The 53,046-nt window shown below is 62.8% G+C and carries 41 protein-coding genes (1 of these 41 only partly in view); 15 read left to right on the top strand and 26 right to left on the bottom strand.

Annotated features, from left to right (window positions below; all coding sequences use genetic code 11):
- The first annotated feature begins 152 nt into the window (after nucleotides 1-152).
- On the top strand, nucleotides 153-1,745 hold the full coding sequence (locus tag BN1132_RS05060; protein ID WP_042075573.1) for an ABC-F family ATPase: 1,593 nt from the start codon (nucleotides 153-155) through the stop codon (nucleotides 1,743-1,745).
- 301 nt (nucleotides 1,746-2,046) lie between these two features.
- On the opposite strand, the gene ppiD is transcribed toward BN1132_RS05060, so the two are convergent.
- The 6 genes from ppiD to tig form a co-directional block, all read right to left on the bottom strand.
- Complete coding sequence (ppiD, locus tag BN1132_RS05055; RefSeq protein WP_042075570.1) at nucleotides 2,047-3,960, bottom strand: peptidylprolyl isomerase; 1,914 nt, start codon at nucleotides 3,958-3,960, stop codon at nucleotides 2,047-2,049.
- Nucleotides 3,961-4,110: 150 nt separating this feature from the next.
- Complete coding sequence (gene hupB / locus BN1132_RS19340; RefSeq protein WP_005315375.1) at nucleotides 4,111-4,383, bottom strand: nucleoid-associated protein HU-beta; 273 nt, start codon at nucleotides 4,381-4,383, stop codon at nucleotides 4,111-4,113.
- A gap of 240 nt (nucleotides 4,384-4,623) precedes the next feature.
- The gene (gene lon / locus BN1132_RS05045) at nucleotides 4,624-6,978 is read right to left on the bottom strand and encodes an endopeptidase La (RefSeq protein ID WP_042075567.1); all 2,355 of its coding nucleotides are present in this window, start codon (nucleotides 6,976-6,978) and stop codon (nucleotides 4,624-4,626) included.
- A 140-nt stretch (nucleotides 6,979-7,118) separates the two neighbouring features.
- Nucleotides 7,119-8,393, bottom strand: a complete 1,275-nt coding sequence (gene clpX, locus BN1132_RS05040) for an ATP-dependent protease ATP-binding subunit ClpX (RefSeq protein WP_042075566.1) — start codon at nucleotides 8,391-8,393, stop codon at nucleotides 7,119-7,121.
- 70 nt (nucleotides 8,394-8,463) lie between these two features.
- A complete protein-coding gene (gene clpP, locus BN1132_RS05035; RefSeq protein ID WP_005324106.1) occupies nucleotides 8,464-9,087 on the bottom strand; it encodes an ATP-dependent Clp endopeptidase proteolytic subunit ClpP in 624 nt (207 codons plus the stop codon).
- Nucleotides 9,088-9,173: 86 nt separating this feature from the next.
- On the bottom strand, nucleotides 9,174-10,484 hold the full coding sequence (tig, locus tag BN1132_RS05030; RefSeq protein WP_042075565.1) for a trigger factor: 1,311 nt from the start codon (nucleotides 10,482-10,484) through the stop codon (nucleotides 9,174-9,176).
- A 430-nt stretch (nucleotides 10,485-10,914) separates the two neighbouring features.
- Between tig and BN1132_RS05025 the strand changes: the two genes are divergently transcribed.
- Entirely contained in the window at nucleotides 10,915-11,349 is a 435-nt protein-coding gene (locus BN1132_RS05025) for a YccF domain-containing protein (RefSeq protein WP_042075563.1), read from the top strand.
- 71 nt (nucleotides 11,350-11,420) lie between these two features.
- Nucleotides 11,421-12,011, top strand: a complete 591-nt coding sequence (gene yfbR, locus BN1132_RS05020) for a 5'-deoxynucleotidase (RefSeq protein ID WP_042075561.1) — start codon at nucleotides 11,421-11,423, stop codon at nucleotides 12,009-12,011.
- A gap of 75 nt (nucleotides 12,012-12,086) precedes the next feature.
- Here yfbR and lolE read toward each other — a convergent pair whose 3' ends face one another.
- The 3 genes from lolE to BN1132_RS05005 all read right to left on the bottom strand — a co-directional run bounded on the left by lolE (nucleotide 12,087) and on the right by BN1132_RS05005 (nucleotide 15,341).
- On the bottom strand, nucleotides 12,087-13,328 hold the full coding sequence (gene lolE / locus BN1132_RS05015) for a lipoprotein-releasing ABC transporter permease subunit LolE (protein WP_042075558.1): 1,242 nt from the start codon (nucleotides 13,326-13,328) through the stop codon (nucleotides 12,087-12,089).
- Nucleotides 13,328-14,026 (bottom strand): lipoprotein-releasing ABC transporter ATP-binding protein LolD, encoded by a 699-nt coding sequence (gene lolD / locus BN1132_RS05010; protein ID WP_042075556.1) that lies wholly within the window; start codon nucleotides 14,024-14,026, stop codon nucleotides 13,328-13,330. The genes lolE and lolD overlap by 1 nt, the downstream gene beginning before the upstream one ends.
- Before the next feature lie 79 nt (nucleotides 14,027-14,105).
- Complete coding sequence (locus BN1132_RS05005; RefSeq protein ID WP_042075554.1) at nucleotides 14,106-15,341, bottom strand: lipoprotein-releasing ABC transporter permease subunit; 1,236 nt, start codon at nucleotides 15,339-15,341, stop codon at nucleotides 14,106-14,108.
- A 279-nt stretch (nucleotides 15,342-15,620) separates the two neighbouring features.
- On the opposite strand from BN1132_RS05005, the gene BN1132_RS05000 reads away from it, so the two are divergent.
- Both BN1132_RS05000 and mfd read left to right on the top strand, forming a co-directional pair.
- Nucleotides 15,621-16,196, top strand: coding sequence for a PilZ domain-containing protein (locus BN1132_RS05000; RefSeq protein WP_042075552.1), 576 nt, complete (start codon nucleotides 15,621-15,623; stop codon nucleotides 16,194-16,196).
- Nucleotides 16,197-16,238: 42 nt separating this feature from the next.
- Nucleotides 16,239-19,703 (top strand): transcription-repair coupling factor, encoded by a 3,465-nt coding sequence (mfd, locus tag BN1132_RS04995; protein WP_042075551.1) that lies wholly within the window; start codon nucleotides 16,239-16,241, stop codon nucleotides 19,701-19,703.
- Between the two features lie 92 nt (nucleotides 19,704-19,795).
- On the opposite strand, the gene fbp is transcribed toward mfd, so the two are convergent.
- Nucleotides 19,796-20,830, bottom strand: a complete 1,035-nt coding sequence (gene fbp, locus BN1132_RS04990; protein ID WP_042075549.1) for a class 1 fructose-bisphosphatase — start codon at nucleotides 20,828-20,830, stop codon at nucleotides 19,796-19,798.
- A 372-nt stretch (nucleotides 20,831-21,202) separates the two neighbouring features.
- Between fbp and BN1132_RS04985 the strand changes: the two genes are divergently transcribed.
- A complete protein-coding gene (locus BN1132_RS04985; protein WP_042075547.1) occupies nucleotides 21,203-22,819 on the top strand; it encodes a peptide ABC transporter substrate-binding protein in 1,617 nt (538 codons plus the stop codon).
- A 48-nt stretch (nucleotides 22,820-22,867) separates the two neighbouring features.
- On the opposite strand, the gene BN1132_RS04980 is transcribed toward BN1132_RS04985, so the two are convergent.
- The 3 genes from BN1132_RS04980 to sixA form a co-directional block, all read right to left on the bottom strand.
- Nucleotides 22,868-23,788 carry a DMT family transporter gene (locus BN1132_RS04980; RefSeq protein ID WP_042075545.1) on the bottom strand — a complete coding sequence of 307 codons (921 nt, stop codon included), beginning with the start codon at nucleotides 23,786-23,788 and terminating at the stop codon, nucleotides 22,868-22,870.
- 199 nt (nucleotides 23,789-23,987) lie between these two features.
- The gene (locus BN1132_RS04975; RefSeq protein WP_005324080.1) at nucleotides 23,988-24,194 is read right to left on the bottom strand and encodes a DUF1107 domain-containing protein; all 207 of its coding nucleotides are present in this window, start codon (nucleotides 24,192-24,194) and stop codon (nucleotides 23,988-23,990) included.
- A 133-nt stretch (nucleotides 24,195-24,327) separates the two neighbouring features.
- Complete coding sequence (sixA, locus tag BN1132_RS04970) at nucleotides 24,328-24,795, bottom strand: phosphohistidine phosphatase SixA (protein ID WP_042075542.1); 468 nt, start codon at nucleotides 24,793-24,795, stop codon at nucleotides 24,328-24,330.
- A 162-nt stretch (nucleotides 24,796-24,957) separates the two neighbouring features.
- Between sixA and BN1132_RS04965 the strand changes: the two genes are divergently transcribed.
- Nucleotides 24,958-27,732, top strand: coding sequence for an insulinase family protein (locus tag BN1132_RS04965; RefSeq protein WP_042075540.1), 2,775 nt, complete (start codon nucleotides 24,958-24,960; stop codon nucleotides 27,730-27,732).
- Between the two features lie 305 nt (nucleotides 27,733-28,037).
- Here the strand turns inward: BN1132_RS04965 and BN1132_RS04960 are convergent, their stop codons facing one another.
- Nucleotides 28,038-28,685 carry a thiopurine S-methyltransferase gene (locus BN1132_RS04960; RefSeq protein WP_042075539.1) on the bottom strand — a complete coding sequence of 216 codons (648 nt, stop codon included), beginning with the start codon at nucleotides 28,683-28,685 and terminating at the stop codon, nucleotides 28,038-28,040.
- Between the two features lie 164 nt (nucleotides 28,686-28,849).
- Complete coding sequence (locus BN1132_RS04955) at nucleotides 28,850-30,229, bottom strand: leucine-rich repeat-containing protein kinase family protein (protein ID WP_042075538.1); 1,380 nt, start codon at nucleotides 30,227-30,229, stop codon at nucleotides 28,850-28,852.
- 341 nt (nucleotides 30,230-30,570) lie between these two features.
- Between BN1132_RS04955 and BN1132_RS04950 the strand changes: the two genes are divergently transcribed.
- Nucleotides 30,571-31,335 carry an SDR family oxidoreductase gene (locus BN1132_RS04950; protein WP_042075537.1) on the top strand — a complete coding sequence of 255 codons (765 nt, stop codon included), beginning with the start codon at nucleotides 30,571-30,573 and terminating at the stop codon, nucleotides 31,333-31,335.
- A gap of 51 nt (nucleotides 31,336-31,386) precedes the next feature.
- Nucleotides 31,387-32,214, top strand: a complete 828-nt coding sequence (locus tag BN1132_RS04945) for a bifunctional transcriptional activator/DNA repair enzyme AdaA (RefSeq protein WP_042075536.1) — start codon at nucleotides 31,387-31,389, stop codon at nucleotides 32,212-32,214.
- Nucleotides 32,215-32,524: 310 nt separating this feature from the next.
- On the opposite strand, the gene BN1132_RS19900 is transcribed toward BN1132_RS04945, so the two are convergent.
- The 5 genes from BN1132_RS19900 to BN1132_RS04925 form a co-directional block, all read right to left on the bottom strand.
- Nucleotides 32,525-33,175: an AbiU2 domain-containing protein gene (locus BN1132_RS19900; protein WP_157005326.1), complete on the bottom strand. Its 651-nt coding sequence runs from the start codon at nucleotides 33,173-33,175 to the stop codon at nucleotides 32,525-32,527.
- A 147-nt stretch (nucleotides 33,176-33,322) separates the two neighbouring features.
- The gene (locus BN1132_RS19330) at nucleotides 33,323-33,967 is read right to left on the bottom strand and encodes a hypothetical protein (protein ID WP_084202581.1); all 645 of its coding nucleotides are present in this window, start codon (nucleotides 33,965-33,967) and stop codon (nucleotides 33,323-33,325) included.
- A 722-nt stretch (nucleotides 33,968-34,689) separates the two neighbouring features.
- Nucleotides 34,690-36,279, bottom strand: a complete 1,590-nt coding sequence (guaA, locus tag BN1132_RS04935; RefSeq protein WP_042075534.1) for a glutamine-hydrolyzing GMP synthase — start codon at nucleotides 36,277-36,279, stop codon at nucleotides 34,690-34,692.
- A gap of 84 nt (nucleotides 36,280-36,363) precedes the next feature.
- Nucleotides 36,364-37,827 (bottom strand): IMP dehydrogenase, encoded by a 1,464-nt coding sequence (gene guaB / locus BN1132_RS04930; protein ID WP_042075533.1) that lies wholly within the window; start codon nucleotides 37,825-37,827, stop codon nucleotides 36,364-36,366.
- Between the two features lie 273 nt (nucleotides 37,828-38,100).
- Nucleotides 38,101-38,736 (bottom strand): YitT family protein, encoded by a 636-nt coding sequence (locus BN1132_RS04925; RefSeq protein WP_042075531.1) that lies wholly within the window; start codon nucleotides 38,734-38,736, stop codon nucleotides 38,101-38,103.
- 281 nt (nucleotides 38,737-39,017) lie between these two features.
- Here BN1132_RS04925 and BN1132_RS19895 point away from each other — a divergent pair, with 281 nt between their 5' ends.
- Nucleotides 39,018-39,227: a hypothetical protein gene (locus tag BN1132_RS19895; RefSeq protein ID WP_157005323.1), complete on the top strand. Its 210-nt coding sequence runs from the start codon at nucleotides 39,018-39,020 to the stop codon at nucleotides 39,225-39,227.
- A 131-nt stretch (nucleotides 39,228-39,358) separates the two neighbouring features.
- Here the strand turns inward: BN1132_RS19895 and BN1132_RS04920 are convergent, their stop codons facing one another.
- Nucleotides 39,359-42,565, bottom strand: a complete 3,207-nt coding sequence (locus tag BN1132_RS04920) for an alpha-amylase family glycosyl hydrolase (RefSeq protein WP_244462911.1) — start codon at nucleotides 42,563-42,565, stop codon at nucleotides 39,359-39,361.
- 418 nt (nucleotides 42,566-42,983) lie between these two features.
- Between BN1132_RS04920 and BN1132_RS04915 the strand changes: the two genes are divergently transcribed.
- The 5 genes from BN1132_RS04915 (at nucleotide 42,984) to xseA (ending at nucleotide 47,461) form a co-directional block, all read left to right on the top strand.
- Complete coding sequence (locus tag BN1132_RS04915) at nucleotides 42,984-43,757, top strand: energy transducer TonB (protein WP_042075528.1); 774 nt, start codon at nucleotides 42,984-42,986, stop codon at nucleotides 43,755-43,757.
- 3 nt (nucleotides 43,758-43,760) lie between these two features.
- Complete coding sequence (locus BN1132_RS04910) at nucleotides 43,761-44,516, top strand: MotA/TolQ/ExbB proton channel family protein (protein ID WP_042075527.1); 756 nt, start codon at nucleotides 43,761-43,763, stop codon at nucleotides 44,514-44,516.
- Nucleotides 44,516-44,938, top strand: a complete 423-nt coding sequence (locus tag BN1132_RS04905) for an ExbD/TolR family protein (RefSeq protein ID WP_042075525.1) — start codon at nucleotides 44,516-44,518, stop codon at nucleotides 44,936-44,938. The genes BN1132_RS04910 and BN1132_RS04905 overlap by 1 nt, the downstream gene beginning before the upstream one ends.
- A 145-nt stretch (nucleotides 44,939-45,083) precedes the next feature.
- A complete protein-coding gene (locus BN1132_RS04900; RefSeq protein WP_042075523.1) occupies nucleotides 45,084-45,992 on the top strand; it encodes a DMT family transporter in 909 nt (302 codons plus the stop codon).
- Between the two features lie 107 nt (nucleotides 45,993-46,099).
- Nucleotides 46,100-47,461, top strand: coding sequence for an exodeoxyribonuclease VII large subunit (xseA, locus tag BN1132_RS04895; RefSeq protein WP_042075521.1), 1,362 nt, complete (start codon nucleotides 46,100-46,102; stop codon nucleotides 47,459-47,461).
- 76 nt (nucleotides 47,462-47,537) lie between these two features.
- On the opposite strand, the gene hutW is transcribed toward xseA, so the two are convergent.
- The 5 genes from hutW to tyrR form a co-directional block, all read right to left on the bottom strand.
- The gene (hutW, locus tag BN1132_RS04890) at nucleotides 47,538-48,908 is read right to left on the bottom strand and encodes a heme anaerobic degradation radical SAM methyltransferase ChuW/HutW (protein WP_042075519.1); all 1,371 of its coding nucleotides are present in this window, start codon (nucleotides 48,906-48,908) and stop codon (nucleotides 47,538-47,540) included.
- 259 nt (nucleotides 48,909-49,167) lie between these two features.
- Nucleotides 49,168-49,656 (bottom strand): outer membrane lipoprotein YfiB, encoded by a 489-nt coding sequence (locus tag BN1132_RS04885; protein WP_042075518.1) that lies wholly within the window; start codon nucleotides 49,654-49,656, stop codon nucleotides 49,168-49,170.
- Nucleotides 49,657-49,688: 32 nt separating this feature from the next.
- Complete coding sequence (locus BN1132_RS04880; RefSeq protein WP_042075516.1) at nucleotides 49,689-50,930, bottom strand: diguanylate cyclase DgcN/YfiN; 1,242 nt, start codon at nucleotides 50,928-50,930, stop codon at nucleotides 49,689-49,691.
- On the bottom strand, nucleotides 50,927-51,472 hold the full coding sequence (locus BN1132_RS04875; RefSeq protein ID WP_042075515.1) for a regulatory sequestration protein YfiR: 546 nt from the start codon (nucleotides 51,470-51,472) through the stop codon (nucleotides 50,927-50,929). Before BN1132_RS04875 ends, BN1132_RS04880 begins: the two co-directional genes overlap by 4 nt.
- Nucleotides 51,473-51,665: 193 nt before the next feature.
- Nucleotides 51,666-53,046 carry the 3' portion of a transcriptional regulator TyrR gene (gene tyrR / locus BN1132_RS04870; RefSeq protein WP_042075514.1) on the bottom strand. The gene runs 167 nt beyond the window's last position, so 1,381 of the gene's 1,548 nt are visible here — the last part of the coding sequence; the start codon falls outside the window, past its right edge — the gene reads right to left on this strand; its stop codon occupies nucleotides 51,666-51,668.

Genomic DNA, 53,046 nt, shown 5'->3' with positions numbered 1-53,046 from the left:
TCGCCACCCCCCTGTTCGCCCCGGCGGCCCCAGGGGTCCGTTGCACGATGGCAAAACCCCCTGCAACCGGTCTGGATCACAGTTCTTGCTAAAACTTTCGGGGGATCTGTGCCATAATGCGCGCCATTTGACAGATCAACCGGGACATTCCAGTGCTTTCGAGTAACAACATCACCATGCAGTTCGGCGCCAAGCCGCTGTTTGAGAACATCAGCGTCAAGTTTGGCGGCGGCAACCGCTACGGCCTCATCGGTGCCAACGGCTGTGGCAAGTCCACTTTCATGAAGATCCTCGGCGGCGATCTGGAGCCCACTGGCGGTAATGTGAGCCTGGACGTCAACGAACGTATCGGTAAGCTGCGTCAGGATCAGTTTGCCTACGAAGAGATGCGCGTACTGGATGTGGTCATGATGGGTCACACCGAGCTGTGGGCCGCCATCGCCGAGCGCGATGCCATCTACGCCAACCTCGAAGCCACCGACGACGACTACATGAAGGCCGCCGAGCTGGAAGGCCTGGTCGCCGAGTATGACGGCTATACCGCCGAATCCCGCGCAGGCGAGCTGCTGCTGGGTGCCGGCATCCCCATCGAGCAGCACAACGGCCCGATGAGCGAAGTGGCGCCGGGCTGGAAACTGCGGGTGCTGCTGGCGCAGGCGCTCTTCTCCAACCCCGACATCCTGTTGCTGGACGAACCGACCAACAACCTGGACATCAACACCATCCGCTGGCTGGAACAGGTGCTCAACGATCGCGAGAGCACCATGATCATCATCTCTCACGACCGTCACTTCCTGAACTCCGTCTGCACCCACATGGCGGATCTGGACTACGGCGAGCTGCGGGTCTACCCGGGCAACTACGACGAGTACATGACGGCCGCCACCCAGGCCCGTGAGCGCCTGCTGGCCGACAACGCCAAGAAGAAGGCCCAGATCGCCGATCTGCAATCCTTCGTCTCGCGTTTCAGCGCCAACGCCTCCAAGTCCAGCCAGGCCACCTCCCGCCTCAAGCAGATCGACAAGATCAAGATTGAGGAAGTGAAGGTCTCCAGCCGGCAGAACCCCTTCATCCGCTTCGAGCAGGAGAAGAAGCTCTACCGCAACATCCTGGAGATCGAAGGAGTATCGAAAGGTTATGGCGAAGCCCCTCTGTTCAAGGGCCTCAACATGATGCTGGAAGTGGGCGAGAAGGTCGCCATTCTGGGGACCAACGGGATCGGTAAATCCACCCTGATCAAAACCCTGGTGGGCGCGCTGGCACCGGATACCGGCACCATCAAGTGGTCCGAAAACGCCCAGATCGGTTACTACGCCCAGGATCACGCCGAGGACTTCGACACCGACCTCAACGTGTTCGACTGGATGGCCCAGTGGAAACAGGAGAACGAAGATGAGCAGGCGGTACGCTCCGTACTGGGCCGTCTGCTGTTCTCCCAGGACGACATCAAGAAGCCGGTCAAGGTGCTCTCCGGTGGTGAGCAGGGCCGCATGCTGTTCGGCAAGCTGATGATGCAGCGCCCCAATATCCTGATCATGGATGAGCCGACCAACCACCTGGACATGGAATCCATCGAATCCTTGAACCTGGCGCTGGAGATGTACAAGGGCACCCTGATCTTCGTCTCCCACGACCGTGAGTTTGTCTCCTCCCTGGCGACCCGCATTCTGGAGCTGACTGAAGACGGTATCCGCGACTTCGGCGGCACCTACGAGGAGTACCTGCGCAGCCAGGGCGTGGTGTAACCCCTCGCAATGCAAAGAGAGAAGCCGGCGCCAGGTGCGCCGGTTTTTTTATGGGCGCCTCACGCTTCCGGGATTGTCCAGACGAGGTGGCCCGCTGGCTTGCCCAGCTATAATGGACGATAGCGGCGGCCCGCGTCCCCTCCCCCGGGTCTGCAACCCCGCTTCTCTTGCTCCCCCTTCTCCCGCAAGGAGGCAGTAGAAAAGCACAGAACACAAGTTGGCCGCGCAACCGGCCTCCCCCTCTCGCGCATAAAAAAACGGCCCCGTATCGGGGCCGTTTTCAAGCGGGAGCGGCGTCGGCTTACTCGACGGCCGCTTCCGCATCGGTGAAGTACTCGATCTTGGCCGCCTTGCGCAGTTCGTCGATGAGGGACTTGTAGTCCGCCTGGGCCTTGCCCTGGCCAAGCTGGCCTTGCAGCAGGCTCACCATCTGGGACGGCTCCTTGATCAGGTTGACCCTGTCAAGAGCCACCACCACGCGATCGCCGTTGGCCTCGGTCACCAGCTCCACGCTCGGCTTGCCATCCTTCGGATGGGGCATGCGGAAGGCCTGGGCCACCAGGTTCTGATCCATGTCCTGGGTGAAGCGGACGACGCCGTTGTGGGTCTCCACCTTCAGCCCGAGGGCGGTCAGATCGGCCTGGATATCCTCGCCGGCGTGCAGCTTGTCCAGCAAGCCCTGCGCCTTGCCGCGGGCCACTTCGCTCGCCTTGTCGTGCTTGATGGCCGCGATCACCTGCTCTTTCACCTCCGCCAGCGGCTTGGCCGCCTTCGGCTGGTGACCCATGATGTGCAGCACCAGCGCCTTGCCGTCGCCGAGCTCGATCACGTCGGAGTTGGTGTTGTCATCGCGCAGCTGCTCGGAGAAGGCCACAGAGAGCACCTTGGGATCGCTGAGCGGTGCCGGCGCATCGGCCTGGCTGAAATAGTCGGAGGAGACGACTTTCAGACCCATGGTCTCGGCGGTGAGATCCAGGGAGTCCGGGTTCTCGAAGCTGCTGTCGGCCATCTTCTGCTGCTCGGCAAAGAACTGCTCCTTGGCCTTGTCAGACTGCAGACGGGCGATGGTGTCGCTCTTCACATCGGCAAACGGCTTGGTCTTGGCAGGCTCGACCGCCAGCAGCTTGATGATGTGGAAACCGAACGGGCTCTTCACCACGGCAGAGAGATCCCCGGCCTTGGCCAGCGCGAAGGCGGCCTGCTCGAAGGCGGGATCCATCACCCCTTTCTCGAACCAGTCCAGCTCGCCGCCCTTCTTGGCGGAGAAGGTATCGGAAGACTCGGCCTTGGCCAGCTCGGCGAAGTCATCGCCGCCCTTGGCCTTGGCCAGCACGGCCTCGGCCTTCTGTTCGGCGGCCTTCTCATCCTTGCCAAACGGGATCAGGATATGAGCCACCTGGCGACGCTCGGCACGCTGGAACAGATCCTGATGCTGATCGTAGTAATCCTGGGCGTCCTGCTCGGTGACCTTGATGTTCTTGCCAAGATTGGCGGCATCCAGCAGCAGATAGTCGACCTTGACCTTCTCGTCGTTCATGAAGCGGCCGCTGTTGGCCTTGTAGAACTGCTCAATCTCGGCATCGCTGACCTCGACCCCGTCCACATAGGCGGAGGCGGCCAGGCGCACCAGGCGCAGATCCCGGGTCTGGTTGTAGAGCCGGTCGAGCTGCTCGGCCTCGCCCTTGAGGGCGAACTCTGAGCCCAGCACGGCCCCCATCAGTTGCTGGCGTACCATGTCCTGGCGCAGGGAGTCGCGGAACATCTCGGGGGTCATGCCGGCGCGGCGGATGAGCTGCAGGTAGCGGTCGTTGCTGAACTTGCCCTCTTCGGCAAACTCCGGCATGGCGACGATGGCCTGCTTGATCTGCTCGTCACTGACGCGCAGGCCCAGGGAGCGGGCCTTGTCATCGATCAGCGCCTGATCGATCAACCGGTCCAGCACGCCGCGACGGAACTGTTTCATGTAATCGGGGTTGGCGGCGAGCTGGTTGAAGGCCTCACCCATTTGGGATTCCATGCGGGCCCGCTCGTTGCGATAGGCATTCTCCAGTGCCGGGGCACTGATGTCATTGCCATTGACGGTGGCGGGGGCGGTACGGGCCGGGCCGTTGAGGTAGCTACCTACACCGGCCAAGGCAAAGGAGAGAATGATCAGGCCCAAGATAACCTTGGCTACCTTGCCCTGCGCCCCTTCGCGTAGTTTATCCAACATCATGTTTGTACTTATGCTCCCGAACTCGATGGGCGTAAAGAATGAAAAGGCGCACCGATTGCGATGCGCCTTGGTCAATCAGTATGAGGGAGAGCCCTCTCACTTGTCTGGTCAACGACCAAGGACGGTGCCGATGTGATATCAGCGACCGGCTTAGTTGACCGCGTCTTTCAGGGCCTTGCCGGCTTTGAAGGCAGGAACTTTACCGGCGGCGATTTCGATGGTCGCACCAGTTTGCGGGTTACGGCCAGAACGGGCGGCACGCTCGCGCACGGCGAAAGTACCGAAGCCAACCAGTGCAACCTGGTCACCCTCTTTCAGAGCTTCGCCCACGGCATCGATGAAGGCATCCAGCGCACGGCCAGCGGCAGCTTTGGAGATATCAGCACCGTCTGCAATCTTGTCAATCAGTTGAGATTTATTCACTCTTATATTCCCCTTTTATCGAACATCGCTGCGGCGCTGATTTCCCTGGCCACAACAAGTGGAGGTTTTATAACAAGCCTCCTGATCAGTTGCAAGTGACAATCTGGCGCAAACCCGCGCCACATCACGCCTTGCGACTCATCATGAGTACCCGATCGGTGGTCAAGGCTACTTCCGTTGTCCGGCGCATGCAAGCCTTAACCACCCCCCGAATGCGCCAAATTTGCGGCGCATCAACATTTACACGACAGAAACGCGTTCGAAACCCTGCGGATTGTCCTGCAGCGCCAGTGCAAGCACCTCGTCAATCCAGCGAACCGGATAGATTTCAAGATCTTGTTTGACATTGGCCGGGATCTCCTCGAGGTCACGCTCGTTCTCTTTCGGGATGAGCACCCGCTTGATGCCGCCACGGTGGGCCGCCAGCAGCTTCTCCTTGAGACCACCGATGGGCAGCACCTCGCCGCGCAGGGTGATCTCCCCGGTCATGGCCACGTCGGCGCGCACCGGGTTGCCGGTCAGGCTGGAGACCAGGGCGGTACACATGGCGATACCGGCGCTCGGGCCGTCTTTCGGGGTCGCCCCCTCCGGCACGTGCACGTGGATGTCGCGCTTCTCGTAGAAGTCGCCGTTGATGCGCAGCTTCTCGGCACGGGCCCGCACCACCGTCATGGCGGCCTGGATGGACTCCTGCATCACGTCACCGAGGGAGCCGGTGTAGGTGAGCTTGCCCTTGCCCGGCATGTTGGTGGTCTCGATGGTGAGCAGATCGCCCCCCACCTCGGTCCAGGCCAGGCCGCAGACCTGACCGATCTGGTTCTGATCGGTGGCCTTGCCGTAGTCGAAGCGCTGCACCCCGAGGAACTCCTTGAGGTTCTCCTGATTGACCAGGACATGCTTGATGCTCTTGTCCAACAGGATGCGTTTGACTGCCTTGCGACAGATCTTGGAGATCTCGCGCTCCAGGCTGCGCACCCCCGCCTCGCGGGTGTAGTAGCGAATAACGCCGATCAGCGCCGAGTCTTCGATGGTGATCTCGGACTCTTTCAGGCCGTTGCGCTGGATCTGCTTGGCCACCAGGTGCTGCTTGGCGATGTTGAGCTTCTCGTCCTCGGTGTAACCGGACAGGCGGATCACCTCCATCCGATCCAGCAGTGGACCCGGGATGTTCATGGAGTTGGAGGTGGCCACGAACATCACGTCCGACAGGTCATAATCCACTTCCAGGTAGTGATCGTTGAAGCTGTTGTTCTGCTCGGGATCCAGCACCTCCAGCAGGGCGGAGGCGGGATCGCCGCGCATGTCCGAGCTCATCTTGTCGATCTCGTCGAGCAGGAACAGCGGGTTCTTCACCCCGACCTTGGCCATCTTCTGGATGAGCTTGCCGGGCATGGAGCCGATGTAGGTGCGACGGTGACCGCGGATCTCCGCCTCGTCACGCACACCACCGAGCGCCATGCGCACGTATTTGCGACCGGTCGCCTTGGCGATGGACTGACCGAGCGAGGTCTTGCCCACGCCGGGAGGCCCGACCAGGCAGAGGATGGGGCCCTTGAGCTTGTTGACCCGCGCCTGCACCGCCAGATACTCGAGGATGCGATCCTTGACCTTCTCCAGGCCATAGTGATCCGCGTCCAGCACCTCTTGGGCCTTGGCGAGATCCTTCTTGACCTTGGAGCGGGCCTTCCAGGGCACCTGCACCATCCAGTCGACGTAGCTGCGCACCACAGTGGCTTCCGCCGACATGGGGGACATCATCTTCAACTTGGCGAGTTCGGCCAGCGCCTTCTCACGGGCATCCTCCGGCATCCCCGCCTCGTCAATCTTGCGATTGAGGGCTTCGAATTCGTCCGGGCTGTCTTCCAGCTCACCCAGCTCTTTCTGGATGGCCTTCATCTGCTCGTTGAGGTAGTACTCGCGCTGGCTCTTCTCCATCTGCTTCTTGACCCGGGAGCGGATACGCTTCTCGACCTGCAAGAGGTCGATCTCCGACTCCATCATGGCCATCAGAAACTCGATGCGCTCGGACACGGAGGCGATTTCCAGCACCTTCTGCTTGTCTTCGAGCTTGAGCGGCATGTGCGCGGCCATGGTGTCGGCCAGGCGGGCGGCATCGTCGATCGCCGAGATCGAGGTGAGCACCTCGGGCGGGATCTTCTTGTTGAGCTTGATGTAACCTTCGAACTGGCCGATGGCGGAGCGCACCAGCACATCCTGGTCCTTCTCCTCGATGGGGGAGGATGCGATGTACTGCGCCTCGCCGACGAAGAAGTCGCGATCGTCGATCATCCGCTCGAGGCGGGCACGCTGGCTCCCTTCCACCAGCACCTTGACGGTGCCGTCCGGCAGCTTGAGCATTTGCAAAATATTGGCCACTGTCCCGACGGAGAAGATCTCCTCCACCGTTGGCTCGTCAGTAGACGCATCCTTCTGGGCCACCAGCAGGACTTTCTTGTCCTGCTCCATGGCCGCTTCCAGACAGCGAATGGATTTTTCCCGCCCCACAAAGAGTGGAATGACCATGTGGGGGTAAACCACCACGTCACGAAGAGGCAGGACGGGAATCTCGATGCGTTCTGAACGCTCTAGGTTCATATATGTCCTCTCGGCTTGTTATACCGTTGGCAAAGCGCTTGGCTGAGTATATGGGGGCGCAAAGATGAGATTCAATCGCCTTGGCCGTAAAAAGCATGAAAGGGGCAAAAAGCCCCTTTATGTGATTAAAAATCAGACAGTTACTCTGAGGCTGCGGCCTGAGTCTCGGGATTGTCGTAGATCATCAGGGGCGCGGAGTCTCCCTTGATCACCGTCTCGTCGATCACCACCTTGCTGACCCCTTTCAGGGACGGCAGGTCATACATGGTGTCAAGCAGCACGGCTTCGACGATGGATCTCAGACCGCGGGCACCGGTCTTGCGCTCCATGGCCTTGCGGGCGATGGCGTTCAGAGCGTCGTCACGGAACTCCAGCTCCACTTCTTCCAGAGCAAACAGCGCGGCATACTGCTTGGTCAGCGCGTTCTTCGGCTCTTTCAGAATCTGGATGAGAGCGGCCTCGTCCAGCTCGGTCAGGGTCGCGACCACCGGCAGACGACCGATGAACTCGGGGATGAGACCGTACTTGATGAGATCTTCCGGCTCCACCTTGGCAAAGTTCTCACTCAGGGTTGCCTTGGCATTCTTGGATTTCACCTCGGCGCCAAAACCGATGCCGGTCCCCTTGACGGAGCGCTGCTCGATCACCTTGTCCAGCCCCGCAAAGGCGCCGCCACAGATGAAGAGGATCTTGGAGGTGTCGACCTGCAGGAACTCCTGCTGCGGGTGCTTGCGACCACCTTGGGGCGGCACTGAGGCAATGGTGCCCTCGATCAGCTTCAGCAGTGCCTGCTGCACCCCTTCCCCGGAGACGTCGCGGGTGATGGAGGGGTTGTCCGACTTGCGGGAGATCTTGTCGATCTCGTCGATGTAGACGATGCCGCGCTGGGCCTTCTCCACATCGTAGTCACACTTTTGCAGCAACTTCTGGATGATGTTCTCCACGTCCTCGCCCACGTAACCGGCTTCGGTCAAGGTGGTGGCATCGGCCATGGTGAAGGGGACATCCAGCAGGCGTGCCAGCGTCTCGGCCAGCAGGGTCTTGCCGCTGCCGGTCGGGCCGATCAGCAGGATGTTGGACTTGCCCAGCTCCACGCCACCGGACTCGCTGCCGCTGCGCAGACGCTTGTAGTGGTTGTAGACAGCGACCGCCAGCACCTTCTTGGCGTACTCCTGCCCGATCACGTAGTCGTCCAGATGGGCGCGGATTTCATGAGGGGTCGGCAGGTCGCTACCATCGCGCTTGGGAGAGATCTCGCGGATCTCCTCGCGGATGATGTCGTTGCACAGCTCGACACACTCATCACATACGTAGACGGAAGGGCCAGCGATCAGCTTGCGCACTTCATGCTGGCTTTTGCCGCAGAAAGAGCAATACAGCAGCTTGTCGCCCTCACCCTTGCGTTTCTCTGTCATTCAGCGACCTCGTTTTATCAATAGAGGATGGATCGTCCTGTTGAGTTTACAACAGGACGGGATACCCTGCTCAGCCGCGCTGGCTCAGGATGCCGTCAACCAGACCATAGGCCACGGCCTGCTCCGCCGACATGAAGTTGTCACGGTCGGTGTCGCGCTCGATGGTGGCCATGTCCTGGCCGGTATGGAACGCCAGACGATCGTTCAGGGTATTCTTGATTTTCAGGATCTCCTGGGCATGGATCTGGATGTCAGAAGCCTGACCCTGGAAGCCGCCCAGCGGCTGGTGGATCATCACACGGGCATTGGGCAGGCAGAAACGCTTGCCCTTGGCGCCACCGGCCAGCAGGAAGGCCCCCATGGAGCAGGCTTGCCCCATGCAGACGGTGCTGACATCCGGTTTGATGAACTGCATGGTGTCATAGATGGACATACCCGCAGTGACGGCGCCACCTGGCGAGTTGATGTAGATGCTGATGTCCTGATCCGGATTCTCGGACTCCAGGAACAGCAACTGGGCCACCACCAGGTTCGCCATGTGGTCCTCGACCTGTCCGGTCAAGAAGATCACCCGCTCCTTGAGCAGACGGGAATAGATGTCGTAGGAACGCTCACCCTTAGCCGTCTGCTCGACCACCATAGGGATGAGCGCATTGCGTGGGGATTCAGTCACATCGTTATAGTTCTTGTACATAAGGCATTGTCCCTAAAATAAAATGGCCCGAGTGGAGATCACACGAGCCATTATACTTAACAGTTTTGACCTTAAGTCAAATGTTCTTAGGCAGCGGCACCGGACTTGTTGATCACTTCGTCGAAGGCCACTTCTTTCTCGGTCACTTGCGCCTTGGACAGGATCAGATCGATGGCTTGATCTTCAATGGCCAGGTTGCGCACGCCGTTCAGCATCTGCTCGTTCTGCTGGTAGTACTCGATCACTTCCTTCGGATCTTCGTAGGCAGTGGCCATGGACTCGATGATGCTGGTCACACGGGCTTCGTCAGCCTTGATCTCGTTGGTGCGGATCACATCGCCCAGCAGCAGGCCAACGCGTACGCGACGTTCGGCCTGGGCCTGGAACAGCTCGGCCGGCAGCTCGGGGGCGTTGCCGCCCTGGAAGCCACCGAAACGCTGCAGAGCCTGCTGACGCAGGGTGTCGATTTCCTGGGCAACGGCAGCCTTCGGCAGATCGATCTGGTTAGCTTCAACCAGGCCGTTTAGCACCTGCTCTTTCACGCTGTTTTTCAGGGCCTGGGCCAGTTCGCGTTCCATATTCTTGCGCACTTCGGCTTTCAGCTCTTCAACGCTGCCGCTCTCGATGCCGAAACGCTTGACGAACTCTTCGGTCAGTTCGGGCAGGATCTGCTCTTCAACCTTGTGCAGCTTGGAAGCGAACTTGGCAGCCTTGCCCTTCAGGGCTTCGGCGTGGTAGTCGGCCGGGAAGGTCACGTCGATGGTGAACTCGTCGCCCGCTTTCTTGCCCAGAATGGCGTCTTCGAAGCCCGGGATCATGCGACCGGCGCCCAGTTCCAGCGTGAAGCCTTCGGCCTTGCCGCCGTCAAACTCTTCACCGTCGATGGAGCCGACGAAGTCCAGGGTCACGCGCATGCCGTTGGCGGCAACTGCGTCAGTTTCGGACCAGGTGGCGTGCTGCTTGCGCAGGGTGTCGATCATGTTGGCCAGATCGGTATCCTTGACGGAGGCAACCGGCTTCTCGACCTTGATGCTCTCCAGACCGGCGATCTCGAACTCCGGGTACACTTCGAAGGTAGCGGTGAATTCGAAGTCCTGGCCTTCCTTGATCTCTTTCGGATCCATGGTCGGCGCACCGGCCGGGCTCAGTTTGTTCTCGATGATGGCCTTGATGAAGTTGTTCTGCATCATTTCATCGGCAACACGGGCGTGAGCCATGGCACCGAACATCTTCTTGATGATGGCAACCGGAGCCTTGCCAGGACGGAAACCGTCGATGCGACGAGTCTTGGCCAGGCCATTCAATTCTTTGCGCACGGCGGCGTCAACGGTAGCGGCCGGTACAGTGATGGTAAGACGGCGTTCCAGACCCTGGGTTGTCTCTACAGAAACTTGCATTCTTTTACCTCGTTCAACTCAGCACTGTGTGCTGACCCTTTATTGCCCCCGGGCGAACCCGGAGTCTTCCTGTTTATAAAGACAACGACTGTCTTTGTGATGAGAAAATATGACGCGACATTATAGCGGCGTGCAGTGGTCGCGTCGAGCCGCACGTCCCCCATCCGGGGCACAGACAGCACAATTTGCGCAAGACTTTCTCCTATATGGGGAAGCCTTGCACCGAGTTCAAGCAATCGATCCGCAATAATTTGCACTGGCTCACTCTTTTTCACGGCGAACGGGCCATTTTGATCGCCATCCTGCCCCAATCGACCGCCAAAATGGCGTGTTGCGACCCAAATTGTCCACCTTCTCGCCTGTGCCATTGCGTCCCCCGGCAGGGCTCGCTATGGTGACAACCAATTAACGTGCTGTTGGAGTCACCCACATGTCCTTTTTCCGCTTCTTGTTCAATCTGCTCTGGTTCGTACTGGGAGGCGTCTTCATGGGGCTGGCCTGGTGGCTGGCGGGGCTGCTCTGCTTCGTCTCCCTCATCGGGATCCCCTGGGGGCGCGCCTGCTTCGTCATCGGCACCTTCACCTTCTTCCCGTTTGGCAAGCAGGCGGTAAGCCGCAAGGCCATGACGGGCCAGAGCGACATCGGCACCGGCGCGCTCGGGATGATCGGCAACATCCTCTGGTTCGTGCTGATCGGTGTCTGGCTCGCCATCGGCCACATCGCCTCGGCGCTGGCCTGTTTCGTCACCATCGTCGGCATCCCGTTCGGCATCCAGCATCTCAAGCTGGCGCTCATCAGCCTGGCCCCCATCGGCCAGATGATAGTGACCAACCATGAGGCGGAGTCGGGCCGCTATATTCGCTGAGGGCGATGCCTGGAACCGAAAAAAAGGGCAGACTAGGGTCTGCCCTTTTCATTTCCCAGTTCGAGGCCCCCATGCTCCCCAGCCACTTCTTCGCCAACCTCTCCCGCATGCGGCTCATCTACCGCTGGCCGCTGATGCGCAACATCCAGCCCGAGAACATCGCCGAGCACAGCCTGCAGGTGGCCATGGTGGCCCATGCCCTCGGCGTCATCGGCAACCGGCTGTTCGGCGGCCATGTCGATGCCGATCGCGCCGCCGTCATGGCCCTCTACCACGACGGCAGCGAGGTGCTGACCGGGGATCTGCCCACCCCGGTCAAGTATTTCAATCCCGAGATTGCCCGGGAATACAAGAAGATCGAGCTCGCGGCCGAGCAGCGCCTGCTGGGGATGCTGCCGCCTGAGCTGGTGGAGGATTTTCGCCCCCTGCTCGACTCGGCAGCCCAGGATGACGACCTCGCCCGACTGGTGAAGGACGCCGACACCCTCTGCGCCTACACCAAGTGCCTGGAGGAGTTGAGCGTCGGCAACCGGGAGTTCGAGCCGGCGCGCAAGCGCCTCGAACAGATGCTGACCGAGCGGATGAACCCGCCCATGCGCTACTTTATCGATGTCTTTGTGCCGAGCTTCTCGCTTCCCCTGGACGAGCTGAACGCCCATTGACCCCCGCAAATGCGAAGGGCCCGTCGGCAATGCCGGCGGGCCCTTCTTTATTTTGACACCGTGGTGGTGTCCGGATCAGTGTCCCAGCTCCCGCGACGGCACCAGGCCGCTCGCCCGCCAGGCGGGGTAGAGGGTCGCCACCAGGCTCATCAGGATGGCCGCACCTGTCACTATGCCCACGTCCTGCATGTGCAGCTCGGTGGGCAGGAAGTCGATGAAGTAGATGTCCGGGTTGAGGAAACGGTGGCCGATCACCCCTTCGATGGCGCCCAGGATCTGGGTCAGCTTGCTGGAGAGCAGGCCGCCGAGCAGGGCGCCCAGGAGGGCACCCGCCACCCCGTTCACCATGCCCTGGATGACGAAGGTGAGCCGGATCTGGCCGGGACTCGCCCCCATGGTCTTGAGGATGGCGATTTCGCTGCGCTTCTCGTTCACCGCCATCACCAGGGTGGAGACGATGTTGAAACAGGCCACCGCCACCACCATCAGCATCACCACGTACATCACGGTGCGCACCATCTGGATGTCCTGATAGAGATAGCCCTGGCGGCTCATCCAGCTGCTGATGTAGACGTAGTGCGGGAATTTCTGGGCCGCCGCCACCGTGATGGACTGCGCCTTGAGCACGTCGCTCACCTTGAGGCTGAAGCCCTCCACGGCGCTACCCATGCCGGTGATGGCCTGGGCGTCGGCCAGATGCATGAAACCGAGCAGGCCGTCGAGCTGGCCGCCGATCTCGAGCAGGCCCACCACCTTGAGCACCTCCCGCTTCGGGTTCTTGATGCCGGTAGCATCGCCCCCCTGGGGCAGCAGCAGGGCGACCGAGTCCCCTATCTTGACCCCCAGCTTGTCGGCGATGGTCTTGCCGAGGATGAGGCCGTGCTCGCCCGCCTGCAGTTCGCGAAAGCCTCGCCCCGTCATGTACTTGCCCGCATCGGACAGATTGGCCTCGAGCTCGGGCAGCACGGCACGCACCTGCACCCCCTTGATCGCCGAGCCGTGCTCCAGCAGGCCGTCCAGGCGAATGACGGGGGCAGCCGCCTCGATCCCCGGCTGGGCCAGCAGGTAATCTCTGAGCCTCGGCCAGTCCGGCAGCGGCGCCTCCATGCCGATGAGCTCGCCGTGGGGCACCACGGAGAGCACCCGGTTCTTGAGCTCCCGCTCGAAGCCGTTCATGGCGGAGAGCCCCAGGATCAGCGCCATCACCCCGAGGGCGATGCCGATGAGGGAGGAGGCCGAGATAAAGGCGATGAAACCGTTGCGACGGCGGGAGCGGCTGTAACGCAGGCCCAGGAAGAGGGGCAGCGGCTTGAACATCAGGCGACCTCCGCCATGATGCCGCTCACCAGGGTCACCCGCCGGTGCAGCTTGGCGGCCAGGCTCAAGTCATGGGTGACCACCACGAACGCCGTGCCGAGCTCGCGGTTGAGCTCGCACAGAAGCTCGTAGACGGCGGTGGCGCTGGCGTGGTCCAGGTTGCCGGTGGGCTCGTCCGCCAGCACTAGGCTGGGCTCGTTGACCAGCGCCCGGGCGATGGCCACCCGCTGGCGCTCGCCGCCGGAGAGCTCGGACGGACGGTGGTGGAGGCGATGGGAGAGCCCCACCCGTCCCAGCATCCTGCTCGCCTTCTCGGTGGCGACCGCCACCGACTCACCGGCGATCAGCAGCGGCATGGCGGCATTTTCCAGCGCGCTGAACTCGGAGAGCAGGTGGTGGAACTGATAGACGAAACCCAGCTCCTGGTTGCGGAATCTGGCCTGGGTACGGCTGTCCCAGCCATGGATGTCCTGCCCCTTGAACAGCACGGTGCCGCTGGAGGGGTTGTCCAGCGCCCCCATCAGGTGCAGCAGGGTGGTCTTGCCCGAGCCCGAGCTCCCCACCACCGCCAGCATTTCGCCGGGGGCGACACAGAGATCGATCCCCTTGAGCACCTGGGTCTCCAGATTGCCCTCTTTGTAGACATGGTTGAGGGCCTGGCAGCGCAGCAGCGGCTCACGGGACTGGGGTTGATTCATACAGGGGACTCCACATATACCAGTCACGACGCCGGCACTCGCACCGGGGGTCGCAACAGAAGACGAATGATTCACGGCACTATTCATAACGCAGTGCCTCGGCCGGTTTTACCCGGGCCGCACGGGCAGCCGGATAGAGGGTGGCACTGAAGCTGAGCAGCACGGCTCCCAGCAGGATGGTCACCACCTGGGCCGGTTCGACGATGACCGGCAGACCGGCCCCGCCGGCCGCCATATAGAGGTTGAGCCCCAGCCCATCGAGCAGGGGGTTGAGACCGAGACAGAGCGCCAGCCCAGCAAGGCCGCCCACCAGGGCGCCGATGACGCCGCTCGACGCCCCCAGCACCATGAAGATCTTGACGATGCCGGACTCGCTCATGCCCATGGTGCGCAGTATGGCCACCTCCCCTTCCTTGTCGGTGACCACCATCACCAGGGCGGAGAGGATGTTGAAGGTGGCGACCGCGATGATGAGCACCAGCATCAGCCCCATCATGCGCTTCTCCATGGCCACCGCCTGGAACAGCTCGCCGCGCTCGCGGCGCCAGTCCTGCCACTCCAGCCCGTCCGGCAGGACGGTCTTGATCACCTCGTCGGCGGCGAAGGGATCGTCGAGCCAGAGGCGAATGCCGCCTACCTGGTCCGCAGGCAGGCGCAGCATGCGCTGGGCATCCCCCAGGGCGATGAGCGCCACCTGGCTGTCCACGTCCGCACCGACCCCGAAGATGCCGGAGACGGTGAAGAGGCGCTGGGCCGGGACTCGGCCAAAGGGGGTAAAACGGGTGCCTTCGGTCAGGATGAGGCGCACCTGGTCGCCAATGGAGACCTTGAGCCGGTTGGCCACCCCCTGCCCCAGTACGATGTGGTATTCACCGCGCTGCAGGCTGTCCAGGCGCCCCCCCAGCATCTGGGTGTGCAGGATGTCATCCTTGGGCCAGCGGGCCGGATCGATGCCCTGCACGCTGACGCCGGTGAGCTGGCCCGGGCTTTGCAGCATGCCTTCGCTGTCGAGCATGGGCGCCGTGGCCACCACGTGGGGCAGCCCGGCCAGATCGGGCAGACCCTCTGGCTCGGCCGCCATGCGCCCGGCCTGGTTGGTCACCACCACATGGGGGATCACCCCGAGGATCCGCCCCTTGAGCTGTCCCTCGAATCCGTTCATGACCGAGATGACCACCATAAGCGCGGCGACCCCGATGGCGATGCCAAAGGTGGAGAACAGGGAGATAAAGGAGACGAAGCGGTTACTGCGTCGCGAGCCTGCGTAACGCAGGCCGATGGCCAGCGAGAGTGGCTGAAAAAGTCCGGTCTTCAAGGATATCTACGTTGCCAACAAAATAAGATGCCGGATAATAGGGTCTGTTGACGCTTCAACGCAAGCCGCGTCGCTGCGGCAAGTGGCGCCGGATCCGGTGCAGGACGCAGGCGGTGGCCGCTCCCTCACCGGGTTTTGCAACCCTCCCTGGCGCCATGATCCGCGCCTTTTGCCAGGGACGGGCCCCGTGACGGCCCGCTCGGGCACGCCAGCCCCGCGTCGCGATGAAACGCCAACGGCCCCTACCGCGACATCGTTAAGACAACAAGGGATAGCCCCATGCAGGAACAGTTCTTCAGCGTCACCCATGCCATGCCGGTCAATGTGATCCCCATGCCGGCCGACTTCCACCTGCCGACGCTGGAGGCCCTGGAGGCCGAGTTGCCCGAGCCCTTTCGCATCGCCTCCGCCATCACCTCCATCGACCTGGTCAGCAGCCGCCTGATCCGCAACCAGAACGAATCCATGCACGATCTGGTGGAGATCATCAACCAGCAGTCCCGCAAGATCGACATGATCATGGGCTATGTGCTGGCGGCGCAGGATCATCCCGAGCATCGCTTCCATACCCTGCGCTTCGGTGCCGGCCAGCTCACCTACCTCCATCCGCGCCAGGGCCACGGGGAACCGCCGGCACTGCACCAGATAGTGCGGCTCAAGATCTTCCTGCGGGAGGAGGCCTCCGCCGTCTACTGCTATGGCGAGGTCAAGCAGCGGGAGCCCGGGGAGCACGGCACCCACGTGGTGCTCGACTACGTGCGGATCCGCGAGGATGACCGGGAGCTGCTGGTGCGCGCCAGCCTCCACGTGCAGTCAAAACAGCTCAAGCTGCGTGCCCAGGAGCGCCAGCGCTAATCCGTCCACGCCAACAAACACGCCAACGCCAGAAAGAATCCCATGATGCCAATGACACTCCCCGCCTTGCCCGCCAAGGCGGGCCAGAAGTTAACGTTCGGCCAGCTGATCGGCAGCAGCCTGGCACTGGTCGCCGCCCGCCTCACCCGGGAGGTTCGCCGCCCCGTTCTGCTGGTGACCGCAGATACCCCGAGCGCCCTGCGCCTCGAACAGGAACTCGGCTTCCTGCTGGCCGATCAGGATTGCCCCGTGCTGCTGTTCCCGGACTGGGAGACCCTGCCCTACGACAGCTTCTCCCCCCATCAGGACATCATCTCCCAGCGGCTCGAGACCCTCTACAGGCTGCCGCAGATGAGCCACGGCGTGCTCATCGTACCCATCTCCACCCTGATGCTGCGCACGGCCCCCCAGGCCTACCTCGACAAGTACAGCCTGATGGTGACAAGCGGCCAGCGCCTCAACCTGCAGCAGTTGCGGGGGCGCCTCGCCGAGGCGGGCTATGTGGCGGTGGAGCAGGTACTGGAGCACGGCGAGTTCGCCGCCCGCGGCTCCCTGCTGGATCTCTTCCCCATGGGGAGCAGCCGCCCCTATCGCATCGACTTCTTCGACGACGAGGTGGACAGCATCCGCCCCTTCGATCCCGAGAGCCAGCGCTCCAGCGAGCCGGTCGAGTCGGTGAGCCTGCTGCCCGCCCGGGAGTTTCCCACCGACGAGGGGGCCATCGAGCTGTTTCGCGGCCAGTATCGGGAGCAGTTCGAGATCTCCCGTGCCGAGGGCTCCGTCTATCAGGAGGTGAGCAAGGGACGCTGGCCCGCCGGCATCGAGTACTACCTGCCGCTCTTCTTCCAGCAGACCGCCAGCCTGTTCGACTATCTGCCGCCGAACACCCTGCTGCTCACCGTGGGGGAGATCTACCCCGCGGCCCAGCGCTTCTGGAACGACATCGGCCAGCGCTATGAAGACAGGCGCTGGGACAACACCCGTCCCCTGCTGCCGCCCCAGCACATCTACCTGCCGGTGGAGCAGCTCTTCGCCGCCCTCGGCGACTATGGTGCCGTACGCCTGCAGGAGGCGGCCGGTGACGGCGGCGCGGGCCAGCACGATCTGCCCCTCGCTCCCCTGCCCGACCTGCAGCTCGATCACAGCAAGGAGCAGCCCCTGCTGGCCCTCGGCCAGTTCCTGCAAGGCTTTGCCGGACGCACCCTGTTTGCGGTGGAGTCCGAGGGGCGGCGCGAGGGGCTCGGGGATCTGCTCGCGCGGATCAACCTGCAACCCCGGGAGTTTGCCTCCCTCGATGCCTTCCTCGGTAGCGAGGCGCGCCACGGGCTCCTGGTCTGCCCCCTTGAGCGGGGCTTCCTGTTGCAGGAGCCGGGGCAGGAGGCGCTGGCCCTCATCACCGAAACCGAGCTGCTGGGCGGCAAGATCCGCAGCAAACGGCAGCGGGACAAGAGCAAGAACCTGAGCTCGGATGCGGTGATCCGAAACCTGGGCGAGCTGACCCAGGGCCAGCCTGTGGTGCATCTCGATCACGGGGTCGGCCGCTATCTGGGGCTGGAAACCATAGACGCCGGCGGCCTGCCCACCGAGTTCCTCACCCTGGAATACGCCGGCGGCGACAAGCTGTTCGTGCCGGTCACCAGTTTGCACCTTATCAGCCGCTACACAGGTTCCGACAACCCGCCCAGCCACAAGCTAGGCGGCGAGGCCTGGGTCAAGGCGCGGCGCAAGGCGGCCGAGAAGGTGCGCGACGTGGCGGCCGAGCTGCTCGACGTCTATGCCCACCGCGCGGCGCGCGCCGGCTTTGCCTTCAAGCACGACCGCGAGGCCTACCGCCAGTTTGCCGCCGGCTTCCCATTCGAGGAGACCGAGGATCAGCTGGGCGCCATCAACGCCGTGCTCGGCGACATGTGCCAGGCCAAGAGCATGGACCGCCTGGTATGCGGCGACGTGGGCTTCGGCAAGACGGAGGTGGCGATGCGGGCGGCCTTCGTGGCGGTGCACGGCGGCAAGCAGGTGGCCGTGCTGGTGCCCACCACATTGCTCGCCCAGCAGCACTACGACAACTTCCGCGATCGCTTCGCGAACTGGCCGGTGCGGGTCGAGGTGCTGAGCCGCTTCCGCTCCGCCAAGGAGCAGACCGGCGTCTTGAAAGAGCTGGCCGATGGCAAGGTGGACATCATCATAGGCACCCACAAGCTGCTCGGCTCGGAGCTCACCTTCAAGGATCTCGGCCTGCTCATCGTCGACGAGGAGCATCGCTTCGGGGTGCGCCAGAAGGAGAAGATCAAGGCGCTGCGGGCCGACGTGGACATCCTCACCCTCACCGCCACCCCCATTCCGCGCACCCTCAACATGGCGATGTCCGGCATGCGGGATCTCTCCATCATCGCCACCCCGCCCGCCAAGCGGCTCGCCATCAAGACCTTCGTGCGCCAGCACGAGCCGGCTGTGGTGCGCGAGGCGGTGCTGCGGGAATTGAAGCGCGGCGGTCAGGTCTACTACCTGCACAACGACGTGGAGAGCATCGAGAAGTGCGCCGCCGATCTGGCGGAGCTGGTGCCAGAGGCGCGCATCGGCATCGCCCACGGCCAGATGCGCGAGCGAGACCTCGAGCGCATCATGTCGGACTTCTACCACCAGCGCTTCAACCTGCTGGTCTGCACCACCATCATAGAGACCGGCATCGACGTGCCGAGCGCCAACACCATCATCATGGACAGGGCGGATCACTTGGGATTGGCCCAGCTGCACCAGCTGCGGGGCCGGGTCGGTCGCTCCCACCACCAGGCCTATGCCTACCTGCTCACCCCCCATCCCAAGCTGATGACCAAGGATGCGGCCAAGCGGCTGGAGGCCATCGCGTCGCTGGAAGATCTCGGCGCCGGTTTTGCGCTGGCCACCCACGATCTGGAGATCCGCGGCGCCGGCGAGCTGCTCGGCGACGATCAGAGCGGCCAGATCGAATCGGTGGGTTTCACCCTCTACATGGAGATGCTGGAGCAGGCGGTGGAGGCGCTGAAACATGGCAAGGAGCCTTCCCTGGAGCAGCTCATGAGCCAGCACACCGAGGTGGAGCTGCGCCTGCCCGCCCTCTTGCCGGACGACTACATCCCGGACGTCAACATGCGTCTGTCCATGTACAAGCGCATCGCCAGCGCGGCGGACGAGCAGGAGCTGCGCGAACTCAAGGTGGAGCTCATCGATCGCTTCGGCCTCTTGCCGGAACCGACCAAGACCCTCATGGAGCTGGCCGCCTTCCGCCAGCGCGCCACGGCGCTGGGCATTCGCCGGGTGGAGATGAGCGAGCGCGGCGGCTATCTGGACTTCACCCAGGAAACCAGGGTCAATCCGGCCTATCTGGTCAAGCTGCTCTCGGAGCAGCCACGCATCTACAAGATGGACGGGCCGACCCGGCTGCGCTTCCAGGTGCCGACCCAGGACAGGGTCATGAGGCTCAAGCTGGTGGACGGACTGCTGGCGGATCTCGCCAGTCACGCCAGCCACTGAGGTGGCGGTGATGGAGCGGCGAGCCGCTCGCCCAAATAAAACGGGAGCCCTGAAGGCTCCCGTTTTTTTACCTACGATTCATCGTCCGCGGATCACGCCTGGCTGGCCGGGTCCTCGTGGGCGGAGAACTCCCGCATGAAGGCCTCGGCCCGCTCGACCATCTTGGTGGACCCCACGAAATAGGGGGTGCGCTGGTGCAGGGCGGTGGGCTGGATATCCATGATGCGGCCGAAGCCGTCTGAGGCCTTGCCACCCGCCTGCTCCACCAGGAACGCCATGGGGTTGCACTCGTAGAGCAGGCGCAGCTTGCCGTTCGGAGAGTTGGTGCCGGACGGATAGATGTAGATGCCGCCCTTGAGCAGGTTGCGGTGGAAATCGGAGACCAGGGAGCCGATGTAACGGGAGGTGTAGGGCCTGTGGGTCGCCTCGTCACGCTCCTGGCAGTATTTCAGGTATTTCTTCACCCCGTCCGGGAACTTGATGTAGTTGCCCTCGTTGATGGAGTAGATCTTGCCCTCTTCCGGAATGCGGATGTTCTCGTGGGAGAGGCAGAAGCAGCCGATGGAGGGGTCGTAGGTAAAGCCATTGACGCCAAAGCCGGTGGTGTAGACCAGCATGGTGGAGGAGCCGTAGACCACGTAACCGGCCGCCACCTGGCGGTGGCCCGGCTGCAGGAAGTCCTCCAGGGTGACCCCGGAGCCCGGCTTGCTGACCCGGCGATAGATGGAGAAGATGGTCCCGACCGAGACGTTGACGTCGATGTTGGAGGAGCCGTCGAGGGGATCTATCAGCACCACGTACTTGGAGTGACGGGAGAGCTCGGAATCGAAGGAGACGAAGTCTTCCTCCTCTTCGGAGGCCATGCCGCACACTTCGCCACGGGCTTCCAGCGCCGCCTTGAAGCGCTCGTTGGCGTAAACGTCCAGCTTCTGCTGCACCTCCCCCTGCACGTTTTCGGCCCCCATGGAGCCGATGATGTCCGCCAACCCCGCCTTGTTGATCTCCCGGTTCACCACCTTGGCGGCCAGGCGGATGGAGCTGAGCAAGGAGGTCAGCTCGCCGGTCGCGGTCGGGTAGTCCGCCTGCTTTTTGACGATGAACTCGCCCATGGTGATCATGTTTCGCATTCTTGTTCCTTTAAGATCGTTTCCGTTGGCCGTTGAAAACGTTTGCAAGTGTCGGCAAAAAAAGTGCCGATCCCCGGCAGCGTTGTTTTGTAACCTAATGTAACGCCTGTTTTTTGTTTTTGCAGCGAATTAAGGCGGCGCATAAATCGCCAGAAAGCCCGCCATGGCTGGAACATTCGCCGAAAAAATCGGGTTCATTCGACCTCTATGGTCATGTTAATTCGTGACAAGAATGCACCTGGTCGTCGTCTCTCTCCATCTCCCCCCCATACAGTCCCCTCCCGGCTCCGCCTGTTGGGAGCCTCTTGAGATCTCCCCCTCAATCCCGCACACTGGCCAGGCTTTGGAAGCAAAAAAACATAAGGATATTCAATGAAAAGGACTCTCATTGCCGGCGCGGTTGCCGCCCTGCTCGCCCTCCCCTCCCTGGCCGCCCAGGTGCCTGAAGGCACCCAGCTTCTGCCGGATGCCCAGCAAGTCTTCGTGCGCAACATAGGCACAGAGCCTGCTTCCATCGATCCCCAGATGGTGGAAGAGAGCGCGGGCAGCGACGTCGTCAACGATCTGTTCGAGGGGCTCTACACCCTGGATGGCAACGGCAAGCTGCAGGCGGCCGGCGCCCTTGGCTACGAGCTCGACGCCACGGGCACCGTCTACACCTTCAAGCTCAGACCCGATGCCAAATGGTCCAACGGCGAGCCGGTGACGGCGGCAGACTACGTCTATGGCTGGCAGCGGGCGGCGGATCCCAGGAACGCCTCCAACTACGCCTGGTTCATCGAGCTGACCGGCGTCACCAACGCCAGCGAGGTGGTGCAGGGCAAGGCCAAACCCGATGCCCTGGGGATCAAGGCGCTCGATGATCACACCCTGCAGATCACCCTGAAAAACCCGGTCCCCTTCTTCCTGAAGACCCTCTCCCACTACACCACCTTCCCGGCGCCCAGGGCGACCATCGAGAAGTTCGGTCATGAGTGGGTCAAGCCGGGCAACATCGTCTCCAACGGCGCCTTCGCCCTCAAGGAGTGGACCCCGAACGAGCGCCTCATCGCCGAGCGCAACCCCCACTACTGGGACAACCAGCACACAGTGCTGAACAAGGTGGTCTATCTCGAGATCGTCTCCGATACCGCGGCCTACAACCGCTATCGTGCGAGCGAGCTGCACTACACCACCTATCCCCTGGAGCAGTATCAGCAGATCAAGCGCCAGAGCCCGGACGAGCTGGTCAGCGCCCCCCTGCTCGCCACCTACTACTACGTCTTCAACACCCAGCGCAAACCCTTCGACGACGTCAGGGTGCGCAAGGCGCTCTCCCTGGCCATCGACAGGGACACCATCACGGAGAAGATCCTGGGACAGGGTCAGCTCTCGGCCTTCAGCCTGACCCCGCCGAGCGTGGACGGCTTCGAGCTCAAGCGCCCGGCCAGCGAGCTGATGAGCAAGGAGGAGCGCATCAAGCAGGCCAAGGCGCTGCTCGGCGAGGCCGGATACGGCCCGGACAAGCCGCTTGAGGTGGACATCCTCTACAACACCAACGAGGGGCACAAGAAGATAGCGCTGGCCATCTCCTCCATGTGGAAGCACAACCTGGGGGTCAAGGCGGAGCTCAACAACATGGAGTGGAAGACCATGGTGTCGGCCCTGAACGAAGGGGATTTCGGGGTCAGCCGCTACTCCTGGAACGGGGACTACAACGATGCCTCCACCTTCCTCGACATCATGACCTCCAGCAGCAGCGCCAACAGCGGCAAGTGGTTCAACAAGGAGTACGACGCCCTGCTGGCCAAGGCCCATGACGCCAAGGATCCGGCCGAGCGCAACCGGCTCTATCAGCAGGCGGAGGTGCTGATCGACAAAGAGGCCCCCATCGCCCCCGTCTACTTCTACGTGAAATCCCGGCTGCTCAAGCCCAATGTCAAGGGCTACCCCTATCAGAACCCGCAAGACCTGGTCTATGCCAAGGATCTCTATCTGACGGCGCAATAAACCGCCCCGGAATCGCAAAAGACCGCCTTCGAGGCGGTCTTTTTTATCTCAGTCTTCCTGACAGCTCGCCATCGCCAGCCGGGCCCGCCTGCGCACCCTCACGGGCCTGACCAGCAACTGGGCCAGCAGGACCCCCAGCAGGGTCATGCCGCCCCCGATGAGGTGATAGCTGGTGAGCCGCTCCCCGAGCCAGCTGATGGCGAGCGCCGCCGTCATCACCGGCAGCAGGTTCATGAAGATGGCGGTGCGGCTCGCCCCGAGCAGGGCGATGCCCTGCATCCAGAGCCAGGGGGAGAGGGCCGAGGTCGGGATCCCCGCATAGAGGATGAGCCAGAGGGCGCTGCCATCCGGCCAGTGCCCGTCCACCAGCAGATAGAAAGGAGTGAGGAACAAGAGGCTGCAGAGCACCTGACCGTAGAGCATGGACCAGTTGTCCAGACCCAGATCCCAGCGTTTGAGCAGCACGCTGTAGAGCGCATAGGTGGCCGCCGAGAGCAGCATGTAGACGGAGCCGATATGAATGCCTTGGGTCAGCAGCCGGGCCGGATCCCCCTGCCCCAGCAGGATGCCTAGCCCGAAGAGGGAGATGACGCCCCCGAGCAGGGCGCCCCAGGTGGGCCGTTCGCGCAGCAGCCAGATGCTGAGCAGCACCGTCATCAGCGGAGTCAGACCCATCATCAGCCCGATCTCGGTGGCCCCCAGGGTCTGGGCCGCGTAATAGCCGAAGGTCTGGTTCAGCACCATGCCGAGCAGGGCCAGCACCGCCAGCTGGTAGAAACCGGCCCGCAACCTGGCACGATCCCGCCAGGCCCGATGGGCCAGAAACGGGGTCAGCACCAGGGCCGCCACCATCCAGCGCGACCAGGCCAGAGCCGCCGGCGAGAGCACGCCCACCGCCAGCTTGCTGACGATGCCGTTGCCGGCCCAGATGGCCATGCAGGAGAAGGGAAACAGGAAGGCGGTGTGCATCGCGATATCCAGAGAAAGGGGGCGGGTATTTCGCGGGAGTATAGAGAGGCAAACGGGATAAGCAAGCGCTCTGATGCAGGGGCGACGATGTTGCGTCAGCCTGGATGAAGGCGGCCCTCCCGGTCTTCCCCAGGGCCATCACGCATCATGCCCGCACTGGGGCGGGCATGATGGGGGAAGAGGGTCAACCCTGGGTGCCTCAGGCGGCATCCATATGAAGCCTCGAAATCAGCTCGTTGACCTCGAGCACCGTCTGGCGATGGGGAATGTCGGCCTGCAGCGGCATCATCAGCAAACCCGACTGGAAGTCGAAGCGCCCCCTGCCGTGGATATAAATGCGCCCCTTGAAGAAGGTTTTGACATGTTTCGCCACCATCAGTGGCAGGTACTTCTTGAATACTCTCATCGTTTGCAACCTCTTGCAGTTGTATCCGTATGACAGCAGCTTCTGCGAAATAATTCCGTTAAATTTATATAAAAAACCGGAAAAATCGCCTATCTCTTCCCCAAAAAACCAATCTGTAACTTTTTATTAACTTTTACCGTATTGTATGCGGTCCTTCCAGCCAGAGCAAGGCCCCTTTGCCATCTTGCCACTCGATGCAGGCCAGGCCGGAGGTGGCGAACATGGGGGCGCCCGCAGCCGGACAGAGGCTCTGCACCAGATACCCCACCAGAGGCAGGTGGCTGACCATGAGAATGTTGTCGTGCTCCGCCGCCAGCGCGGTGAGGTAGCTCGCCACAAAGGCCGGATCGCCATAGGGGGTGATCTCGCCACTCTCCTCGACCTTGAGGGCCTCGGGCAGCTCGGGGGCGATGGCCTGCCAGGTCTGTCTGGCACGCAGGTAGTTGCTGTGGATCACCAGGCTCAGGGAGCCGGTCAGCTGGGGAGCCAGCCAGCATGCCATGTGGATGGACTCTTCAATGCCTTGTTCGGTCAGTGGACGCTGTTCATCAGTCTTTGCGTTCATGCCAGCCTGGCCATGACGCATGATGTAGATTTTCATTACAACCTCGCCCAGGGGGCCTGTTTAAATAGCCGGGGGATCTTACCCCGCCATGCCGGGGGAAACAATTGCGCTACCTCTCAGAAAAGGGTTTGCCTCGTGAGATAGCGAGGTCGATAATCATGTTTAAATTCAAATAAATTCACCGCGAGTCACGCCCCAATGAGCCCATATGCCAGTCCCAACGACCATCGGCGGTATCACTATCTGGAGCTGGCTAACCGGCTCAGGGTCCTGTTGATCTGCGATCCACAGACAGACAAATCGGCCGCCTCCCTGGCCGTCAACACCGGCCATTTCGACGACCCCGTCGATCGCCAGGGCATGGCCCATTTCCTTGAGCATATGCTGTTCCTCGGTACTCGTACTTATCCCAAACCCGGCGAATATCAGCAGTTCATGAGCCGCCACGGGGGCAGCAACAACGCCTGGACCGGGACCGAGTTCACCAACTTCTTCTTCGACATCGACAACGGCTTCTTCGAGGCGGGGCTTCATCGTTTCTCCCAGTTCTTCATCTGCCCCACCTTCGCCCCCGAGTGGGTCGACAAGGAGCGCAACGCGGTCGACTCCGAATATCGCCTCAAGCTGCAGGACGACGTGCGCCGCAGCTATCAGGTGCACAAGGAGACGGTCAACCCGGCCCACCCCTTCGCCAAGTTCTCGGTCGGCAATCTGGACACCCTGGCGGATCTGCCGGGGCGGGATCTGCGCTCCGACCTCCTTGCGTTCTACGAGACCCACTACAGCGCGGATCGCATGGCGTTGGTGATGCTCTCGCCGGCCTCCATCGATACCCAGCTGGCCTGGTGTGATCGCTTCTTCAGCGCCATCCCGGATCGCCGCCTGGGCCCGCCGGCCCTGTCGGTGCCCCTCTACCGGCTCGATGATCTCGGCATCCGCATCCAGATCAAGCCGGTCAAGGAGACCCGCAAGCTGGCCCTGACCTTCCCGCTGCCGAGCGTGGATGCCCTCTACGACAAGAAGCCCCTCACCTTCCTGAGCCACCTTATCGGCTACGAAGGGGAAGGCAGCCTGCTCTCCCTGCTCAAGGGCAGGGGCTGGGTCAACCAGCTCGCCGCCGGCGGCGGCATCAGCGGCGCCAACTTCAAGGACTTTGGCGTGAGCTTCGGCCTCACCCCCCTCGGGCTTGACCATGTGGACGAGATCATCGCCGCCCTGTTCGGCTATCTGAAACTCATCGAGCGGGATGGGGTGCAGGCCTGGCGCTATGACGAGAAACGCAACGTGCTGGAGTCCGCGTTTCGCTTCCAGGAGCGGGGCCGGGCGCTGGATACCGTCTCAGGGCTGGTGCTCAACCTGTTCAGCTATGCCCCGGACGATCTGCTCCACGGCGACTACATGATGCGCGAGTTCGACGAGCCGCTGATCCGGCGCTTCCTCGCCAAGCTGACCCCCCACAACCTGAGGGTGACCATCCAGGCCCCCGAGGTGAGCACGGATCGCCTGGCCCGCTGGTATCAGACCCCCTACGGCGTGGCCACCATCACGGAGGCGGAGAAGATCCGCTGGCAACAGAGCCAGCCCGATCCCGCCCTGCACCTGCCGGCGCCCAACCCCTTCATCAGCAGCCGCCTCGACGCCCGCCTGCCGGCACTGACCGCCGACATGCCCGCCTGCCTCATCGACAGGCCAGGGTTCCGCCTCTGGCACCTGCACGAGCACCTGTTTGGGGTGCCCAAGGGCAGCCTCTATATCTCCATCGACAGCGAACATGCGGTCAGAAGCCCGCGTCACATCGCCATGGCCAGGCTTGCGGTGGAGCTGCTCACCGACCACCTCAACGCCCTCACCTACCCGGCCGAGCTCGCCGGGCTCGGGTACCAGATTTATGCCCATCAGGGAGGCTTTACCATCAACCTGAGCGGCTTTGCCGACAAACAGCCGCTGCTGCTCGACATGATCCTCGGCAACCGCACCCTGGGGTATCCGGATCCGGCGCGCTTCAGCGAGATCAAGGAGCAGCTCATCCGCAACTGGGAGAACCAGTCCAAGACCCGCCCCATCTCCCAGCTGTTCAACCAGCTCACCAGTTTGCTGCAACCCAACAACCCGCCGTTCGAGCAACTGCTGCGCCACCTGCGCACCATCGAACTTGGCGAGATGCCCGACTTCGTCTCCCGGCTCTTCGCCGAGGTGCACATCGAGACCCTGGTGCACGGCGACTGGACGGCGGCCGAGGCCCTCGAACTCGCGTCCCTGCTGGAGCGCCACCTCGGTCCCAGCAGTCAGCCCAGCGCCGAGACCCGCCGCCCCCTCATCTCCATCCAGGATAGGGGCACCCTCATTCGCGAGCAGGGCTGCGAGCACGAAGACTCGGCGCTCCTGGTCTACTACCAGTCCCGCACCACCCGGGCACGGGATCTCGCCTGCTTCACCCTGGCCAACCACATCATGTCCTCCACCTTCTTCCACGAGCTGCGCACCCGCCAGCAGCTCGGTTACGTGGTGGGGGCCGGCAACCTGCCCCTCAACCGCCACCCGGGCCTCATCTTCTATATCCAGTCCCCCGTGGCGGGGCCGCAGATCCTGCTGGACGCGGTGGAAGAGTTCATCGATCTCTTCCCGCTCGCCATGCTGGAGTTCACCGAGCAGCAGTGGCAGGACAGCAAGGCGGGCCTGCAGGCCCAGCTCAGCGAGCGGGATGCCAACCTGCGCAGCCGCGGCCAGCGGCTCTGGGTCAGCATAGGCAACAAGGATCTGGGCTTCGATCAGCGGGAGCGGGTACGCGAGGAGGTGGGCAGGCTCAGTCGCGCCGATCTGGTGCGCTTTATCACCCAGTTGCGCTCACGTACCTCGGATCGGTTGATCCTCTGCAGCTATGGCCTGGGCCACGAGCACGACGAGCGGATCACCGGCCAGTTCATCGACGACCCCAGGGCGTTTCGGCTCAATGCCGCCACCTTCGAGGCCTGATCCCGCCTCGCCCCTCCCCCGACTCTCGCTCGCCGGCAATAAAAAGCCGACCCCTGGGGGTCGGCTGGAAAAACCATAAAACAATTGCGACAGAGCCGCCAAAAGTGAACATGAGCGTGAAAATCAGACACTGGGTTGATGGTCGGCCTGAGAGTTCAAACCAGAGCCCATCAGTCGGCACCAGCAGTGATTGAGAAACAGCCTCATCTTAGGCATTCCCCCGATTTACCACGTTGATCTATGTCAAAGGAGGTAAGAAAGGGGAAGGCGCCTGTCGCTTTGTCAGGCGGGATCACAGTTTTGCCTCACCCCCTGCGGATCAGGCGATAGGCCACCTCATCGAAATAGGAGAGCTGCCCCGAGAGCACTCTGGGGTGATCCAGCTCCGCCGCCCGGCCCAGCACCTCCACGCCAAAGTCACGCTCGAACAGGGTACGCACCTCCATCTCCCCCACCGAGAACGGCGGTTGTTGCTGCTGCTCGGGTTGATACTCGAGGGTCACCAGCAGGATCTGTCCCCCCGCCTCCACCATGCGGCTCATCAGGGTCGCATACTGGCGGCGCATGGCCGTCGGCAGGGCGATGAGGGCGGCCCTGTCATAGACCAGCCGATAACGTCGACCCAGCTCGGGGGCGGCGAAAAAATCCCCCTGGTAGATGCGCAGATCCTCGTGCCGGTGGCACTGATAGGGGCCCACCTCGCTTGTCTCTGCACTCAGCTTGTTCTCGCCGAAAAACTGGGTAATGGCGAGCCCGGAGAGCTCGAAGCCATCCACCGGATGACCCTGCTCGCGCAGCCAGAGCATGTCGCGGGACTTGCCGCACAGGGGCACCAGCACGGGTTCGTCCCCCTGCTGGGCAGACCACCAGGATTGCAGCCAGCGGTTGAAGTCTGCCTGATGAAAGCCAATCCGGTTCTCTTTCCACTTCTGATGCCAAAACGCCGCTTCCATCCTCATCCTCCCGTCATCTGCAATGATGCATCACTATCACAACTTCACCGAGGCGGTGCAAGCCCCGCTCCGTCCGTCCCCACCCTTTTTGCAAAACAAGCCGTGACCTGCCTGGATAGGCCCCAGCCCCGTAGCCTTGAGAGGGATGGCTCCCGGCCGGAGGGTCATACCGCCACCGGCTCGGCCACAAGCCGGGCCAGCGCTGCGTCGAGCCGTGCGGCGATGCGCGCAAAGGAGGGGCGCTGAGGCACGGCGTCCAGCAGACACTCTTCGGCCAGACGATGAAGCGCCTCAAGATCGTCATCCCGGGCATCACAGCGCGCCAGCAGCTCCTCCAGCAGGCAGCCGAAGGCCCGTACCTCCAGGCGCTCCAACCGCCCGGCCAACACCTCATCGGCTCGGTCGTAACAGGAGGCGGCGCCAAAGTCGCCGAGCAGGACCCGGCCCTGTGCTTGTTCTTGCCCCTCTCCTTGCTCTTTGCCTTGCACAGAGTGCAACAGGTTATGGGCATAGAGATCGCCTTGCAGTATGCCCCGCCCGTGCAGATGCCGTGCGGCGCTCACCACGCCCTGCGCCAGGCTGAGCAGCGCGGCGGGTGTGAAGCGCACCCCGGCCGGATAGACATCCCGGGTGCAGGAGTCCAGGCTGGGCGGCCCCGCCAGGTTGACATAATCCGGGGGTATCAGCGCCATCACCAGCGCCGGGATCCCGGAGGGGTGATCCCCCACCCTGCCCACCACGCCGACCAGGTTGGGGTGGTAGCCGGCGGCGAGCGACACCGCCAGCTCGCAGCGGGGCAGACCGTCGCTGGTCACGGCCCCCTTGAAGAGCTTGACCGCCACCGCCTGCGTCCCCTCCTCCCCATCCAGCCCGGCACGATGGATCACGCCGGACGCCCCCTGCCCCAGCAACTCGCCCAGGGTCAGGGCAGCCCAGGGGATATCGGCCACCGAGGCGCACTGCCCCAGCCGACGCTCCAGCCTGTCGCTGAAGGGGTTGCCCGCGTAGGCGAGCCAGCTGAGGCGCGGTAGCGCCAGCAGCCAGTCGGGGAAGACCTCGAGCCGGTTGGCGGCGATGCGCAACAGCTCGAGCCGGTGGCAGTTGGCCAGGCTTGCCGGCAGCTCGCGCAGGCGGTTGCCCGAGAGCATCAGCTTTTGCAGGGCATTGCACTGGCCCAGCTCGTCCGGCAGCGACTCAATCTCGTTGTCGGTCAGAATAAGCCAGCGCAGTTTGGTGGGCAGTGATGTCGGGGAGACCACTTCAATCCGGTTGGCCTTGAAGCCCACCATGGTGAGCGCGGGGCAGCGCCCCAGCACCTCGGGCAACTCGGTGAAGCGGTTCTCGGAGCAGAAGAGAATGCGCAGTTTCTTGCATTCGGCCAAACCGTCCGGCAACTCGCTCAGTTGGTTGCCGGTGAGATCCAGCACCTCCAGCGTCTCCTTGAGGCTCAGGATCTCGGGCGGGAAAACCGTGAGTCCTTCAGCGAGTTTCAGGTGGCGGGCGCCGCAGAGTTTACCTGCACGAAGCTGTTCCAGGGTATGCATGACATCGTCTCAATCAGGGTGGCCGGCTCGCGGCCAACGGCGCCGCCGGTGGTTGGCCCGGCAGTCAAACCTGCAGTCAAAAAAAGAGGGGGCATTATAGAGAATGACGGCCGAAGATCCCCTGTTTTGTTGCCGCAAGGGCCGCCATCAGCGCGCAGCAAAGCGACGCGAGGGCAAAGAGAGCAAGATCCGGGTCGTGCCAGCGAGGGCCGGTTGCCATAGTGGGGCCTGAGCGGGGTCAAACCCAAGTGGGTTCGAACCTATTGAGAGCCGAATCCATTGGGGTTCCAACCCACTACCAACCCTGTGCGCCCGCACAACACACCAGCGAGGGAACTGCCATGTCACAACTGTCCAACAAGGTCGCCATCATCACCGGCGCCAGCTCCGGCATCGGCCGCGCCAGTGCCATCCTGTTTGCCCGGGAGGGGGCCAGCGTCGTCCTGGGTGCCCGCCGCCAGCCCGAGCTGGATGCGCTGGTGGAGGAGATCAGGGAATGCGGGGGCCAGGCGGTGAGCCTGGCGGGGGATGTGAAAAGCGAAGCTTACGCCAGCGCCCTGGTGGAGCTGGCCGTGGGGCGTTTCGGCGGGCTCGACGTTGCCTTCAACAACGCCGGCACCACGGGGACGCCGGGCAGCGTACAGGAGATGGCGCTGACCCAGTGGCAGGAGACCCTGGAGACCAACCTCACCAGCGCCTTTCTGGGGGCCAAGTACCAGATCCCCGCCATGCTTGCGCGCGGGGGCGGCTCCCTTATCTTTACCTCCACCTTCGTCGGCCATACCCTGGGGCTGCCCGGCATGGCGGCTTATGCGGCGAGCAAGGCCGGCCTCATCGGCCTGACCCAGGTGCTGGCCGCCGAATATGGGGCACAGGGGGTGCGGGTCAACGCCCTGCTGCCGGGGGGTACCGACACCCCCATGGGACGCGCCTTTACCGATACGCCGGAGAGTCTCGCCTTTGTGCAGCATATGCATGCCCTCAAGCGCCTGGCCCAACCGGAGGAGATCGCCCGCTCGGCCCTTTATCTCGCGTCCGATGCATCCAGCTTTACCACCGGCATTGCCCTGCTGGCCGATGGTGGGGTATCTATTTGTCGCACATGACCTTGTCGCCCCCAACATCCTGCGACCGCAACCTTATCGTGAGAGCGCCTTATGTCCGATTATGCCCGCATCAGTGATGCCATTGCCTTTATTGCAGGCCAGGTGGCGCGCCAGCCCACCCTGGACGAGATAGCGGCGCACGTTCACTTAAGCCCCTTTCACTTCCAGCGGCTGTTCAGCCGCTGGGCCGGGGTGACGCCCAAGCGCTATCTGCAGGTACTGACCCTGGAGCGGGCCAAGGCGCTGCTGCAGGAGTCACGCCCGCTGCTGGAGGTGGCCGATACCCTGGGCCTGAGCAGCGGCTCGCGGCTCTACGATCACTTCGTGCAGCTCGAAGCGGTGACGCCGGGCGAGTACAAGCAACGCGGCGCCGGGCTGGTCATCGATCACGGGGTGCACGACACCCCCTTCGGCCAGGCATTCGTCGCCCTGACCCCGCGGGGGGTGTGCAACTTTTCGTTTCTCGATGACCAGGCCCCAGAGGCGCCCCTGGCCGCCCTCGCCCAGCGCTGGCCAGCGGCAGAGCTTAGAGAAGCGCCATCACGCACCCAGGGGGTCATCCACACCATGTTCGATGGCAGCAAGACGCCGGATCGCCCCATCTCCTTGCACGTGAGCGGCACCAACTTTCAGATCAGCGTCTGGCGGGCGCTACTGCAGATCCCGCCCGCCAAGGTGGTGAGCTACGCCCAGGTGGCGAGCGCCGTCGGCAACCCCAAGGCCGCCCGCGCCGTGGGGCTGGCGGTGGGCGCCAACCCCGTCGCCTTGATGATCCCCTGCCACAGAGTCATCCAGCAAAACGGCAAACTCGGCGGCTATCACTGGGGCGAGACCCGCAAACAGGCGATACACGCCTGGGAAGCGGCAAGGTATGAGTGAACATGGCCTTTTTCTACTCGCCCTGATGGGGGAGAAACTGGAGTGTTGGTTGTGAGGCAGCAGACAATCAGGTAGCGCCAAACGAGCAGGATGCGATATAAAACGGGAACATTAGAAGAGTCAGGGCGCAGACAGCCCCTTTTGTTGCTTTGGCGAGGCATTGTGCTCAGCTATGTCACCCCCATCGAATTGACAAAGAGACACGTAGGGTGCAATAAGCGCAGCGCATTGCACCATTTGCTGAGCTGCTTTATGCAAGATATGAGGCACAAAATTAGCGGTGCAATTTCATTGCACCCTACGGCACTTGCTATGCGTCCAGGTCACCCAGCTCTCGCCATTTTCCACACTCAATAAGGCCCTCATCTTCGAGTTGTTCGTACATTAACCCTTTTTGCAACCAAATAAGTACTGATCGCCCATCATTTTTAAGAGGAATAATTATTTCCTCATATAGGGTCTGGCTGTCATTGAAGTGTAATTCGACTTTATTCATTACGTTTCGAGCATGAAAAAGAGCCTTCTCAATATCTGCTCTTGAAACTCCAGGAAGAGGAGAATCATATTCATCTAGAGCAACCACTAGATCGTTGTGCGCAACTCGTTTGTTACGAATTTCTCTAAATTTTTCACATGCAATTGTCAGCACTTCAAGTTCAGCATTTAATTCATCTGTGAGCTCAACATTACCGTTCCCTCTGACTTTCTCGATTAGGTAATGGAATGACAAATTGTTGTTTCCTTGCATTCTGGCCCTATCAGTTAGCTTACTCAAAGACATAACCATGTAATCAATTATCAACCACTGAAACTCTACAAAAACGCTTGAAGATGTTTTATTTATTAGCTTAATCCTACTTGAATTAGTTCCAAAAATTTGACGATATAGAGTCCACCTGTAATGAATATGATTCAGTTCTTGCTTCATTCGGTCAAATACTTTCTGAAGATGCTCATCCATATTGATTACCTTTATTTCATCTGCTCATAACATTCTGTTATGGGGGTAACATAATACAAATACCGCTATAAACCACCTTAATCACTGAAACCAGCGCATAGTAAAAATAGCACGTGTTGTGAATCCCTCTTGAACAGTTTGCTATGGCTAAATTGCACCATGGTAGATTTTTTTGTCAAAGGAAGCCTTATCGAAGCGTCGGATGTAATCTAATAACTTCACAATATGCTCATCGAACTTTTCGAAGTCTTTAAGAACTGTGATATCAAGCATGGACGACTTTTTAACATAGAAAACTATACGAGCCCAAGATTTAAAATGCTCTTCAGATAAATCAGCTGCAACTGGTAAAAGTGAAGTTAAAGCATCAATATCAATTTGGCAGTGTTGAATAAAGCTATAACGGAACGAAATTGGAGTGTTTTGAGCACTTGTAAATTCAGTCTTTAGCCTATTAAGAACGGTTTGGTTCTCGGTGTGAGATAGTCCATAGAAGCTAAAACCTTCTGGCATAGACCTAAAATTTGCGAACTCATTTATGATAAAAATAAGAAACTCTCTTAGACGCTTTTCCTTGGCTATTTTTTGTTTTGACTCTTCACGCTCTTGCCACTTGTTGAAAACAAGCAAAACTACAAACAGTTCAAAGAACACTCCTGTAAATTCTGGCAATAAGTTATCTGTATAGTGTGCCAACCCATACTTAACAAAACCATGGGTGACCAAACAAACCAATACTAACAAGCAACACCACATGATATTGGTCTTATTTAGATACTGAGAAACTTTCAAATTATCTCCGTAATTAATATTTAGCTATAACAGTGATTAGATGGTAGGCGGTACTAATCCAATACCAGAGCCTTCCGTATAACTCCGCTTCATCTTCATAAACACCTAAAAAAATCATTTTAAATCATGATATTAGCAAACTGTCACTGGTGTCAGACCGCATACGCTTCTATCCGCTGTGGCATCACCGTGCTGGTGTCAGTGCCGAATTACACCCAAGCTACCGCCCGACAGCTTCCAGTTTGCAGCCTTTAACCCACGCGGTGTCTCTGGTCTGGTTCATCGGTGACTACAAAGAGGCCATATCCAGACGGATATCCTAGCGAGCAAGAGAGACAATAAAAAGCGGAAGGTGGGCGTTTCCCAAGCCAGATCAAGAAATTACCCCATCTTGGGGGCGTATCAGCAACTCGTATCACCCTCTTGCTTCAAGATGGGGCATCCAAGCCGCGGGTATCCGGATCCATTATCCACATGGCAACTGACGGACTTGGATTGCTCCCCTCTCCTACCAGGAGAAACAACAGCCTGCCGCCATATGTGGACGCGATGGATGACGCTCCGTTGATCGACTCAGGAACTCACCACGACAACGTTGGCAACAGAGCCCTCCCCCCCTCGCCAGGGGCAAAATTTTCTCGCAAACGATTGGAAAAAGAAAAGACGCCTCAAGGGCGTCTTTTTGACAGTTTTGCATTATCGGCAAGGAAAGCGGTGAGCGCTTATTCCCATTCGATAGTCGCGGGCGGCTTGCCGGAGACGTCGTACACCACGCGGGAGATGCCGTTGATCTCGTTGATGATGCGGTTCGACACATGACCCAGGAAGTCGTACGGCAGGTGAGCCCAGTGGGCGGTCATAAAGTCGATGGTCTCGACGGCGCGAAGCGCAATGACCCAGTCGTACTTGCGGCCATCGCCCATGACGCCAACGGAGCGCACCGGCAGGAAGACGGCGAACGCCTGGCTGACCTGGTTGTAGAGGTCGGCCTTGCGCAGCTCTTCGATGAAGATGGCGTCAGCCTTGCGCAGCAAGTCGCAGTACTCTTTCTTCACTTCGCCCAGCACGCGCACGCCCAGACCCGGACCCGGGAAGGGGTGACGGTAGAGCATGTCGTAGGGCAGGCCGAGTTCGAGGCCGACGCGGCGCACTTCGTCCTTGAACAGCTCGCGCAGCGGCTCCACCAGACCCATCTTCATCTCTTCCGGCAGGCCGCCGACGTTGTGGTGAGACTTGATGACGTGGGCCTTGCCGGTCTTGCTGGCAGCGGATTCGATGACATCCGGATAGATGGTGCCCTGGGCCAGCCACTTGGCGTTCTTGAGCTTCTTGGACTCGTCGTCGAACACTTCGACGAAGACGCGGCCTATGGTCTTGCGCTTGGCTTCCGGCTCGTCGATGCCCGCGAGAGCGGAGAGGAAGCGCTCTTCGGCGTCGACCTTGATGATGTTCAGGCCGAAGTGATCGCCGAACATGTCCATCACCTGCTGGCCTTCGTTCAGACGCAGTAGACCGTTGTCGACGAAGACGCAGGTGAGGCGATCGCCGATGGCGCGGTGCACCAGCATGGCGACCACGGAGGAGTCCACGCCGCCGGAGAGGCCCAGGATCACCTCGTCGTCACCCACCTGCTCGCGGATGCGGGCAACGGCGTCGTCGATGATGGTGGCCGGGGTCCAGAGGCACTCGCAGCCGCAGATGTCCTTGACGAAGTGCTCCAGCATCCGGGCACCCTGACGGGTGTGGGTCACTTCCGGGTGGAACTGCACGCCGTAGAAGCGCTTGGCTTCGTCGGCCATGGCGGCGTGGGGGCAGGTCGCGGTCTGGGCGATGGTGGTGAAGCCGGCCGGGATCTCGGTGACCTTGTCGCCGTGGCTCATCCAGACATCCAGCAGGGCATTGCCGTTGTCGGCAATGGCGTCCTCGATGTTGCGCAAGAGCGCGCTGGTCTTGCCGGAGTGGCCCAGCACTTCGACCTGGGCATAGCCGAATTCACGCAAGTTGGAGGACTGCACCTTGCCGCCGAGCTGCTCGGACATGGTCTGCATGCCGTAGCAGATGCCGAACACCGGCACGCCGGCGTTGAACACGTACTCGGGGGCGCGCGGGCTGCCCGCCTCGGTCACGGATTCCGGGCCGCCGGAGAGGATGATGCCGCTCGGGTTGAACTCGCGGATCTGCGCTTCGGTTACATCCCAGGCCCACAGCTCGCAGTAGACGCCGATTTCACGGACGCGACGGGCGATGAGCTGGGTGTACTGGGAACCGAAATCCAGGATAAGGATGCGGTGGGCGTGAATGTCTTTAGTCATTTTATTCCTGCATCAGGCTGATGTTGTCACAAAAAGCACGGGATAAAAAAAGGGTGGAAAAACGGGGCGCAGGGCCCCGTCTTATCAGCCCATCCGGTAGTTGGGGGCTTCTTTGGTAATGGTCACGTCGTGAACGTGGGACTCTTTCATCCCGGCGCCCGAGATGCGCACGAACTCGGCCTTGGTGCGCATGTCGTCGATGGTCGCGCTCCCGGTCAGACCCATGGAGGAGCGCAGGCCGCCCATCTGCTGGTGGATGATCTCCTTGAGGCGGCCCTTGTACGGCACGCGCCCTTCGATCCCTTCCGGCACCAGCTTGTCGGCGGCGTTGTCGGTCTGGAAGTAGCGATCGCTTGAGCCCTTGGACATGGCGCCGAGGGACCCCATGCCGCGGTAGGACTTGAAGGAGCGGCCCTGGTAGAGCTCGATCTCGCCCGGCGCCTCTTCGGTACCGGCGAACATGGAGCCCACCATGACGCAGCTCGCACCGGCGGCGATGGCCTTGGCCACGTCACCGGAGAAGCGGATGCCGCCATCGGCAATCACCGGCACGCCAGTGCCTTCCAGGGCGTCCACGGCGTCGGAGATGGCGGTGATCTGGGGCACGCCCACGCCGGTCACGATACGGGTAGTACAGATGGAGCCCGGGCCGATACCGACCTTGACGGCGTTGACACCCGCTTCCACCAGCGCCTTGGCACCGGCGCCGGTGGCCACGTTGCCGCCGATGATCTGCAGGTCAGGATAGGCTTCACGGGTCGCCTTGATACGATCCAGCACGCCCTGGGAGTGGCCGTGGGAGGAGTCGATCAGCAGCACGTCCACACCGGCTTCCACCAGGGCGGCGACGCGCTCTTCGTTGCCGGCACCGGCACCGACGGCGGCACCGACCCGCAGGCGGCCACGCTCGTCTTTACAGGCGTTGGGCTTGCGCTCGGCTTTCTGGAAGTCCTTCACGGTGATCATGCCCTTGAGCTTGAAGTCGCCGTTGACCACCAGCACCTTCTCGATGCGGTGCTTCTGCATCAGGGCCACCACCTCTTCGCGAGGGGCCCCTTCACGCACGGTCACCAGACGATCCTTCTGGGTCATGATCTGTTCGACGGTCTGGGAGAGATCGATGACGAAGCGCACGTCACGGCCGGTGATGATGCCCACCAGCTGGTTGCCGTCGGTCACCACGGGGTAACCAGCGAAACCGTTCTTGTGGCTCAGCTCCTTGATCTGGGCGATGGTCATGTCAGGGCGCACGGTGACGGGGTCGCTGACGACGCCGCTCTCGTACTTCTTGACCTTGCGCACTTCGGCAGCCTGCTGCTCGATGGACATGTTCTTGTGAATGAAGCCGATACCGCCTTCCTGGGCCAGTGCGATAGCCAGACGGGCTTCGGTCACTGTGTCCATGGCAGCGGAGATCATCGGGATATTCAGCGAGATCGCAGACGTGAGCTTGGTACGCAGGTCGGCGGTATTGGGGAGAACAGTGGAGTGGGCTGGAACCAACAGTACATCGTCGAAGGTCAGCGCTTCTTTGGCAATCCTGAGCATGGCAATATCTCACCGTTGAGGAGTGGGGGTGTAAAATATTGCCGACAAATTTTACTCATGCATTGGCCGGTGGTAAAGAAGTTTTTTGAATTTTTTATGGCGTAGCCCGATTTAATAGGACCAACAGGGCAAAAAACCAATAAATTCAGCCGTAACCATGCCGTTTTCCACGACAAGATGATCTTTTTTGCCGTTGAGCCCTTTTCTGCCTCCAATCCCTCGCAACGGCATTTTTCCGCATGCCCCTCCCCTTTCCCCCGCACAGGCTCGCCCTCAGCTTCCCTGGTAACGACCGGGCTTGTGCCAGTTCATCAGCATGGCGTTCATGGCGAGCGCACTCAGGGTGGACCAGAGCAGCAAAGAGAGCGGCAGGGTGAGCAGGGAGAGCGCGAACACCAGCACGTCCAGCACCATCTGGCTCTTTCCCGCGTTGATGCCGGTGCGCCGCTGCAACCAGAGCGTCACCACGCCGATCCCCCCCACCGAGGCGTTGTGGCGCGCAAGAGAGAGCACCCCCATCCCGAGGAAGGTGCCTCCCACCAGGGCCGAGAACAGGGGGTGGACATAGCTCACCGTCAACAGCAGCGGCACCGCCTGGGTGGCTGCCGAGAGGGCGACGTTGACGATCAGCGTCTTGACCATGAAGGCCCGCCCCATGGTGACGTAGCCAAACACCAGAAAGGGCAGGTTGGCCAGGAAGAAGAGCACCCCGATGGGCAGGCTGCTGACATGGGCGAGCAGCAGGGCGATGCCCGCGATGCCGCCGGTGATCATGCCGGCGCACTTGAGCAGGTTGAGCCCCACGGCGATAAACATGACGCCGAGCACCATGCCGTAGACATCGTCCTTGAGGGTGTGGGCCAATCCCTTGTCCACAGCCGCTGGCTGCATGGTCATTTCACCTTCCATATGACTCCTTAACACGAATCGATTGTGGCGTCCGATGCCCGAATACCAGGCCGCTCCGGCACGGATGGCGGCGGCGCATTCACCCCGCTGGCACCCGCCCTCGGCCTTGCGGCCCCCTGCCCCTGATGTCGCCATCATGGGCATGACAAGTCACAGCAAAAAGAGCGCCAATCAAAACAAGAGTCCGATATACCATGAAAAATCGAATTTAAATTCCGCATAATCATCAAAAAACAGATTGATCATGCCAGCCCCGGGATCGGCCCCCATGCCGGATCAGCATGTTCAGTCAGTTAACCAAAAAACATGTCGTGGTCCTTCCTGATCAACCCGTTTATTTGGTGGATCATGCCGATGAAATGCCACTTTACAGCATGGATGATGCCCATCATGGGGGAGCCATGGGGGCTATATGGCGTGTTTCTGCGGAATTGGGCTCAAGGGCAAATGACAAGGAATTGCACCATATGAGGGCAAGAGCACTAAAATAGTGCAGCCCGGTGCCGTGCGCTTGCCTCGCCCGACGCGACCTGCGCCTGCTCTCATCCCCCCGCTTCATGCCTCGGCGCCATAAAAAAGTCGGCCCGAAGGCCGACTCGCTGCACAGGGTGACTGCGCTTCCTTACTTGAGGTATTTGCCGTCCACCCCCACCTTGCCCGGGCCGTTCAGCACCCAGACCCGCGCCGAATAGGCGGGCACCTGGAAGCTCAGGCTGCCGCTGCTGACGCTCTGGCTCGCGCCGGTCACCGCGTCCGTGTAGGTGCCGTTCTTCAGGCCGCTCAGGCTGACCTGCTGGGCCGAGTTGGCCGCGAGGCCCACGGCGGCGTAGCTCCCTTCGGCGCTCAGATCACGCACGAAGCTGATGCCGCTCCCCCACTCGTTCACCTGGCTCATGGGCGCCTTCTGCAGGGCGGGCACCGCCTTGCGGATCTGGTTCAGGCGCTTGATGTGCAGGTAGAGCGGGTGGCTCGGGGTGCCCGGGTTGTCCAGCACGTCCCCGTAGTAGGCGCGGCCGGTCTGATCTACCGTCATGGTGGCACCGTCGATGTCCTGGGGCTTGCCGGCCTGGAACATCACCTCCTCCCCGTAGTAGAGGGTTGGGATCCCCCGCGCCGTCCAGAGCAGGTTGTAGGTCATGGCCGCATTGCCCTCTTCCCCGCCGTAGCGGTACTTGAAGTCGTTGTCCGGCCCCACGTCGTGGTTCTGGAAGAAGGTGATGAGCTTGGTGGCATCCCCATAGACCCAATCCATGGCGAAGATCCCCCCTACCCCGCCAAAGTTCCCCCGGGTGACGTTGTCACGGAAGGTGGAGAAGAGGGAGAAGTCCAGCACAGAGAGGCCGGAATCGCCCCCTGCCCGGGGATCCGCCGGGTTCGGCGTGGTGCGGGTATACCACCAGGGGCGGATCACCGCCGAGGCGTTGTCATTGGCCAGCTCAGAGCCCCAGCCGGTGCCCTTGACCAGGTTCTCGCCAAAGACGAACAGCCCCGGCTTGTGGGCCTGCCAGTCGTGGACATAGGTCAGCAGCTCGTCCCGCTCGATGTGTTTCAAGGTATCGATGCGAATCGCGTCCACCCCCATGTCGAGGTACTGGTGGATGGCGCCGTTGAGGTAGTCCTTGACGTTCTGGTTGCCGGTGGCGAGATCGATGCAGTCCCCCGCCATGTGCTTGCGCTGCAGGGCGAGCGGGCTCTCCCAATCACCGCCGGACATGAAGCCGTCCAGGTGATACCAGGCGGGATCCAGGGTCTGGGCGTCGATGCCGAAGAAGCGGTTGGGGTTGTAGCCTGCGCTCGGCACGGTGGCGCCGGTCTTGGGGTCTACCAGGGGCTGGGTGCCCGCCGGATCGGACTGGCAGCGGGCCTTGTACCAGTCGGGGGCCGCCGGGTTGTCGTCGTCACAGCGGTTGGCGCTGGCGTAGTCCCCGAGGTTGCCCTGATAGGGGCCGTTGTTGATGAGTCCCTGACTCGACCCCGCCGGTACGTAGTATTTGACGGGCAGGCGATCGATCCAGGTCTTGCCGCGCAGGCCGTACTGGCTCGAGTGGTTGAGCACTACGTCCTGGATCACCTTGAGCCCCTTGGCGTGGGCCGCCTGGATGAACTCCCGGTAACCCGCCCCCGGCGACTCCAGACGGGGATCGACCCGGTAGAAGTCGTAGGCATGGTAGCCGTGATAGTCGAGGCCGGAGCGGTTCTCCACCGGCGGCGTCACCCAGATGGCGGTGAAGCCGAGATCCTTGATGTAGTCGAGCTTGGCAATGAGCCCCTTGAAGTCGCCGCGCCAGTGGGGATCCCCCGCCTTGTAGCGATCCCGGTTATGGTAGTTGTTGCCGGCATCGCCATCATAGAAGCGGGCGGTCAGCAGGAAATAGATGCTCTCGGCGCGAAAATCGCCGCTCGCCACCCCCTGCTCGCCGATACGGTACTCGAAGCGCTGCTCGCGCTGATTGCCGCTGGCGTCGATGGCAAGGGTGCGGATCACCAGATCGGTGCCGCTCCCCTTGTCGCTCGCCACCAGGGGCTGGCCTGCATAGCGGGCCGACGCCGTGGTGGGCTGGCTGCCGTCCGTGGTGAAATGCACGGCGGGGGCGCTGTCCTGATCGTCGCTCACCCCCAGGGTGATGGACTGGCTGTCCACATAACTCCCCGGGGCCGGGGTGGCCGTCACCGTGGGGGCCTGCAGATCGGCACCGGCCAGCGTCTCCACCTCGATGGCCTTGCGCAGGCTGTCAAAGCAGATGCGATAGCGGGTGTTGGCGCTGACCAGGTAATCCTGGGCCGGATACGCCTCGGTCCAGTCCCCCTTGTGGTCAATCTTGAAGCGGGGGTTGTTGCTGCCAAAGGCCTGCTCGGTGCAGAAGGTGGTGCCATCCTCGCTGGTCATGGGGGTGAGCCCCCAGTTGTTGGCCGTACCCCGGAAGTACCAGCTGTCGCTGCTCTGTCCTGCCCCGACCACCACGCTCACGCTGCTGCTGCCCTTGGCACCCTGATCGTCGGTGACCGTGAGGCCATAGGTGAAGGTGCCGGTCTGGGTGGTGTTGACGACCATGCTCTCCGTGGTCTCGCCGCTGCTCCACAGATAGCTCGCGATCTGGCCGTCGGGATCCGTGGAATCGCTGCCGCTCAAGGTCAGGGACGCCCCCTGGGTCACGTTCACCGTGCCCCCCGGGGTGATGACCGCGAGCGGCGGCTGGTTGTCATCCCCAAGTGGGGTGATGCTGTAGGCCAGGGTCTGGTCGTTGACCTGGATGCGCACCGTGCCCACGGCGTTCAAGAAGATATCGCCGCCACTTTTCTCCAGCACGCCGTCGCCGTTGCTGTCGCCAAAGTTGACGGCCCAGTCGCCAGCCTGATCAAACTTGAGGCGCTGGCTCGCCTTGCCATCCAGGTAGGCGTCCACCTGCCACAGGTGATCCCCTACCAGGGTCATGGGGAGGCTGGCCCAGCCGTTGAAGGTGCCGCGCACGTTGAGTTGCGGCAAGGTGCTGGCAAACCCCGAGGCCTCGCAACTGGCCACCGCCGTCGCGCTCACCGCCTGGGTGCTGGCGTTGATGCGGATCTGGTACGCCGTGTTGGCATTGACCCCGTAGTCGGCCGCCGGGTAGCTCTGCTGCCAGTTGCCGTACCTGTCTATCTTGAAGCGCGGGCCGCCGCTGGCATCCCCGCTCACGAAGCGCTGGCAGGTATCAAAATTGACGCCGTCCGTCGACGTCATGGCGGTCGCCGCCCATCCATTCGCGGTGCCCCGGAAGAACCACTCCGCCGCCGACGTCGGCGCCGTGATCAGGGTTCCCAACAATCCGGCCGCGAGTATCCATCTAGCCATTGATAGTCCTTTATTTTCATTGTTTGTGTGTGATGCCGGTGTGTCCCGGCATTCCCCCATCCGCAACGTCCCGCCTTCAGATGAGCCCAGCCAGTCTAGGGAATGGACTGGCCATTTTTTGGCCTCAGAGTGCGAAATGTGACCACCATCGACCTCGAGATAGGCTGTATGTGATTGATAGCGCTTTCATTTCTGCCCACTCAGCCTCTTTTCGGCCCAGGCTGCCCACCTGTGCCCGGCGTGCCTGTCGCTCCGCCTTCAGCAGCCTCAATCTCGGCATTGGCGATTAAAACGCGATTGATAATATTTCTTGTTTAATGAATGCCGGGGGGCGCATGCTGAGCACCACGGGCCGGCCTCGGCGCCATTTCATAAGACATTTGAGTCCGAAGATGACAGTCAGGAAGGAAGCAGGCAGATGAACGCCAGTGCAATGAGACCGGCCATCGCCCGCGACAAGATGGCATTCGGCCCCGTCCAGCTCGCCTGCCTGAGCACCGCCCTGGTCCTGCACCTCGCCATCCTCTGGCTGGTGCAGGAGAGCCGCCCCGCGCCCATGACGCCGCCCGAGCCCCTCACCCTCTCCGCCCGCTGGGCCGGGGAGTCGAGCCGGGATGACGCGCCGGACAAAGCCGCAGCGGCTCCCGCCCGGTCCCCGGCTATCAACAAGCCTGCGCCGGTGCGGCAGAAGGTGGTCAGGCCCGTCGTCAAGAAGCCAGCTCCCAAGCCGGTGCCCAAGGCGCCGCCCAAGCCCAAACCCCTTCCTGAGGTCAAACCCGCCACCCAGGCCCTGCCTGGGGTGCCCCCCGTTGCAACCACCGCACCGGCCACGTCCACATCCAATAGCCAGAGTGCCAACAGCCACAGCGCCCCGGCCAAGACCCGGCAGACCGGGACCGGTGGAGGGAGCAGCGCCCCCATCGCCCGGGATGCCAGCTTGCACAACCCCGAGCCTCCCTATCCTCCCGAGTCGCGCAGACGAGGTGAAGAGGGTCGCGTGGTGCTGAAGGTGCGGGTCAGCAGGGAGGGCTCGGCGGAGTCGGTCGAGGTCGAACGCAGCAGCGGTCATCGGCGCCTGGACATGACGGCCCGCAGGACCGTCAGCCGCTGGCGCTTCATCCCGGCCCGGCAGAACCAGGTCGCCGTCGCGGACTGGGCCAGGGTCACCATCATTTTCAAGCTAGGAACCTGAACTATGAATCCGAAAGTCGACACCCACGCCATGGGCATCGCCCACCTGCTCAGCCAGAGCTCCGGGATCGGGCTTGTCCCGCTGATCCTGCTGGTGCTGATGTCACTTGGCACCTGTTATTACGCCCTGCTCAAGCTCTGGCTCGGGGCTCGCGAACAGCGGCACAGCGCCCGCTTCATCGCCGACTTCTGGCGGCAGGAGAGTCTGCACGAGGTGGAGCGCCAGCTCGCCCGCACGCCGCCGCAAGAGAGCCATGGCCGCGTGACCCGTGCAGCCCTCGCCGCCATGGCCCAGCTGGGCCGGATGCAGGAGCGCCCCCCCACCCTTGCGCTGGGCTCCCCCGACGATTTTCTGCTGCGCGCCCTGCGCCAGGCCATCACGGCCGAGCGGATCCGCCAGGAGCAGGGTCTGGCCTTCCTCGCCTCCGTGGGCTCGGCGGCCCCCTTCGTCGGGCTCTTTGGCACCGTCTGGGGCATCTATCACGCCCTGCTGGCCATAGGGGCCGCCGGCCAGAGCAGTCTGGACAAGGTGGCAGGGCCGGTCGGCGAGGCGCTGATCATGACCGGCTTCGGCCTCGCCGTCGCCCTGCCGGCGGTACTCGTCTACAACTTCTTCGTGCGTCGCAACCGTCTCACGCTGGCGGCTCTCGACGACTTTGCCCATGACCTCTTCACCCTGCTGGTGACCGGGTTTGCGCAAGGCTCCGCCAAGGTCACCCCGCTCGCCACCGTCGAGTCCGTCAAGAGGGGACCGCGATAATGGCTTTTGGCAAACTGCCGGGTGAGTCGGACGATCAGCCACTCTGTGAGATCAACATGATCCCCATGATCGACGTCATGCTGGTGCTGCTCATCGTCTTCATGATCACGGCCCCCCTGCTCACCAACGCGGTCAAGCTCGAGTTGCCCGAGGCCAGCAGCCAGGCCAACCAGCCCAGGCAGGAGGACGTGGTGCTCTCCATCGACGGGGCCGGCAAGATCTACTGGAACGCCAAGGAGGTCGACGAGGCGACGCTGCTCACCAGGATGAGCGAGGCCGGCCAGGCCAAGCCAGAGGTTCCCGAGATCCAGCTGCGCATCGACAAGCGCGTGGAGTACGGCGTCATCGCCCGGGTGATGGCCCAGGCCTCCCGGCAGGGCCTGCACAAGATCGCCTTCGTCAGCCAGCCCGGGGACGAGTGACGGCGGCGCAAAGGGCAAGGCATCACCCGGGGGGTGCCTTGCTTGTCTTTCGCCTTGACCCTGAGGTTGCCAGGGACGGGCAGGCCCTGCATGATGCAAAGCCTGCCCGCCACCATGGCGCGGCCCGCCATGTCAAGGAGAGAGCATGAGAACATCGGATTATGGAAGGCTGCTGGCACTGGCGGCCATCTGGGGCGCCAGTTTCCTGTTCATGCGCATCGCGGCGCCGGCCTTCGGCTCGATCAACACCACCTTCCTGCGGGTCTTCTTCGCCCTCGTCGGGCTCGCCGCCATGCTCCTGCTGCTGCGCACCCCCATGCAGTTTCAGGGCAAGCTCAAATCCATCATGGTGCTTGGCATCATCAACTCCGGCGTCCCCTTCCTGATGTATGCCGTGGCGGCCCTCTGGTTGCCCGCGGGTTATTCCGCCATCCTCAACGCCACCACGCCCCTGATGGGAGCCCTCATCGGCTTCTCCTTCTTCCACGAGGTACTGACCTTGCGCAAGTGGGCCGGGGTCATGCTGGGGCTGGTGGGCATCGGGCTCATCACCACCACGGGGGAGGTCGACCTGAGCGGTCAACTGGCCATCGGGGTGCTGGCCTGCCTCATCGCCACCGCCTGCTATGGCTGCGCCGGCTTCCTGACGAGGCGCTGGATCACAGAGCGGGGCGGACTCGATGCCAAGCTGGTGGCCTTTGGCAGCCAGATCGGCGCCGTCCTCTTCCTGCTCCCCTTCTTCGGCTACACCCTGGCCACCGGCCCCGCCGTCGACTGGGCCCAACCCGGGGTCTGGGCCAGCGTGCTGGCGGTCGGCTTCCTCTGCACCGCCTTCGCCTACCTGCTCTACTTCAGGCTGATCGCCGACATCGGCCCCCTGCGCAGCCTCACGGTCACCTTCCTCATTCCGCCGTTCGGCATCCTGTGGGGCTATCTGGTGCTGGGCGAGACCCTCACCGGCGGCTTCGTCCTCGGCGGCGCCGTGGTCTGCCTCGCGGTCTGGCTGGTGACCAGCCCCGCCAGAGCCGCCAAACCGGCCAAGGCACAAGCCTAGGCTCCGCGTCATCTGCCGGGCCCCATGGCTCGGCAGATGGACGCAACTGGGGTAAGATGACCCCCATCGTTTCTCCCGCCCCCGGCGGACACACAGCAGGGCCAGCCTTGAATCAGCTCAACCAATCCAGCCAGAACAAGCAGCAGATCTTCACCGTCACCCGCCTCAACAGCGCCGTGCGCATGATCCTGGAGCAGGATCTCGGGCTGGTGTGGCTGACCGGGGAACTCTCCAACCTGGCGATGCCGAGCTCCGGCCACTGGTACTTCTCCTTGAAAGACATGTCGGCCCAGGTGCGCTGCGCCATGTTCAAGGGCAACAACCGCCGGGTGCCGTTTCGCCCCCAGGACGGCATGCAGGTGCTGGTGCAGGCACGCGTCTCCCTCTATGAGCCCCGCGGGGACTACCAGCTCATCATCGAGAGCATGCAACCCGCCGGGGACGGCATGCTGGCCCTGCGCTTCGAGGAGCTCAAGCGCCGTCTCGGCGCCGAGGGGCTGTTTGACGAGGGCCGCAAGCGCCCGCTCCCCCGCGAACCCCGCGCCGTGGGCCTCGTCACCTCGGCCACCGGCGCCGCCCTGTACGACATGCTGACGGTGCTGGGGCGCCGGGCGCCAGACCTGCCCGTCTTTATCTACCCGACCCAGGTGCAGGGCAGCGCCGCCACCGCCCAGATCGTCGCGGCCATTGCCCTTGCCAATCGCCGTGCCGAGGTGGATGTGCTCATCGTCGGGCGCGGCGGCGGATCGCTCGAAGATCTCTGGTGCTTCAACGAGGAGGCGGTGGCCCGCGCCATCGCCCACTCCACCATCCCGGTGGTGAGCGCCGTGGGCCACGAGGTGGACGTCACCATCAGCGACTTTGCGGCCGACCTTCGCGCCCCCACTCCCTCCGCCGCCGCCGAGCTGGTGGCGCCGGACAGCAGCGCCCGCGCCCAGCGCCTGGTGCACCTGCACCAGCGGCTCACCCAGGCCATGACCCGGCATCAGACCGCCGCCCGCCACGGCTTCGTCCTGCTGCAGAAGCGGCTCGAACACCAGGATCCCAAGCGCCGGCTGGAGCAGCAGTCCCAGCGCCTTGACGAGCTCGACCGCCGGTTGCAGCAGTTGCTGGCAAGCCGCCTCCATCTGGGGGAGCGACGCCTCGCCAGCCTCGAGCTGCGCCTGCAGGCCCAGAGCCCGGAGAAGCACTTGGCAGCCGGGAAGCGCCGCCATCAGCTCGCCGAGGAGCGGCTCCACGCCCTGATCGCCAGGCGCCGGGATCTGGCGAGCCACCGCCTCGCCATGCTGAGCGCACGCCTAGACGGGGTGAGCCCACTGGCCACCCTGGGGCGCGGTTATGCCATAGTGCGCACCCCGTCTGGCGAGGTGATCAGCCGCGCCGGCCAGGTGAGTGCCGGCCAGCCCCTGGTCACCACGCTCGCAGAGGGACATCTGCGGGTACGGGTGGAAGAGGTCGACAACGGCTGACAAAAAGCGGGGGCACAGTGGCACCCCCGTTTTCGTCATCCCCTCTTTGCCTGGATCCGGCCACCGGCCCGCAAGCTCACGCCAGCGAATGGCGCACGGCCTGCGCCGGATGGGCGGGGGTCGTCTCCGACCCTGCCAGCGGATTGTGCTGCAGATACTCAAACAGCCCCGCCTGCAGATTGACGTTCCAGAAACGCCCCGCCAGGGTCAGCGCCAGTGTCTCCCCGGTCAGCTCGGCCAGGCCATGCTGCTGCCAGCGTTCAAAGAGCGGCAACAAATGCGCCCGCAAAGGGGATGGCAAGCGCCCGAGGACAAGCCAGCCGGTGTCGAGTGCCCCGCGCAGCAGCCCGTCGAGGCGGGCATCCGGATTGGGCTTCATCACCATGCCGGGGGCGCGCACCCCCTCCGCCAGCGCCGCGTGCCAGGCCGCCAGATCCCGGCCATACATCAGACCGTGGCCCAGCACGTTGCCTCCCGCTCCCGCCCCGAACGGGAGGATCTCGGCGCCCCGCTTCGCCATCTGGTTGTAGCGGCTCTGCTCGGCATCCCTTCGCCGCCAGTGGCTGCAGGAGAGCCGCTGCCATCCGGCCGCCTCCAGGGTGCTGGCGCCATGGGCATACATGGCGGCCCGTTGCTGCCCGTCCGCCGACCATCCCGCCTTGCCCCCGGCTTCGGCGCGCGCCAGGTTGGTGCACGCCATGGAGATGAGCTGATAGAGATCCACCCCGTGCACGCCGCTCGCCATCACGTCCGCGATGTCCTGACGCCAGACGGAGTCGTCCTGACCGGGCAGACCGAAGATGAGATCCGCGACGATGACGGCCTCGTCGCCCCGGGTCAGCGCCCCCAACCGGGCGAGCAGGGTCTCCCTGTCGTCGAAACGGCCCGCCTGCCGGCGCACCCCGGTATCGAAGCTCTGCACCCCGAACGAGAAGCGGTTGAAGCCCCCCGCCAGGGCCGTCTGCCACTTGGCGTCATCGAAACCGTTGAGCCGTCCCTCCAGGGTCAGCTCCGCATCCGGGGTCAGGGGGAAGGCGCGGATCGCCTCGCCGAGGCGCGCCAGCTCGGCCACCGCCATGTCGATCGGCGTGCCGCCTCCCACATAGACGGCCGAGAAGGGCTTGCTCTGTGCGAGCGGTGTCTTCGCCGCCCGGCTCAGCTGGTCGCACAGGGCCGCCACGTAGCGGCTCATGCGCGCCGGGTTGGCGCCGTTTTCGAAGAAGTTGCAGAAGCTGCAGCGCTTGCGGCAGAACGGAATGTGGATGTAGAGCGCCCGCTCCCCGGCCTCGCTCTCCCGCTGCCACCAGGCGTGCCAGCCTGCATCGTCGAGCATCAGCGGCCCCCCGCCGCCCCGGCTGGCGTGGGCCGAGGTCTTGGCGGTAAAGGCGAATCTGAGGGGCTCCGGGGTCGCAAGCCCGGTCATGGTCGGGGTCAGCAGGGGGGTCATCACAAGGGGCTACCATCTGGAAATAATGCAAATGATAACGAATATCAATCAAGTCTTGCTTGTGCTGGATCAAGCCCAGGGCACGGGACTCGTCTCCCCGATCCTGTCTACCAGCAAGTCATGGGGAGTACAAGCGTCGAAGGGGCATGGGTCGGGGCGAGAGGGCCACTCCCCGTCAGGAGAGTGGTGGCACACACGCAATCGGACTGACAGAAACGGGATCCCGGCGGGATCGTGACGCCGACGCAGGGTTGGGGGTTCAGTCGTTGCCGATGATGATGGCGACGCGGCGATTCTCCGCCCGTCCGGCGGCGGTGCCGTTGTCGGCGATGGGCGCCTCTTCACCGCGGCCGCGGATATCCAGGTTCCCTTGGGGCATCCCCACCGACATCAGGACGTCGGCCACGGACTGGGCCCGCTTCAGCGAGAGCTGCTGATTGTAGGCTGCTTCACCGTTGGAGTCGGTGTGGCCGTCAACTCTGGCCCGGTTCAGTCCCACGCCGATGAGGGCCTTGCCGAGTCGCTCCACCACCTGACGAGTCTGGGGATTGAGGGCCCCGACATTGTTGGCAAACAACACCTTGTTGGAGATGTCCAGGGTCCAGCCCTCGTCGGTCAGGTGAAAGCCCTGCTCCTTGAGGGTGGCGACCTGATCCGCCGTGAGCCCCTGCGGCACGCTCTGGCATGCGGCCAGCAACGTCAGCAGCAGCGCGACAAACCCCGTTTTGATCGGGTTCAAAATGGTCATTGTTATCATCCTTACACTAATTCGGTTCAACTTCACGTGGCTCTCTTGTGCTCTCTCCCCTCCTCCTTCCGTTGTCGTTTGGCTTGATACATGGCGTCGTCGGCGCACTGCAACAGGGCGTCCGCCGTCTCCCCCTGCTCGGGATAGAGGGCAGCGCCCATGCTGATGCCCACCCCCAGATGGCGGCCGTCGCTCAGGACCACCGGGGTGCTCATCGCCTGCTGGATCCGCGCCATGACCTCGTGCACCTCGCTCTCTCCCCGGACTGGGGCGAGCAGGATGACGAACTCGTCCCCCCCGAGGCGACACACCAGATCCAGCGGCCTGAGCTGGTGCTGCACCCGACGCGCCAGCGCGATGAGCACCTCGTCCCCGATGCCGTGGCCCAGGTTGTCGTTGATCTGCTTGAAGCGGTCGCAATCGAGATAGATCAGGGCGAAGCGTTCCTGCTGGGTGCTGCCCGCCTGGATGGCCTGCCCCAGGCGCGCCTCGAACAGGGCGCGGTTGGGCAGGCCGGTGAGGGCGTCATGGGTCGCCCGGTGCAACAGGCTGGCGTTCTCCCGCTTCTGATGGGCCTGCCAGGCCTCCAGCTCGTCGAGCAGGGAGTTGAAGTCCTCCCCGAGCTCGTGCAGTTCGGCAATATTGGCCGCCGGCACCCGCTGCTTGAGGGCGCGCTGGCGGCTGACGTTGTAGGCGACCTCGGTCAGGGCCTTGAGGGGGGCCGTGATGGAGCGCTGCATGCGGCGCGCCACATGGAGTGCCCCGAGGATGCTGAGCAGCAGGCACACCAGGGTCGCCAGCAGGGTTTGCAGCAGGAAACGCAACAGGAACTGCCCGTGGCCGACCAGGTGCACCCGGGCTATCTCCCGGTGCTCCCGCACCATGGGCTGCACCACGGGCCCCGGCAGGATGAGGCGGGCCAGGTGCTGCTCCAGCGTGGTCCAGGGGGTGGTGATGGCCCGGCGCCAGCTCGCCAGCACCTGGCCGTCCGGCAGCACTATGCTGGCGCTGGCGATATCTTCCCGGGAGGTGATGGCCTCCAGGGCGTCTCTCGCCGCCTCCTCGTCATCGAACACCACGGCCGCCTCGGCGGTATAGCTGATGGCCCGCGCCACCAGCTTGAGGTTGTGATCCGCATAGAGGCGCAGCGCCAGCAGTGCCGTGACGGTCAGGAACAGGCCCGCCATGCAGACGGCGGTCAGGGAGATCATCATGTGGGTGCGCCCCAGGCTCTGGCGCAGGGTGAGCCTCTGGCCTGCGTACGGGATCCTCATCGCGGATCCTCGTCTGCCCGTGCGAGTTTGAGCACGGCCGGGTGCACCCGCACGCCGCTGCGGGCGAGCGCATCCAGGTTGACCCGAAAACGCACCCGCTCCCCTGCCTGCAGGCAGAAGACCGCGTCGGCGATGCACTCGCGGCTCTGCTCGCTGATGCTGAGGATGGCGTGCCCCCGCAGCCGCTCGAACAGGGAGAGGCGCTGCTCCGAGGTCAGGATCCCCAGATAGATGACGTCGCAGCGCCGGGTAAGCGCCTCGTCGTCGAACTCGTAGCGATGCACCTCCACCGGACGCCCGTTGGCCTGGCGGTCTATGGCGAGGAGTGATGCCGCGTACTCCGTCGGAGCCGTGATGCAGACCTGCAGCCGGTCAGGCTCGCTGGGCCAGCGGGTATAGCTGAGGATGTCGAGCACCGTCTGGCGCACCATGTCGCTGCGCACCTCGGCCGAGGTGGCGGCCACGGCGGCGTTGGCCAGCGCCAGCATGCAGACCAGCGGCACCAGCCAGGTCAATATCCGGATGAAACAAAACAACTGCATGATGCCCGCGCTTATGTTCACGCCGGCGCCGGAACGGGCCGACGCCCATGAAGGGTGTGCCTGAAGGGGAGTCGCACCGAGCTTACCAGCCGGAGGGCCGAGCCCCATCCGTATACGCACAGGGTGCGTCACCCCGTGTCGCAACGGCGCCCCCGAGGGGCAGGGCACAGTCCTCCGGCAGGGCGCGCCGAGGCTACTTCTTGCCAATCCCGTATTCGCGCAGCTTGTTGGCGATGGCGGTGTGGGAGACCCCGAGCCGTTTGGCCAGCTGGCGGGTGGAGGGAAATGCCGGGTAGAGCCGCTCCAGCAGCCGGCTCTCGAAGCGTTTCACCGCCTCGTCCAGCCCCCCCTCGAACCACTCGTCGATGAGCGGCATGGTATCCGCCGCCACCGGCAGATCCACGTGCTCGGGGCCGAGCTCGTCCCCTTCCAGCAGGGTCATGGCACGGTAGAGGCAGTTACGCAGCTGGCGCACGTTGCCGGGCCAGCGGTAGGCGGTCAGGTATTCGGCCATGTTGCGGGTAAAGCGCGGGCGGGGGCGCTGCAACTCGCTGGCGAAGCGGGCGACGAACTGCTGGGCCAGGGCCATGATGTCCGCCTTGCGCTCGCGCAGCGGCGGCAGGCCGAGGCTCAGCACGTTGAGGCGGTAATAGAGGTCTTCCCGGAACTTGCCCTCGTGCACCAGATCCAGCAGCTGCTTCTGGGTGGTGCAGATGAAGCGCACGTTGACCCTCACCTCCTGCTCGTCCCCGACCCGGCGGAACACGCCGTCCTGCAGTACCCGCAGAAACTTGGTCTGCAGATGGGGGGACATGTCGCCGATCTCGTCCAGCATCAGGGTGCCGCCGCTCGCCAGCTCCAGCACGCCGCGCTTGCCCTCGGTGTTGTTGCCAAAGGCGCCTGGGGCATAGCCGAACAGCTCGCTCTCGGCCACGTTGTCCGGCATGGCGGCGCAGTTGAGCGCCATGAAGGGGTGGCTGGAGCGCAGGCTGGCACCGTGACAGGCGCGGGCCAGCAGCTCCTTGCCGGTGCCGGTCTCACCGACGATCAGCAGCGGTGCGTCCTGCATCGCGAGCTTGGCCGCCTGGGCCAGCACCTCTTTCATCTTGGGGCTCTCGGCCTGCAGATGCTCGAAGCCGCCCACCTCCACCGTGTGCAGGGCGCTGAAGTGCATGCCGACCCGGCGGGCGGACTTGAGCACCACCACGGCGCCGGCCAGGGCCTGCCTGCCCTTCTCCTCGGCCACGAAGAGCGGCATCAGATCCCCGAGGTACTCCTCGCCGCCGAGGCTCAGCTTGCAGGTCTGGGGCTTGATCTCGCTCGCCTCCAGCCAGCGGGTGAAGGAGAAGCCCTTGACCAGGGAACCGAGCGCCACGCCGCGCACCTCGTCCACCGACAAGCCGAGGGTGGTGAGGGCCGCCTGGTTGGCCTGGGTCACCCGCCCCTTGCTGTCGAGGGAGAAGACCAGATCCGGCAGCGCCTTGAGCAGGGCCTCAATCTCGTGGTGCTCCCGCTCGGAGGGCATGTAGGGGATGGTCTTGACGTCGTAGACCCCGGGAATGCGGCGGATCTCC

Source organism: Aeromonas sanarellii (assembly GCF_000820085.1).
Taxonomy (GTDB): Bacteria; Pseudomonadota; Gammaproteobacteria; order Enterobacterales; family Aeromonadaceae; genus Aeromonas; species Aeromonas sanarellii.
Note: the sequence above shows the minus strand (reverse complement) of the source record. Positions and strands in the feature narration are given on the sequence as shown.

Coding starts and splice junctions, on each gene's coding strand:
- ppiD (WP_042075570.1), bottom strand. CDS start 3,960: ATGATGTTGGATAAACTACGCGAAGGGGCGCAGGGCAAGGTAGCCAAG.
- lon (WP_042075567.1), bottom strand. CDS start 6,978: ATGAACCTAGAGCGTTCAGAACGCATCGAGATTCCCGTCCTGCCTCTT.
- clpX (WP_042075566.1), bottom strand. CDS start 8,393: ATGACAGAGAAACGCAAGGGTGAGGGCGACAAGCTGCTGTATTGCTCT.
- clpP (WP_005324106.1), bottom strand. CDS start 9,087: ATGTACAAGAACTATAACGATGTGACTGAATCCCCACGCAATGCGCTC.
- tig (WP_042075565.1), bottom strand. CDS start 10,484: ATGCAAGTTTCTGTAGAGACAACCCAGGGTCTGGAACGCCGTCTTACC.
- BN1132_RS05025 (WP_042075563.1), top strand. CDS start 10,915: ATGTCCTTTTTCCGCTTCTTGTTCAATCTGCTCTGGTTCGTACTGGGA.
- yfbR (WP_042075561.1), top strand. CDS start 11,421: ATGCTCCCCAGCCACTTCTTCGCCAACCTCTCCCGCATGCGGCTCATC.
- lolE (WP_042075558.1), bottom strand. CDS start 13,328: ATGTTCAAGCCGCTGCCCCTCTTCCTGGGCCTGCGTTACAGCCGCTCC.
- lolD (WP_042075556.1), bottom strand. CDS start 14,026: ATGAATCAACCCCAGTCCCGTGAGCCGCTGCTGCGCTGCCAGGCCCTC.
- BN1132_RS05000 (WP_042075552.1), top strand. CDS start 15,621: ATGCAGGAACAGTTCTTCAGCGTCACCCATGCCATGCCGGTCAATGTG.
- mfd (WP_042075551.1), top strand. CDS start 16,239: ATGATGCCAATGACACTCCCCGCCTTGCCCGCCAAGGCGGGCCAGAAG.
- fbp (WP_042075549.1), bottom strand. CDS start 20,830: ATGCGAAACATGATCACCATGGGCGAGTTCATCGTCAAAAAGCAGGCG.
- BN1132_RS04985 (WP_042075547.1), top strand. CDS start 21,203: ATGAAAAGGACTCTCATTGCCGGCGCGGTTGCCGCCCTGCTCGCCCTC.
- BN1132_RS04980 (WP_042075545.1), bottom strand. CDS start 23,788: ATGCACACCGCCTTCCTGTTTCCCTTCTCCTGCATGGCCATCTGGGCC.
- BN1132_RS04975 (WP_005324080.1), bottom strand. CDS start 24,194: ATGAGAGTATTCAAGAAGTACCTGCCACTGATGGTGGCGAAACATGTC.
- sixA (WP_042075542.1), bottom strand. CDS start 24,795: ATGAAAATCTACATCATGCGTCATGGCCAGGCTGGCATGAACGCAAAG.
- BN1132_RS04965 (WP_042075540.1), top strand. CDS start 24,958: ATGAGCCCATATGCCAGTCCCAACGACCATCGGCGGTATCACTATCTG.
- BN1132_RS04960 (WP_042075539.1), bottom strand. CDS start 28,685: ATGGAAGCGGCGTTTTGGCATCAGAAGTGGAAAGAGAACCGGATTGGC.
- BN1132_RS04955 (WP_042075538.1), bottom strand. CDS start 30,229: ATGCATACCCTGGAACAGCTTCGTGCAGGTAAACTCTGCGGCGCCCGC.
- BN1132_RS04950 (WP_042075537.1), top strand. CDS start 30,571: ATGTCACAACTGTCCAACAAGGTCGCCATCATCACCGGCGCCAGCTCC.
- BN1132_RS04945 (WP_042075536.1), top strand. CDS start 31,387: ATGTCCGATTATGCCCGCATCAGTGATGCCATTGCCTTTATTGCAGGC.
- BN1132_RS19900 (WP_157005326.1), bottom strand. CDS start 33,175: ATGGATGAGCATCTTCAGAAAGTATTTGACCGAATGAAGCAAGAACTG.
- guaA (WP_042075534.1), bottom strand. CDS start 36,279: ATGACTAAAGACATTCACGCCCACCGCATCCTTATCCTGGATTTCGGT.
- guaB (WP_042075533.1), bottom strand. CDS start 37,827: ATGCTCAGGATTGCCAAAGAAGCGCTGACCTTCGACGATGTACTGTTG.
- BN1132_RS04925 (WP_042075531.1), bottom strand. CDS start 38,736: ATGGAAGGTGAAATGACCATGCAGCCAGCGGCTGTGGACAAGGGATTG.
- BN1132_RS19895 (WP_157005323.1), top strand. CDS start 39,018: ATGTTCAGTCAGTTAACCAAAAAACATGTCGTGGTCCTTCCTGATCAA.
- BN1132_RS04920 (WP_244462911.1), bottom strand. CDS start 42,565: ATGGCTAGATGGATACTCGCGGCCGGATTGTTGGGAACCCTGATCACG.
- BN1132_RS04915 (WP_042075528.1), top strand. CDS start 42,984: ATGAACGCCAGTGCAATGAGACCGGCCATCGCCCGCGACAAGATGGCA.
- BN1132_RS04910 (WP_042075527.1), top strand. CDS start 43,761: ATGAATCCGAAAGTCGACACCCACGCCATGGGCATCGCCCACCTGCTC.
- BN1132_RS04905 (WP_042075525.1), top strand. CDS start 44,516: ATGGCTTTTGGCAAACTGCCGGGTGAGTCGGACGATCAGCCACTCTGT.
- BN1132_RS04900 (WP_042075523.1), top strand. CDS start 45,084: ATGAGAACATCGGATTATGGAAGGCTGCTGGCACTGGCGGCCATCTGG.
- hutW (WP_042075519.1), bottom strand. CDS start 48,908: ATGACCCCCCTGCTGACCCCGACCATGACCGGGCTTGCGACCCCGGAG.
- BN1132_RS04885 (WP_042075518.1), bottom strand. CDS start 49,656: ATGACCATTTTGAACCCGATCAAAACGGGGTTTGTCGCGCTGCTGCTG.
- BN1132_RS04880 (WP_042075516.1), bottom strand. CDS start 50,930: ATGAGGATCCCGTACGCAGGCCAGAGGCTCACCCTGCGCCAGAGCCTG.
- BN1132_RS04875 (WP_042075515.1), bottom strand. CDS start 51,472: ATGCAGTTGTTTTGTTTCATCCGGATATTGACCTGGCTGGTGCCGCTG.